Origin of the sequence: Longimicrobium sp. (assembly GCF_035474595.1) — a bacterium.
Lineage (GTDB): Bacteria > Gemmatimonadota > Gemmatimonadetes > Longimicrobiales > Longimicrobiaceae > Longimicrobium.
In genome coordinates, this window is the sequence record NZ_DATIND010000048.1 from 1 (window position 1) to 41396 (window position 41396).

A 41396-nucleotide genomic window follows, 5' to 3' on the forward strand; every position below is an offset into this window, starting at 1 on the left:
AAGTCGCAGCAACAACTACGGGAAGCCTCGCAAACTGCGCGAGGCTGATCCGCTCATTCTGTGGCATCAGCGCTCACGACCACTGTCCTTTCATCCTCCGTGGTCGCGCGCAGCGCGGTGTTCGACTCAGGATGACGTCTCTCTGCGGGAGTCCTCTTTCTCATCGCATCTGCATGAGCGGCCACGGCGGGACGGGCATCCACTGCCCGGACGTGCATGGAGAAATGGGGGATTCGAAGGCGATGAATCTTCATCTCTCCATCTAACCGAATCTCCCCAACTTCATCTCCCGAAACGAGTTCCTGCATCTCCGACCGCGATCCGCGGGGGCGGGGCGGGGGACGGTATGGCGCCTGCCTTTCCGGGGGGTGCCCGACGCTCTCCCCGGACCGCATCCCGTCCCCCGCCAGGTCGCTCCCATGGAAACGCAGATTGTGCCCTGCCGCGCCGAGATCTCGGACCGCTTTCCGGTGGCCTCGTTCGCCGTGAACGTGCCGCCGGCGCGCTGCTTCGAGGTGGCGTGCGCAACGGACCCGCGCCTCTTCCACACCGACTGGCAGCGCTACCGCTCGCCCCGGAACTTCTACTCCAGCCGCTCCGAGGGGCTCATGCGCGCGCCCGGCGGCCACACCGCCTGGTTCATCCCCCCCGAGCAGCTGCGCCGCTTCGCCGGGTCGCAGCGCATCTACTACGCGCTGGCCACCTACGAGACCGCGTATGGCGGCTCGCCCGAGTTCTCCATCTCGCCCGACGGGCTGGAGCGCATCCCCTTCATCGGCGTGGCGGGCGACTTCACCGGGCGCGGGCTGGACCGCTCGCGCCTGGGCATCCTCCCCCCGCCGCCCGACGCGTACGGCGCCGTGGACTCCGCCTCGCTCACCTGGGGCGGCGACGCGGCGCTGGCCGCCTACCGCGCCGCCGAGGCCGCGCCCCGCCAGGGCGAAGACTACGACGACGGCTATCCGAAGGACCTGTGGCAGGACGGCGCGCCCGCCGGCGAGGGCCACATGGCCAGCCAGGCAGGGGTGGGGGATGGGTCGCACGACGCGGGTGCCGGCTGCAACGACGCGTACGGCGACGACGAGCACGTGGCCGCCTCCGGCTCCGCGCTTGCCGCCTCCGGCTCCGCGCTGAGCGACGCCGGCCCCGCCGACTCGGGGACGTGGGAGGCGGATGGAGACGAATCGGCCTCTGCCTGTGCCTATCCCCACTCCGCCGAAGGCCCGGCCGACTCGGGGACGTACGAGCCGTACGAGGAGGAGCCGGCCACCGCCTATTCCTATCCCCAGTCCGCCGAAGGCCCCGCCGACTCGGGGACGTACACGTACGACGACCCGTCGAGCCACGACGCCGGCTACGCGCACGGCACCTCGTCCGGCAAGTACGGCGAGGACGAGCCGCCCGCGTCCGACGGCTACGGCGGCGTCCACGGCGACGCGGAGGAGGACGACGACGATGCCGCGTACGGCGGCTACCCCGACGCGGCCGCGCTCTACGGCGCCGGCGCGGACGGGGACGAGGAGCTGGCCGGCGGCTACCAGGACGCCGCGGAGATCAACGCCTCCGGCGCCTCCGCCGGCGACGGATCGGGAGATGGCGACGAGGAGCCGCCGTACGAGGACGGCGGCGGCTACGGCGGCGCGTACGGTCCCCCGTCGTTCGAGCCCGCGTACGGCTCCGTCTACGGCGGCGGCTACGATCCGTCGGCGGAGGATTCCGAGGGCGGCGTCGCGGTCGCGGAGCCGGAGGTGGGCGCGGAGGCGCAGGGCACCGCGCAGCCCGCTTCGACGGGGCGCGACCCTGGCTACAGCGAGGAGGAGCCGGAAGACTCGCCGCTTCCCGTGGGCCACGCGGTGCAGGCGCTCGCGGTGGTTCCCCTCGACATCGCCGAGAAGGTGCGGATCCTCCGCGTGGTGGCGAAGGCCGAGAGCGGGGCGGACGGATACGCCGCCATCAACCCCGACAACGAGTACAACGATCCCCACCACCCGGCCTATCACCGCACCCACATCGGCCTGAGCTGGGGGTTCATCCAGTTCACCCAGCGCAGCGGCTCGCTGGGGCGCGTGCTGCAGGCCGTGAAGCGCCGCGAGGACGCGCTGGGCGCCGCGCTCCCTGCCGAGCACCGCTTCGCCGCGCTGTTCGGACCCGCCTGGCAGGCGCTGCTCGACGTCACCTGCGCGCACGACGCCGAGGCCCGCGTGGCCGAGGTGGGCGGCAAGCCGCTGTGGCACCCGGAGTGGACGGCGCGCTTCCGCGCGGCGGGGCGGGTGCCGCACGTGACCTACGCGCAGAACGAGATCGCCATCACCGACTACGTGGACCCGAGCCTCCGCGTGGCCCGCTGGCTGGGCTTCGACAACGCGCGCGCGCTGGCCATGCTGTGGGACCGCTGCATCCACATGGGCATCGGCGGCGGCACCGCGTGGATCCTGCGCCACTGCGGCCCCGTGCGCACCGACGAGGAGCGCCGCGCCGCCCTGGCCGCGCTGGGGCACGCGGACCTCCGCGCCTTCCAGCAGAGCCAGGCGCCGGACCTGGGCGCCGACGGCCGCTGGGGCCCGCGCACGCACGCCGCGATGGTGGCCGCGCTGCGGGGCATCGGCGCGCGCTCGCCGGTCACGATCCCCACCCGCGACGCCCTGCTGCAGCGGATGGTGGACGCCTCGGCGGGGACCGGCTTCCAACGCCGGCTGTCGGCGCTCCACGCGAACCGCGCGGACTTCGACGACGCCACGACCTACACGCTGGTCTGACGCGATGAGCACACAGGCCGCGGCGGCCCTGGCAGCCACCCGCAGCATCCGCCAGTCCTCCGGCTACGCCGCGCTCGCGCACGGCGAGCGGCAGGCGCTGGAAGCCGACCTCCGCCGCATCGAATCGGCGCTGGCCCCCGCCGCGCTCGCGGCCGCGGCGGCGTACGATCCCTACGCCATGCCGCTGGAGACGCCGGCCGACCTGCAGCGCATGCAGCAGGGCGGCCTGGCCCCCGGCCAGCCGCAGCCGCAGCCGTCGCCAGCTCCCGCCGCGCCGCCGGCGCGCGCGGGGACGGAGACCATCGGCGAGCGGGCGCGGGCGGCGCTGGAGGCGGTGGACTTCCCGTCGTTCGTGGCCGAGCTGATCCACGGGACCTTCCAGGCCATCGTGGACGCCACCGCGCAGCAGATCCGCGAGTACGCCAAGCTGGTCTCGTCGCTCGCGCAGACGACCGAGCAGTTCGGGCGCGAGAACGTGAGCCCCAACCAGGTGCGCTTCGGGCTGGCCGAGCGCCACCCCGCGGACCTGGTGGTGGTCGTCCCCAGGGCGGGGGAGCGGGGAAGCCCCGCGCTGAAGCCGCGGAAGAAGGACGACGCCGGCTCTCCCGCCTGGCTCGCGGAATACGGGCTGGCCGGGCAGGAGCTGACCGCGGAATTGGCGGAAGGGGCGCTGCTGGAGGCCGGGCAGCGCAACATCGCCGAGGAGCGGATGCAGAACCTGGCGACCATGGTGCTGCTGGGGATCAACCGCATCGTCATCCAGGACGGCCAGATCAAGGCGCGGCTGCAGTTCCACGCCAGCGCGCGCGAGAGCGTGAAGGCCGACGTGGCGGACGTCGGCGCCGCCATCCAGGGCGGGATCGCCGGGCGCGACGCCGGGTCGCAGGGCGCGGTGATGACCAAGGTCTCCACCGTATCGGTGAACGCGCAGGCCGACGTGGCCATCAAGGCCAACCTCGTCGGGGAAGTCGCCATCCGCTTCCGCAGCGAGACCTTCAACCTGGAGCGCTTCGCCGATTCGCAGGCCATCGAGCTGATCAACCGCCACAGCCGCCTGCAGCGCCCGGGCGAGGCCGCCCCGGCCGCGCCGCGCCCCGCCGCCGCTCCGGCCGGGGGTGCGCCGTGACCCGCGTGGAAGAGCTCATCACGCATCTGGCCGGCGCCTTCGCCGGCGAGCACCCCGAGGTTCCCGGGCTGGGGATCGAGGTCACCGAGGTGCGCATGGACCTGCCCATCGAGGCCCGCATCGTCCGCGGCGGCGAGGTGGAGATGTCGCTCCCGCGCGGGATGCTGCGCACCGGCTTCGGCGGGCTTCCGCTGGGGCGGCTCCGCCTCCTGCTGGTGAGCGGGGAACCGTGAACGGCCAGGCGCCGCGCGGCGGACGCGCGTTCCCGGTCGAGGAGTTCGTGCAGGCGCTCTCGGCGCAGCTGGACCGCGCGCAGGACGGGCTGGCGCTGAAGGCCCGCACCGGGCGGCCGCTGACCTTCGCCATCAAGGACCTGAGCATCGACCTGCGGGTGTTCTGGGAATCGGACGCCGCGGGGCGCGTGCTGGTCCGCCACGCCGGGCCCAACGAGGAAGGCGCCAGCACCGTGCACCTGAACTTCACCACGATCACCAAGGAGATGGTGGAAGAGAACACCTTCTCCCTGGGGATGGACGAGGACCCGCGCGGGCTGCAGGACCTCCCCGGCGAGCAGGGCTTCAGCGAGCAGGACCGGCGCCGGCTGGAGATGATCGGCGTGCGTACGGTGGGCCAGCTGCGGCGCCTCTCGTCCGAGACCGACAGCAAGACGGTGGAGACCTTCGCGGGAGTGCCCATGATGCGCCTGCAGGCGGCGCTGCTGCAGGCCGCCCGCCCCTCCGTGACCGGCGTGGAGCCGGTGCGCCGCAACGGCAAGCAGCTGCTGCGCGTGCGCGGCGCCAACCTCGACAGCGACGAGGCGCTCGAGGTCCGCCTCTCCGGCGAGGCGGTGGAGGTGCTCGAATCGACCCCCACCTCGCTCCTGGTGCGCCCGATGTCGCACCACCGCGAGGGGCGCGTGGAGGTGAGCGTGGGCGGGGCGATGGCGACGGGGTTCTACGACCTGCCGGCGGACTTCCGCGCCCCCGCGGAGCTGCGCGACCCGGGCGCCGCGATCCGGCACGCGGGCGAGACCTTGGCGGTGCCGCTGATGGCGGTGCCCGCCGGAAACGGAGCGGAGCATGATTGACCAGGCACCGGACCGCCCCTGGGCTCCCGAGCGGAGCCGGCAGGCGCTGCGCGGCCGAGTCCTGGTCCGCGTGGCCCCGGGCGAGGCCCCCGAGCGCGTCCCCCACCGCGCCGACGTGGCCGCGGGGCTCGCGGTCGCCCCGCTCTCGTTCGACGGCGGGCACCTGGACCGCGCGGTGAAGCGCTTCTCCCCCGCGCTCCGCGTGGTCCGCGCCTTCGCGCCGGCCGCGCGCATCGGCAACCCCGGCGCGCGCGAGCACCGCTGGAGCGACCTGGAGCACGAGACCGGCCTCGCGCGGATGTTCCGCATCGACGTCGATCCCGAGGCGGACCTGGTCGCGCTGATCGACCACGTGGGGGGCCTGAGCGTGATCGAGTCCGTCAGCCCCGTCTACCTCGCCGTCACCCCGTTCCGCATTTCGGTGGAGCGATACGGCGCCCCGCGGCCGGTGCCCAAGGATCCGTGGTACGCGCACCGGATGATCCACGCCGCCGAGGCGCTGGCGATGGAGCCGGGCGACAGCGCGCTCATCCTGGCCGTCGTGGACAGCGGGATCGATCTCCATCACCCCGAGCTGGAAGGCGCGCTGCGGCCGGGGTTCGACACCGTGGATCTCCCCGACGACCAGGTGCCGCGGACGATGCGGCTGGTGGGCGACTTCTCGCGCCCCGACAAGTCGCCCCAGGACGAGGTGGGGCACGGCACCGCCTGCGCCGGGATCATCGCCGCGAAGGGCGAGCGGCTGCCGAAGGGGATCGGCGGGGCGGTGCGGGTGATGCCCGCGCGCGCGCTGGCCGGGGCGCAGATGGTGGGGCGGGAGACGAAGACGGCGATGGGAAGCCTGATGGACATCGACCTGGCCGTGAAGATGGCGGTCGATCTGGGCGCCCGCGTGCTGAACCTCTCCTTCGGCACCCCCGAGAGCTCGCTGCGCGAGCGCGACCCCCGTCCCCACAAGGAGATCGTCGATTATGCCAGACGGCGGGGATGCATCCTGGTCGCCGCCTCGGGCAACAGCGGGAGCACCGCGCGCTACTACCCGGCGTGCCTGGACGGCGTCATCGCCGTGGGCGCGGTCGGCCCCGATCAGCATCCGACCGACTTCACCACCCGCGGCGACCACGTGGACCTGTGCGCCCCGGGGGAGAGCATCCCGTCGACGGCCGTCGGCGGATACCAGCTGAACACCGGGACGTCGTTCGCCTCGCCGCTGGTGGCGGGGGTGGCGGCGCTGGTGGCCGCGCGGTCGGCGCGCTACAGCGAGCCGATCGGCGGCGAGGAAGTGCGCGAGCTGCTGAAGCGCACCGCCCGCCCCTTCCCCCGCGGCGCCGACGCCGCCGGGTGCGGGGCGGGGATCCTGGACGCCCGCGCGGCCGTGGAGGCGCTGGAGCGCGACCTGTCGGCCGGCGACGGCGAAGGGCACGCCGCCCGCCCCGCGCCGGTGCGCGAGCCCTCCCCGGCGGCGCGCTCGCCGTAGCGCGCCGCACCCCGAGCCGTCTCCCGCTGAACGTCACCCGACGACAACGACAACTTCCCGGACAGGAGGAACCCCTGCCATGGCCGCCGCGACCCCGACCCCCACGCAGTGCATCGAGCACTACCCGGACATCTTCACCCCCGTACCGGCCAGCGAAAAGCCGGGCCCGGGCGGCGTGAAGCCCACCGAGGCCGAGAACAGGCGCCACCAGGTCCTGTACTCCGCCGTCCTCTTCCTGCTGCGGAAGGACTTCTCGTTCGATTCCGACCGCAGCGCCACCGTTCGCGCCAGGGACTTCCCCAGCGGCTTCGGCAAGAAGGGGACGTCGCCGCACGCGCGGACCTACGACGACCTGCTGCTGGACGAGAAGGTGCTGTTCGCCTCGGTCTACGGCATCCTCCTCTCCCGCAACCTGGGCGACCCGTCGCTGGGGCGCGCGGCCACGGGAAGCCCGGGGCCCAACGACATCTTCGTTCCCCCCGCGGAATCGGACGGCGAGATCGTGCTGATCGTGGAGCGCTTCGTGGAGGCGGTGACCGACGCGGTGAAGCGCTTCAACTCCAATCGCGCGCTCTTCCGCGAGGTGTTCCGCGTGCTGCTGGAGGAGGGGAAGAAGACGGAGGACGCCGAGGAGACCACGCTGCAGACGCGGCTGCTGGCCGAGGTGGCCGGACGCCTGATCGAGGACCGCATCAGCGCCGACAACCCGCAGATCCGCCGCTTCGTGGTGACCGCGCTCACGCAGGCGCTCAGCAGCCGCGTGGACGGCAGTGCCAGCGACATCGACATCCGCGACATCGACCTGGAGGCGGGGACCGCGGTGGACATCGTGGCCGCCAACGTGATCGCCGTCGCCGGCCTCTACCGCGCGGCCATGCTGGAGGAGATGAAGCTGTTCGCGGTGGCCGACAAGGTGGCCGAGCACTTCACCATCGGCATGATCCCCATCTCGCGCGGGCCGGCGGGCGACCGGCTGTTCACCTGGATCCGCGGGGCGCCCGACCGCTTCACCGAGGTGGAGCGCCGGTCCATCTACGGCCGCGTGCTGGGGCTGGCGCAGGGGAACGCGCAGAACCTGCTGCCCAACCGCGAGTTCAGCGACCTGTGGATCCGCTTCCTCTCCATCGTGAGCGTGCTGAACCGCGAGGTGGTGACCACCATGCCCAAGTCGGCCACGGCCGAGCAGGCGCTGAAGTCGGCGCGCGACCTGGCGGTGAACCTGAGCCTGCACGGCTTCGGCGTGGCGCACTTCGCCGCGGTGGAGACGCAGCAGCTCCTGCAGCAGGTGCTGGACATGCTGCAGCAGGCCGAGATCCTCTCGGCTTACGGCACCAGCGACTACCTGCAGCTGGTGGACCGCCTGAGCGGGATGTACCTGGGCGGCAGCGTGAACACGGTGCGCTACCGCACCATGGCGCAGGCCGGCTTCAACATCATGCGCTTCCTGGCCGAGCACGCGCCGCAGCTGTCGTCGAGCAGCGCGGTGGCGAGCGCCGCGCTCTTCGCCGACCCGCTGCTGGTGGACAACGTGGAGCGCTGGCTGGCCGTCACCGGCACCCCCGACGCCAGCGTGCAGAAGTACACCGACCCGGTCGACCTGAAGTCGCAGCCCACCATTCCCGCCTTCGCGCCCATGTCGGGGCTGGGGATGAACGGCGGCGGCGACCGCGCGGCGGTGGTCAGGAACGCGCTGGAGCAGGTGGGTCTGGGCGGGGCGCTCCCCGCCGTCCCGCAGATCTGAGCCGGAGTGCCAAGTGCCAAGTGCCAAGTGCCAAGTACCAAGTACTCAGGACTTAGGGCTCACCACTACGCACCAGGCACTAGGCACTAGGACTAGGCACTAGGCACTAGGCACTAGGAACCCAGCACTCCCCAACCCACGGCCTTCGAGGACCAAGATGGCAACCATTCGCGCCGCGGAGGTGGCCCGGCGCCGCCTCCTCATCGCCTCGCGCCGGCTGGGAACGCCGGACCCGGGCGACATCATCGGCGGGCTCCTGGACCGCAGCCTGGACCTCCCGCTGGGAGACCCGCGCTACGGGCAGAACGAGCTGACGCCGGGATACACGCCGATCGAGCACTCCTTCAGCGAAACCGCCGCCGACGCGCTGCGGCTGGACCTGGAGCCCCTGGGCCCCGGCGCCAGCGCGCACGCCCGGCAGCAGGAAGCCGGGCGCGAGATGCGCCGCGTGGTGGCCGGCAACTTCGGCTCGGCCGCGCTGCGCTGGTTCGACCAGCGCAGCGAGCCCTTCCGCGGCTCCGGCCTGCACGGAAACGCGCGCTTCGGCGCCTGGTTCGGCCTGGGCGTGGACCCGTCGGGCGTGCAGGAATCCAAGGTCTACTACGAGCTGCGACCGGGCGAGGTGGACGGGCTTCCCGCCAACCTGCAGCACGTGGCGCGGGTGGCCATGGCCGCGCTTCCGGGGCTCATCCCCATCTTCACCTCCATCGCCTGCGGGCGGCAGCGGGGGGCGCAGCGGCTGTACTTCTTCCACCGCGGCGACCTGCGCCTGCTCGACCTGGAGCCGCTGATGCACCGCCTGGGCGTCGGAAGCCAGCTCCCCGCGCTCCTCGCCTCGGCCGGCGTGGTCCTCGGCGGGCGCTTCGTCCTCCCCGAGGGCTCCGTCATCCTCGGCCTCCGCGACACCGAGAAGGGGATCGAGATGAAGCTGGACGTGCTGGTGGGCGGGATGCCCGACCCGCCGCGGCAGATGTTCGACTTGCTGAAGATGGCGATGGGCGAGCGGCCGGACGTGCTCCGGAAGCTGAACCGCTGGACGCAGGCGCTGACCCCCGACGACGAGTGGGACCAGGGGCCCGGCTCCATCAGCGTGGTGAGCTTCCGCGCGGCGCCCAACGCGGGCGCCACCCGCTGCTCGCTGTACATCCGCCCCAACGGCTACACGCAGCAGGGCCGCCAGGCCACGAACCCGGGCATGCACCACGCCGCGGCGCCCGCCCACACCGACCCGTACCACGCCTGACGCCCCGAGCGGCGCCTGGAGGAGAGCGCGAGCCATGACCACCGCACCGAGCCGGTACGAGCACGAGCAGGAGGTGCAGCGCCAGGTGGGCGACATGCTGGCCAGGAGCACCGCCTTCCACTCCCTGCCCCCGGGCGAGAGGGAGACCATCCTGCGCAACACCGCGGCGATCGTGGGGACGCTGGCCGAGAACCGGCTGAGCCAGGCCGCCGCCGCGGGCGATCCCTTCGCCGTGCCCATGGGCCCGTCGGGAAGCCCGTTCCCCACGCCCGGCGGGGGGCAGCAGGGCGGGGTGACCACCACCGAGCGCGGCGCCTTCCTGAAGGGGAGCGGCGGCGCCACGCAGCGGCGCGACGACAACATCGGCCCCAAGTCGTCCAAGGACTTCGGGGCGGGGATCGCCATGGGGGTGCAGCAGACCGGCGAGCTGCTGCGCGAGGTGAACTTTCCCAACTTCGTGGCCGAGCTGATCCAGGGCGTCTTCCAGGCCGTGGTCGACGCGTCGATCCAGCAGATGAAGGCCTACGGCGAGCTCGTCCAGTCCGTGGCCATGTCGCTCTCCGACTTCCGCGACCAGAACGTGAGCGAGAACCAGGGGCGCGACCACCTGGTGGGGAAGTATCCCACCCTCATGCAGGTGAACATCGTGGACGGCCAGCCCAGGGTGGGTCCGCGGGCGAACGCGGGGTCGATGGACCTTCCCAACTTCAAGGACGAGCTGGGGCTGGACGAGGACGTGACCGAGCTGGACGAGGAGACCATCGAGGACAAGCTGGTGCCCGCCGCCCGCAACGACCTGGCGCGCAGCCGGCAGACGCTGCTGGCCACCATGCTGCTGATGGGGATCAACCGCATCGTGGTGACTGACGGGAAGATCAACGCCAAGCTGCGCTTCGACTTCCGCGCGCGCGACAGCCAGACGACCCACGCGCAGAACTTCGACTACAAGAACTACGGCCAGAGCACCGTGTCGCAGTCCGAGTACGAGAGCGGCTCGAAGACGGGGGAGAGCTACAAGTCGGGCTCCGGCGGCTACTACACGCAGGGATACGGCACCTACTCGTCCAACGCCTCGGGCGAGAGCGACCGGTGGAGCAAGGGAACGTACCAGACCGCCACCGCGCCCGTCATCTACCTGACCAAGCAGGAAGACTCGGTCACCAACGCCGAAGTCAGCGCCGAGGGGCAGCTGCGCGGCGAGGTCTCGCTGAACTTCAAGAGCGAGACGGTGGACCTGAACAAGCTGGCCAGCGAGGGCGACATCTTCAAGCTGGAACGGGTGCGGAGCGCGGGCCGCGGCGCCCCGGTGCCGGCGGGCGCGGGCGCGCCCGCCGGCGGAGGAGGAGCGGGCTCGACCCCACCCGCCGCCGGCGGATCCACCGCCCCGGCCCCGGCCCCCGCCGCCGCGCGCTGACGCCATGAACACCGCCCCCCCGGCGCCCCCGGCCGACGACCTTCCCCTGGTTCGCCAGGAGGTCGGCCACATCCTCTCGCAGTCCGCCGCCTGGCAGCAGCTGGACCCGGCGGAGCGGGTGAAGTTCGCCCGCAACATGGAGCGGGTGGCCAGCTACCTCTCGCGCGACCCCGGCTGGCTGGACGCCGCGGACCCGCCGGGGAGCACGGGGATGGCGGCCCCGGTGGACGACCTGAAGAAGCGCCTGGCCCAGGCCCCCGGCCAGGTGGGCAAGGACTTCGAGGCCGGGGCCATGAAGCAGGGGGTGCAGGAGTTCGGCAACCTGGTGCAGACGGTGGACTTCCCCGCCTTCGTGAGCGGGCTGATCCAGGGGGTGTTCCAGGCCATCGTCGACGCCAGCATCCAGCAGATGGAGGCGTTCGGCGAGCTGCTGGCGGCGACGGCGAAGAGCGTGGGCCAGTTCGCGGACGACCACATCGCCGACGACCAGGCGCGCGAGCAGGTGGCGCAGCGCTTTCCCAGCCTGGTGAAGGTGGACCGCGACGAGGACGGCACCCGACGCCTGGTTCCGGCGAGCGAGGACGGCGGCGACACCGCGGCGCTGCAGGAGTTCGCGCGCAGCAGCGAGCGCGTGGACCTCTCCAGCGCCGAGAGCGAGCGCAAGTTCATCACCGCGGCCAAGCTGGAGCTGGCGCGGCAGCGGCAGAAGATGATGGCGCTGATGGTGATGCTGGGGATCAACCGCATCGTGGTGACCAACGGCCGCATCAACGCCAAGGTCATCTTCGACATCAAGGCCAGCGACCAGGCGGCGCGGAAGGCCACGGCCGACATCGACGACCGGGACTCCAGCGAGGCGGCCGCCGCGGCCACGACGCACTTCGGCTGGGGCGCGGCGGCCGGCTACGCCAAGACCGCGCACACGACCACCGTGCGCAGCGCCATCGACGACACCAGCGAGAGCAAGGCGCAGATGAAGGCGCAGCTCACCGGCGAGGTGCGGGTGAACTTCAAGAGCGAGACGATTCCGCCCGAGCGCATGCTCGACAAGCTGCAGTTCGACCAGATGAACTACATGAGCGGCGCCGGCGGCGCCCCCGCGGCCGCCCCCGGCGCGCCCACCGCCCCGCGCGCCGCGGCTCCCGCGCCCGCCCCCGCCGCTCCGGCCCCGCAGAGGACCGCATGAAGCCCATCGAGAACCTGCGCCCCGAGCAGCAGGACGAGGTGCGCAGCCAGGTGCGCGCGCTGCTGGAGCGCACCGGCGCCTTCCGCGAGGTGCCGCCCGAGACGCGCAGGTCCATCGCCCAGGGGCTGGTGGACGTGGTGGCCTTCCTGGCCGACCCCACCGCCGGCCAGCCCGCGCTCGCCGGCGACGCATCTCCCCCCGCCGTGGCGGAAGACGGCGCCGCGCCGGTGACGGCGGAGGGCGCGGCGCTGGCCGAGCCGCTGGAGGAGAAGAAGGAGAAGACGGCCGCGCAGAAGACCGGCGACCGGCTGGCGGGAAAGCAGGACGTGGTCGGCAAGGACTTCAAGGCGGGGGGGATGGAGGCGGGGACGAAGGCCTTCAAGGAGCTGGTGGACTCGGTCGACTTCCCGAAGTTCGTCTCCGGGCTCATCGAGGGGGTGTTCACCTCCATCGTGGACTCGTCGATCCGGCAGATGCAGGCGTACGGGAAGCTGCTGGAGGGGGTGGTGAAGAGCGTGGAGCAGTTCGCCTCGGACCACATCTCCCAGAACCAGGCGCGCGACTACCTGGGCGACCGCTTTCCCGACACCTTCTCGGTCGACACCGGGGGCGGCAAGCCGCGGCTGCGGCTGCGCTCCGGGCTGGACGACGAGGAGAAGGCGCTGGAGAACGTGAAGACCACGCTGGGGCTGAAGGAGGCGTTCGACGTGGACGAGGAGGAGGGCGAGGCGCGCCTTCTCCGCCAGGCGCAGCTGGAGATGGCGAAGATGCGGCAGCAGCAGCTGGCGACCATGGTGCTGCTGGGGATCAACCGCATCGTGGTGACCGACGGCCTGATCAACGCCAAGGTGGTGTTCGACGTGAAGGCCAACGACAGCGCCAACCGCCGCGCCCGGGCCTCGCTGTACGACACGCAGCAGGACGCCAGCTCGTCCACCACCAGCGGCGGCGGCTGGTTCAGCGACGACCACACCAGCTCCGCGCTGAGCGACCACAAGACCGTGGTCTCCTCCAGCGTGGACGACACCAGCGAGAGCAAGGCGCAGCTGAAGGCCAACCTCACCGGCGAGGTGCGGGTGAACTTCAAGAGCGAGACCTTCCCGCTGGACAAGATGGCCAGCCAGGTGCAGATCGGCACGGTGAACGAGCGGGCCCAGCGATGAGCTCTCCCGCGCTCCTTTCGCCCGCGCAGCGCGCCGCCGCCGAGGCGGGGCTGGCCTACGCCGAGCAGGCGATGGCGCGCCACATGGAGGCGGTGGGCACGCGCTACGGCCCCGCCGCGCTGGGGGTGATCGACCTTCCGCCGCTCACCGGCGGGCGGCTGGTGGACGCGCAGATCCGCGTTTCCGGCGTCCTCTACTGGGCGGCGGAGCTGGAGGCGGCCGGGCTCCTCCCCTTCGTGGAGGCGCTGGCGGAGGGCGTGGCGACCGGGGCGGTGATGGAGCCGCTGGGCGCCGCCGTGCACGAGCTGATCCGGTTCTGGCGCTCGCGCGAGCACCGCTTCACCGGCGCCGAGCGGCTCGCGCTCTTCGGCCGCGTGCTGGGCGGCGCCGCCTCCACCGGGGAAGCCGTCGAGCCGCTCCTGGCCACGCTGGTGGAGACGCTGGTGGCGCTCGGCCGCTCGCGCGCGGACGTGGGGACGGGGGCGCTGGAGGCGCGCGCGGCGGTGCAGGCGCAGGCGCTGGGCTCCGTCCTTTCCTCGCGCGGCGTGGGGATCGCCGGGTTCGCGGCGCGCGACGTGGTGGGGCAGGTGCGCGCCGCGCTGGGCGTGCTGCGCAATGGCGACGTGGTGCGCGCGATGGGCGGCGGGAGCCCGTGGACGATCGTCACCCGCCACGCGCCGCGCTTCCTGCGGCGCATGGTGGACGCGCAGCCGCACCTGGAGCGCGCGCAGGCGGGGATGCGCATCGTGGGCTGGATCGCGGACGAAGCGCCGCGCCTGGACGCCGGCGCCGTGCGCATCGCGCGCGGCGCGCAGGTGGTCCACGACGCGGAAGCCTGGAGCGCCGCGGCCGGAGCCGCGTGATGCGCCCCGCGGGAACGCTCGAGACCGTGCGCCGCGCCGTCCGCCGCGTGGTGGAAGGCACGCCGGAGCTGCGGCGCGACGCCGCGCTGCGCCGCCGCATCGCCCAGGGCATGGTGCGCGTCTGCGCCGCCGCGGCGGAGCTGATGGAGGCGGAGGACCGGCTGACGGGGGAGATCTCGCGGCGGGGACGGCAGGGGACAGGGGAGAGGGGACGGGGGACAGAGGGCGGGGAGATGGAATCTCGTCCGTCCTCCGGATCTCCGTCGTCCGGATCTCCGTCGTCCGGATCTCCATCTTCCGAGTCTTCGGATTCTTCTCCCGCCCTGGCCGCGGGGATGGCCGTGTCTCCATCTCCATCCCCCCGATCGAAAACTCCGCGCGGGGCGATGGCGAGCGGGCAGGCGGCGGGGGACATCCATCGCCGCACGGCGGTGAATTCGGCGGCGGGCGTGCTGCGGGCCACGCGCGATGCCATCGACTTTCCCGGCTTCGTCAACTCGCTGATCACCGGCGTCTTCTCGGCGATGACCACCTCCACCATCCAGCAGCTGCAGGCGTATGCCGACCTGCTGGGCGCGGTGGGGATGAGCACCAGCCAGTTCGCCTCCAGCAGCATCACCGACGGGCGGGCCATGGACTGGGTGGCGCAGCGCTTCCCCGCGTTCCGCGTGGTGATCGCCGAGGGGCAGCCGCCGCGCCTGGCGCTGAACGACGGCGCCGACATGCCCGACGCCGACGAGCTGAAGAGCGCGCTGGACGCCAGCGACGACGAGGTGTCGACGGTGGACGACGACGAGCTGGGCGAAACGCTGGTGCCGCTGGTGAAGCGCAAGCTGGCCCGCGAGCGCCAGTCCATGCTCTCCACCATGCTGCTGATGGGGATGAACCGCATCGTGGTGGACGACGGGCGGATCCGCGCCTCGATGGAGCTGCAGGTGGATGCGCGCAGCACCGCCGAGCAGACCACCGCCGAGCGCGCCGACACGCGGGTGACCACCGGCGGCAGCGCCAGCTTCGGGATGGGGATGTGGGGCGCCAGCGCCAACATCCAGGCCACCGTGGGCTACGTGAAGAGCGACGAGCAGTTCAGCCGCGAGGACATCGCGCTGCGCGCCGGGCTGCGCTCCAGCGTGGACATCGGCTTCCACACCGAGCCCATCGCGCTGGACCGCATGGCCGGCGCGGGCGCGGTCCGCCACATCCGCGCGCAGTCGATGGTGCCCGAGACGGAGGCCCGGCTGGAGAACCTGCTGACCGCCGACGAGCGCCGCACCGCGCACCCCGCCTTCGAGGCGATCCCGCAGGCGCAGCCCGCGCCCGCCCCGAACTCCGACGAGGCCCGTGCCCTCCGCCAGCGCCAGAACAACACCGTGGGCGACGGCACCACCGCCTCGGGCGGAAGCGGCGCCTCGGGCGGAAGCGGCGCGACGACCGCGACGACTCCGGCGTCCACGACCACGACAGCGCCGGCGGAGGCCGCGCCGGCGACGGAAGCCGTCGCGGCCACGCCGCCCTGATGAACGCACGCAGCGGCGCGGAGAAGCGGTGATCGCGGTGAGCTCTCCCGCGTCTCCGCGTCTCCGCGTGAGATGACAAGGATCGTCCGAAGCACGCGCCGAACCGGCGGGAGAGCACCCTCATGGCCGACCCCGTAACCTCGAAAGCCGCGAAGACGCCGCCGCTGGTGGTGCTGAGCCCCACGCGCCACGCCGCGCTGGTGGCCGCGCTCGACGCGGCGGTGGCGGCCGACCCGGCGCTGGCCGGCGCGCGCTCGCTGCTGCTGACGCCGCTGACCATGCTCGAGGCGCTGGCCCGCGACGCCGTGGGCGCGCTGGGCGACGACGTGCTGGCCGCCGAGCGCCTGCGCCTCCTCCTTGCGCTCGCCGCCACGCAGATGCCGGCGCTCACCGCCTTCCGCGACGTGCTGGGCGACTCCACGCCGTCCAGCGGCATCTCCTCCAGCTTCCCCATCCCGGCCCTCGCGGCGGCCGCCATCCCCTGCGACGACGCGGTGGTGCACGCCGGCGCGCTGGTGATCGTGGCCCTGGCCGCCGGCAGGGTGGGGAAGAGCACCGGGCTGGCCGATCCGCTGCTGAACAACGTGCTGGCGACCGCCCTCGCCGCCGGCCCCGCCGAGGCTGTCTCGCGCGCCATCGCGTCGGGGATGGGCACGGACCAGGTCCGCGCGCTCCTGGCCGGGCTGGCCGCCGGCCACAACGGCGAGGACCGCCGCCTTTCCGCCGTCATCGCCACCTTCCTGGCCGACGCCTGCGAGCGCGCGCGCTGGGCGTGCCTGGAAACGCTCTTCACCCAGGTGCGCCGCGACGTGGCCGGCAGCACCTGGGACGCGGCGGGAACGGGGGGCATCGTGGAGGTCGATCCGCGCGCCGCCTGCCCCGGCCAGCCCGTGAGCATCCGCGTGGAGCCGGTGGACGACGGGCCCATCATCTTCCTGCGCACCAGCGCCACGCCCGAGACGCCGCTGGACGCCGCGCACTTCCTTCCCCTGCTCGAGGCGAAGGCCGCCTCGGTCGTCTTCGCCGCGCAGGGACGCCGCTCGGTCGCGCGTCTGGCCGACGCGGTCGACGCGCAGACGGGCGTCGTCACCGTCACCGTTCCCGCCGGGGCGCACGGGGGGTGGGTGGGCTTCGCCGATCCGGCGCTGCTGGCCGAGACCAACGACGACCGAAGCGCGCTCCGCGAGCAGTGGGACGAGCGCAACACCGGCGAGCCCGCGCTCCGCTGCGCGCCCGTCCCCATCGCCGCCATCCCGCTGCTGCGCAACCCGCCCACGCCGCCGCGCTCGCCGCAGGCGCGGTTCGACGGCGGCGCGCCGGTCATCCTCGCCGCTTCCATCTCTCCGCCCGTGGCCGACCCCGGCGGCGAGCTGCGGCTGAAGTGGCGGGTGCAGGGCGCCACCTCCGTCCACGTGGACCCCAGGCCGGGGGTGGTGGAGGCCGAGGGCGAGGCCACGGTGAAGGCGCCGGAAGACCGCGCGCACGCCGAGTTCGTGCTGGTCTGCGAGAGCGGGTGCGGCGATCCGCTGCGGCGCAGGCTGCGGGCGCGGGTCCGCGTGCGCATCCGCGCCATCGCCGCCGACCAGCCGGAGCGCACCGCGCTGGCGCTGAAGCTGGTCGGCACCCCCGGCAAGGCGAACGTGAACGTCCGCCTCTCCTCCTTCGCCGCCGCGCCGGCGCGCCCGCTGGTGGCCGGCGAGGCCTTCCAGCTCACCGCCACCCTCTCCGCCGCCGACGCGCGCGGCCGCGCCGAGCTGCGGATCGGCGACGAGGCGAAGGCGATGAAGCTGGAAGGGGGGAAGGCGACGATCACGCTCCCCGGCCGCTACGCGGTGGACGGGCTCGCCGGCACCGTCGTCTTCCGCGCGCCCGACGGCGAGATCGACGACCGGCGCGACTTCGGCCCCCTCGCCTTCGTCACCCTGCGCCAGCGGCGGCTGATGGTGATCCGCCCCGGCCTGGCCACCCGCGACCTGCACCGCGTCGCCGCCGGCGAGGTCGCCCGGGCGCTGGACGAGGCGCGGCGCACGCTGGCGATGGAGATCGACGCGGCCGAGCCGGTGTGGGCGGACGACGAGGAGCTTTCCCTCACCGAGCCCGCGGACGGGCCCGACGTCACCGCCACCGCCGACCTCCTCGAGCGGCTGCACGCCCTGGCCGCCCGCACCCCCGGGCGCGAGGACGCCCTCTGGGTCGCCGTCGTCCCCAAACCGCCGAAGAGCGAGTTCCTGCGCGTGGAGCCCGCCGAGGCCGCGCGCGCCGTGGCCGTCTGCACCCCCGGCGCGCTGGCCCGGCTGCTGGACGCCGAGCTTCCGGCCGCGGAGGCGCGCGTCACCCGGCTCAGGATCGCGGGAACGGTGGACGGCGCCAGCTCCATCCGCCTGCAGCCGCTGCGCGTGGAGGACCGCGCCGCCGGCCCCGGTGCCCGCGTGGAAAGCGGCCTCCGCGCCGTCGCGCTCGACGCGCAGGGGCGCGTCCGCGCCTCGCGCGCGGTGCGGCTGCTCACCGCCGACCGCCCGGCGCGCCTCTTCGTCCTCCTCCCCATCACCAGCGACGTCACCGACCTGGAGATCCGCATCGACGACGGCCAGCCGCCGCTCCCCGCGATGGACCCGTACGGCTTTGGCGCGCTCTGCGGCGACGGCTCGCGCGACAACCCGCTCGCCCTGCGCCGCATCCACCGCTCCGAGGGCCAGCCGGAGGTGAGCGGCGTGGAGACCCAGGGAGACGGGCTGGCCTTCGAGTACGGCCACACCCGCTCCGCCCGCTCGTCGATCGTGGTCGAGGCCGGCGGCGCGCGGGGATGGGGCACCGTCCTCCGCCTGCAGCCCTGCCAGGAGGCGGGAACGCTCCCCGTCGACCGCCTCCGCCTCCGCGACGACGACCGCATCCGCGTCGCGGCGACGGACGGGTGGAACACCGACTTCGCGCCCGACGTGGGGCTCCCCATCCCCCGCACGCCCCCCTTCTCCGTGGCCGCGCGCCACGCAGGCGGGCTCCGGTTCTGGGCGGACGTGGACGAGGGCGGCGAGCCGTCGATCGCCTGGACGCTGCGGGAGCTGGACGGCACGGGTGAGGTGGTCGGGGAGACGGCGTTCGAGGGGACGCTCGTCACCGTCCCCCGCGATTTCCCGGGCGGCGACCTGACGCTCACCGTGGTCCGCGGCGAGACCGCCGTCTCCGACACGCGCACCATCTCCCGCGATGGGCGGGTGGACTGCCGGCGCACCGAGCTGCCGGAGGACGCCCATGCCTGAGCCGCGCATGGAGATGGAGACGCGCGCGCGCCGCCGCTTCGACGTGTGGAACGAGGTGCCGCTCGTCCCCCAGCTCACCGGGATGAGCTGCTGGGCCGCCGCCGCGGCCATGATCATCGGCTGGCGCGACCGCATTCTGGTGGACCCGCCGCAGGTGGCGCGCGGAGCGGGGAGCTGGCAGTCGTACGCCGGCGGGCTGCGGCCGGGCGACGTGCAGTCGCTCGCCCGCGCCTGGGGGCTGGTGGAGGAGCACCGCGAGACGTGGACGCCCGAGGCGCTGCGGCGCGTCCTCCAGCGCCACGGCCCCGTCTGGCTGGGCGAGGCCAGTCCCGGTCTCCATTCCGTCGTCGTCGCCGGGATGCACGGCGACGGCACGGCCGACGGCACCTGGGTGCGCGTGAACGACCCGTGGCCCATCGGCCGCGGCGAGCGCTACACGCTGCCGTGGCGCACGCTGAGCGCCAACTACCGCGCCGCCAGCGACCTCATCGGCGTGCAGGCCCACGTCCTCCACGCGGGGGGACGCCGCGGCTCCGCCCGCTCGCGCGTGGCCGAGACCCGCGCCACCCGCTCCGGCATCACCCTTCCCCCCTTCCCAGCCCCCGAGGAACCCATGAACAGCAACGGGAACGGCAGGCGCCCGCACCCCGAGGAATACGCCTCGGCGTACGGAACGTCGTACGGGTCGCCGCTGGCGGTGGCGGCCGCGGCGGTCGCCGCCGGCGAGCGCTACGTGAGCACCGGCGCGGGGGGCGGCACCAACCCGCTGGCCAGCCACGGCGGCACGGGCGAGAACCTGTACCTGGCCTGGAACGCGATGTCGGGCGATGCCGCGCAGATCGACCTCGTCGTGCACCTGCACGGCTTCACCGGGAGGAACCCGGACGCGGCGTGCACCCGCTTCCTGGCGGGGCGCAGCGGGCTGCGCCTGGACGGGCGCGCGCGCCCGACGCTGGCCATCCTCCCGCGCGGCCGCAAGATCACCGCGGCCGAAGTCGAGGCGAAGCAGCCCGCGTACCAGCAGAAGCTCAGGGAGTATGAAGCCCTGCTCGCCGAGTACAACGCACACCCCGCGGGCCGGCGGCCGCCGCGCAGGCCCTCGCCGCCGCGCGACGACGTGTACACCTTTCCCGCGCTCGAGCACGGGAGCGGGGCGGGGCTGGAGGCGCTGGTGGCCTGGGCGGTGGCGTGGTTCGCCCGCGAGGTGCTGCAGCGCGGCGAGCGGCCGGGGATCGGCCGGTGCATCCTGGCCGGCCACTCGGGCGGAGGCGCGCCGGTGAACGCGCTCCTGCAGTGGAAGGACCAGCGCGCCATCTGCAACCCGCACGAGGTCCACCTGTTCGACGCGCTGTACGGCGGCACGGGGAACATCGTGGCGTGGGCGGGCGCCCGCGTGGCAGCCGACCGCCGCCTGGCCGCCGGCCTTTCCCCCGCCGACGCGCTCGCGCGGCTCCGGGCACAGGGCGGAGGGCTGCGGATCTTCTACCGCGGCGAAGGGACGATGCCGAACTCCCAGGCGGTCGGCGCCACCCTCCCCGCGGCGGGCGACCCGCTCCAGGGCGCCTACCGCGCCGAGCAGACGACGTTCCCGCACGAGGACGTCCCGCGCGCCTTCCAGCCCGCGCTGCTGGGCGACGTGCGCGCCACCCTGCCGCTGGACCCGGCCGCGCGCCCGCCCGCCAGCCGCGCCCACTCGGCGGACGGGTACGGCGAGTACTCGGCGGAGGAGGATACCGCGATGGAGCCGGCCTACGGCTACCCCGGCGCCGGTCCGTACTACGGCTACGTGGCCGCGCTGGCGGTGGACGACGACGTGCGCGCCTGGCTGGCCGCGCGCGCGCCCACCGACCGCGCGCCGCTGGCCGCCGGCGTGGCCGCCTGGATCACCGACACCGCGCGCTCGGGGATCGACCTGATCGGCGACGCCACGCGGCGGGCGCACTTCCTCACCGGGGTGGACTGGACGCGCGTGGACTTCCCCGGCAACGATGCCGACCGCTCGGCCGAGGCCACGGCGCTCTTCGCGGCCATCGCCGCCGCCGTCCCCGAGCGCCGGGTGACGGCGCTGCGCTACCACGACGTGGACGCGGTGGTCCAGCCCGTTCCCGGCGCGTCCGGGTTCCGCCTGCACCCCGAGGCGAAGGACGCCTTCGTGCGCATGCGCGACGCGGCCCGCACCGACGGGGTGGAGCTGCGCATCGGCTCGGCGTGGCGCTCGCTGCAGCACCAGGCCCGGCTCGCGGCGGGGAACCCCAACCCCAACGCGGTGGCGCAGCGCGTCTCCGCGCACTCGTACGGGCTGGCGGTGGACCTGCTGCTCTCCGCCGACGGGCTGCGCGTGAGCGAGATCACCACCCGCCCGTTCACCAACGTGGTGGCGATGTACCGCTCGCCCGTGTACAAGTGGATGGCGCTGCACGCCCGCGACCACGGCTTCTTCCCGTACCGGCGCGAGCCCTGGCACTGGGAGTACAACCCCGCGGGCTTCGGCGAGCGCTTCGAGCGCGAGGCGCCGGCCGCGGCGCACGGCCACGCGTACGGCGCGCCGTTCGGCCTGTTCGAGCGCTATCCCGGCGGCGCGCTGGACGCCGCGCCGGTGAACCGCATCGCCGTCCCCCGCATCGCGCGGCCGTCGCTGGGCGAGGGGATGCAGGCCCCGGCGCCGGTGGACTGGTGCGCCATGCGCACCACCATCGCCAACGTGGCACTGGCCGAGGAGCGGCGGTGGACGCGGCCGAACGGCACCAAGCTGGTGGAGAGCGACGCCAGCCAGCTCGCCATCCTGCAGCAGTACTGGCAGTCGGTGCCCGGCTTCGCGGCGCCCGCGGCGGCGCTGGCGGCGGCGCGGCGCTCGGCCAACAACGAGCGCTTCTGGGAGTGGAGCGCCGCCTTCATCTGCCACGTGATGCACACCGCGGGCGTGCAGCGGGCGCACGGCTTCGAGTTCGCGGGGCGGCACATGAACTACATCGTGGGCGCGCTGCGCAACCGCGAGCGCAGCGACACCACCCGGCCGTTCTGGCTGGTGGACCACCTGGAGCTGGCGCACGAGACCACCCTGGAGCCCGGCGACCTGCTGTGCCTGAACCGCCCGGTCGAGCACGTGTGGACGAACCACACCTACACCAGCCTGCGCCGCGCCTTCTGGGAGAACGGGCACCAGAACGCGGACGTCACCGGCTCGTCGCACGTCGCGCTGATCGTGCGCACCGGGCAGGACGCGCGCGGCAGGTTCGTGGAGACGATCGGGGGGAACGAGACGCAGTCGGTGCGGCTGCGCCGGGTGGACCTGGACGCGAACGGGGGCATCGCCAACGCACAGGCGCGGCACATCTTCGGGCTGATCAAGATGACCGGCTGCAACCGCTGACGATTTTCGAAGTTCACGCGGAGAAATGCGGAGGAGCAGGGGAGAGCGGTGCTTTTCCCCTGCTCCTTCCGCGTCTCTCCGGCATCGCAGGGTCTCGCGCGGAGACGCGGAGACGCGGAGACGCGGAGACGCGGGGAACTGACCGAGCGTCTCCGCGTCTCCGCGTGAGATTTCTTTCAGGATCGTGGGGATGGAGATGGAACGACGGAGGCGCGGGAGATGCTTTCTCGCTCAGAACCTGACCAGGCCGAACGCCAGGAGCAGCGCGACGATGCCGCCCAGCACCGCGCTCCACATCGCCCACAGCTTGTAGAAGGCGAGCTGCGGGTGCAGGCGCTTGTACAGCCACGCCAGCGCCGCCCCGCCGCCGAAGGTGCCGGCCAGCCAGCCGATGGCGATGGCCGACCACACCTCGAACCCGGTCGGGTGCAACGCTCAGCCTTCGCGGACCAGGTCGTAGCGCTCGATCTTCTTGTACAGGTTCGAGCGGGGCATGTCCAGCAGGCGCGCGGTCTCGCTCACGTTCCAGTCGTTCTCGCGCAGCTTCTGGATGATGAACGCGCGCTCGGCCGCCTCCTTGAACTCCGAGAAGGTGGTGCAGCCGAGCAGGTCGCTCGACAGCCCGCCGCCCTTCATGTGCCCGCCCACCAGCAGCTCCACGTCGTCGCCCGTCACCGCGCCGCCGCCGGAGAGGATGAGCAGACGCTCGATGGTGTTGCGCAGCTCGCGCACGTTGCCGGGCCAGTCCATCCGCTGCAGGCGGCCCACGGCGTCGTCGGTGAGCTGCCGCGGCTTCAGCGCGCTCTCCCTGGCGATCGTCTGCACGAAGTGCTGCACCAGCATGGGGATGTCCTCGCGGCGCTCGCGCAGCGGGGGCACGTGCAGGGGGATCACGTTCAGGCGGTAGAACAGGTCCTCGCGGAAGCGCCCGTTCTTGATCTCCTCCTCCAGGTCCTTGTTGGTGGCCGCCAGCACGCGCACGTCCACCTTGATGGGCTTGGCGCCGCCGACCCGGGTGATGATCCCCTCCTGCAGCGCGCGCAGCACCTTGGCCTGCGCGGCCAGCGACATGTCGCCGATCTCGTCCAGGAACAGCGTGCCGCCGTCGGCCAGCTCGAACTTGCCCGCGCGGTCCTCCACGGCGCCGGTGAACGAGCCCTTCATGTGCCCGAACAGCTCGCTCTCGATCAGTTCGCTGGGGATGGCGGCGCAGTTCACCTCGATGAACGGCCCGTCCGCCCGCGGGCTCAGGCGGTGCACGGCGCGGGCGATCAGCTCCTTCCCCGTCCCGTTCTCGCCGGTGACCAGGACGCGCGCGTCGGTGGGCGCCACCTTCTCCACCCGGTCCAGCACCTGGCGCAGCGCGAACGAGCGGCCCACGATCTGGTGGCGGCTCTCCACCTCGCCGCGGAGGCGGGCGTTCTCGGCCTGCAAGCCCTGCTGCGACAGCGCGTTGCGCAGCACGATCAGCAGGCGCTCGGTGTCGAGCGGCTTTTCCAGGAAGTCGAAGGCGCCGCGGCGGGTGGCCTCGACGGCGGTGTTGATGGTGCCGTGGCCGCTCATCATCACGACGACCGCGGCCGGGTCGCTTTCGCGGATCTTGCTGAGCGTCTCCAGCCCGTCCATCCGCGCCATCTTCACGTCCAGGAAGGTGACGTCGGGGCGGAAGTCGCAGTACAGCTCGATCGCCTCGGCGCCGCCGGACGCGGCGCGGACTTCGTGGTCTTCGTACTCGAAGAGCTGGGTCAGGACGTGCCGGATCCCCTGCTCGTCGTCCACTACCAGGATGCGGGCCATTTATCTAACTGAAGTGCGTGAGTGCGGAAGTGCGTGAACAGCAGTGCCAAGTGCCGAGTGCCTAGTCCTAAGTCCTAAGTCCTAAGTCCTGAGTGAAACCCACTTGGGACTTAGGACTTGGGACTTAGGACTTCTTTTCATCTCCCCGGCGCCAGCACCAGCTCGCCCGCCTCGACGCGGGCGGAGCCTACGCCGGGGGGGAGGCGGAACGGATATTCGTCGGCGGCCAGCCCCGGCTCGTTGCTGCGGCCCAGGCGGTTCAGCGCGTTGGTGAACACGTCGTGCGGCACCGGCACCTTCGCGAACGACACGCTGTGGATCTTCAGCGCGGCGCGGCCGGACCCCAGCGTGCGCAGCTGGCCGCGCAGCTTCACCTCGCTGGTGTCGGGAAGGAACTCGCGCGCCACCCGCACCTCGCGCACGTCGGGAAGGCGGTCGGTGGGCACGCGCCCGTTCAGCGTCAGCGTGTCGCCGGTGAACTGCACCGAGGGCGCGTCCAGCTCGTTCGCCAGCTGGTCGTGGAAGCGGTAGCGCAGGTAGCTGGTGAACTCCACCGCGCTCAGGTGGATGGTGTCGCCGCTCTGGCGCATCCGCTCCAGCTTCTTCTCCGCGTTTTCCGCGGCGGCCTGCGACACCTCGGCGGCCGCCGGGTCCGCGCTCTTCTGCCACGGGCCGGGGATGCGGTCGCGGTACTTGTAGCCGACGGCGAGAATGGCGATCAGGCCGACCAGCGCGAGCAGGTTGCGCATCGTTGCGTTCGTGTCTTCGTCGGGTGGCGATCGGGACCCGCGCCGCGCGTCTCCCTCCGCGGCGCTGCGGACAACTACCCCCGCGCGCCGGGGGAAGTTTCGCGAATGTCCTCTGCGATGGACGCCACGGCACCGGCGGCCGCGTCCACCTCGGCCTCGGTGGTCGCCCAGCCGACGGAGAAGCGCACCGCGCCCGTCTCCGCGCAGCCCAGCACCGCGTGCGCTTCCGGCGCGCAGTGGAGCCCGGCGCGGGTCATCACCCCGTGCTCGCGGTCCAGCCGGTGCGCCAGCCGGTTCGCGGGAATTCCGTCGACGGTAAGGGTGACGATGCCGACACCGTCCGGCGCCGCGGGGGAGAGGATGCGGACGCCTTCGATGGACGCCAGCCGCTCACGCAGCCGCGCCTTCAGCGCCGTCTCCCGTGCGTGCACGGCGGCGATGCCGCGCTCCGCCAGCCACTCCACCCCCGCCAGCAGCCCGGCGATCCCCGGCCCGTTCAGCGTTCCCGGCTCCAGCCGGTCGGGCATGGCGTCCGGCATCCCGGCCGGCATCGAGTCGCCGCCGGTGCCGCCGGCCCACACCGGATCGATCTCCATCCCCTCGCGCACCCACAGCCCGCCCGTTCCCTGCGGGCCCAGCAGCCCCTTGTGCCCGGTGAAGGCCAGCACGTCGATCCCCATCTCCATGACGTCGATGGGGACGTGCCCGGCGGACTGCGCGGCGTCGACCAGGACGATCGAGCCGTGGGCGTGCGCGCGCCGCGCCATCTCCGCCACCGGAAGGACGCTGCCGAGGACGTTGGAGGCGTGCGGGATCGCCAGCACCCGCGCCGGCCGCCCATCCCCCGCCAGCGCGTCGTCCAGCTCCGCGAAGTCCACCGATCCGTCCGCGCCGCCGCCGATCACCGTCTCCCCGATCCCCCGCGCCGCCAGCACGGCGACGGGGCGGCGGACGGCGTTGTGGTCGAACGCCGTGCGGACCACGCGGTCGCCGGGGCGGACGAGGCCGTGCAGCGCGGCGTTCAACGCGTAGGTGGCGTTGGGGAAGAAGGCGACGCGGCCGGGGTCGCCCTCGGCGCCGAATGTCCGCGCCAGCGCCGCCCGGCAGCGCAGCGCGATGCGCCCCGCCTCGAGCGCGAGGTGGTGCCCGGAGCGCCCCGGCGTCGCCCCCACCTCGCGCAGGTAGCGCACGACCGCCTCCGTCACCGCGTCGGGGCGCAGGGCGGAGGTCGCCGCGTAGTCGAGATAGATGCCGTCCATCGGCCGCGTCACGCCTCGCGCGCGGCACCCGCCCGCGATGCCGTCGCGCCGCCGGGCAGGCACCCGGCCAGCGGGGCGGGAATGGGGTAGCGCGGGCGGGGAGTCATGGGGATGGAGAACCGGGAGATGGGGTGATGCGGATCAGTTCGGCGCCGGCTCGTCCGCCTCAGCCAGGTCCAGCGCGACGTAGCGGAAGCCGGCGCGCTTCACCGCGTCGGCGATGGCGGCGCCGCCGGGCCCCATCATCCGCTCCCACGCATCCCCGTGGACGCGCACGGCGGCGATCTCGCGCTCGTGCCCCTCGACGTCCACGGACGCGCCATGCACGCCGGCGTCCGCCAGCGCGCGCTCGGCCGCGGCGATGCGGGCGTCCGCGCTCACGCCGCGCCCCCGAGCTGCACCAGCTGCGACGCGGCCAGGCCCTCGTTCAGGGCGCCGCGGCGGTAGCCGTGGAGATCGACCAGCACGCGCCCGAAACCGGCCTCGCGGACGGCAGCGTGGATCGCGGCGCGCAAACCGGCGACGCGGCCGATCTCGGCGGGGTGCACCTCCAGCCGGGCGACGGTGCCGTGGTGCCGCACGCGGAAATCGCGGAAGCTGAGCGCCCTCAGCGCCAGCTCCGCGCGCTCCACCTGCCGCAGCCGCTCCGGCGTCACCGCGATGCCGTACGGCAGCCGCGAGGCCAGGCACGGCGCCGCCGGCTGGTCCCACGTGGGCAGCCCCAGCTCGCGCGACCAGGCGCGGATCTCGGCCTTGGTCAGCCCCGCCTCGAGCAGCGGCGAGCGCACGGCGTTCTCCGCCGCGGCCACGGCGCCCGGGCGGTGGTCGCCCACGTCGTCGGCGTTGGAGCCGTCCAGCACCGTCCGCAGCCCGCGCTCATGGGCGACGGAGGCGAGGCGCGTCCACAGCTCGCTCTTGCAGAAGTAGCAGCGGTTGTTGGGGTTGGCGGCGTAGCGCGGGTCGTCCATCTCCCGCGTCTCCACCTCCAGCCAGGGGATGCCGAACCCGGCGGCCACCTCGCGCGCCGTGTCCTCCATCCAGCTGGCCACCGAGTCGCTCTTCCCGGTCACCGCCAGCACGTTCGCGGCGCCGAGCACGTCCACGGCCACCTTGGCCAGGAACACGGAATCGACGCCGCCGCTGTACCCCACCACCACCGAGCCGCACTCGCGCAGAATGCCGCGCAGCCGCTCGCGCTTGGCCTCAGGAACCATCTCACCCCTCGAAAACGGAAGACGGCCGACAAGATGCCGCTTGGCTGCATACACCGCCAGCGGTCTGGGGATCGGGACTGAACGCCGTGGAGCCTTCTCCGCGCCGCTCTCGGCCCCGCGGAGCCCTCCCCCCGCGGCTGGGGCCGCGTACCCCTCGCCCGGTACGGGCCCCGATAATGGGAGGGGGTAACTTCGAGCGTGGCGCGCAGAGGGTGGCGCACTCGTCGGACGCACGTGTGATGCGATGCCCGCAGGAAGCATCCCGGTGGCTCCGAAAGCTTTCCCGCGTTGAGTTCTCCCCCCCCGCGGAGCGGGCGGAGGGGCCGGGGGAGGGGGCTAGCCAGGCGGGCAAGATGCTGCGCCATCAGGCCGAAACTTCTCCTCTTGGTTAGTTCTCCCCCTCCCCCGGTCGGTTTCTGGGGGAGGGGGCCGGGGGGAGAGGGCCGCCGCGGTTGGGCGAGCACGGAGCTCGCTGGCGGACGACTTGCGTTCGTCGCCGCGTTCCGAAGTTCGGCTTCAGCGGCGGATCGCTCAGCCCCGCGGCTGCAGCGACGAACGCGTATCTCGACGGACGGTGTGGAGCGGCGGATGAGCAAACGGGGATGGGTGATCGCGGCGCTGGCCGTGCTGGCCGCGGCGGCCGGGTATGTGGCGCTGAAGCTGGGCCGCAGCACGGGCGAGGTCGCGGACCTGGTGGCCGAGGGCGCGGAGAAGGTGCTGCGCGAGCCCATGCGCCCGGCCCGCGGGAGCCCGCGCGTGCTGGTGTTCGCGCTCGACGGCGTGGGCGCGGACCAGCTGGAGGCCGTCATCCGCTCCGGCCGCGCGCGCAGCATCGCCCGGCTGGTGGGGCGCCCGCGCCGCGGCGAGCCGGGCGTGTACCAGCACGCGTACGCGGTGCCGGGCGTGCTCAGCATCCTCCCGTCCACCACCTACGCCGCGTGGACGTCGCTCTTCACGGGCCAGCCGGCGGGGCGCACCGGCGTTCCCGGCAACGAGTGGTTCGCGCGCGAGGAAGACCGCTTCTACGCCCCCGCGCCCGTTACCGTGAGCGAGAACACGCAGGCGCTGCAGGTCTACAGCGACCAGCTGATGGGCCGCGTGGCGCACGCCCCCACGCTGTACGAGCAGGCCGGGGTGCGCGCCTACGTCTCGCTCGCGGCGCTGCAGCGCGGCGCCGACCTGGTCACCGTCCCCGATCCCGTCGCGCTGGGGCCCATGGTGAGCGCCTTTGCCGAGGGCGCGCAGGAGGGCGAGGTGAAGCGCGAGGTGTACGCGCAGCTCGACGAGGGCGCGGCGGGGAGCCTGCTGTCGACCATCGAGAAGCGCGGGGTGGCCGACCTCCAGGTCGTCTACTTTCCCGGCGTGGACCTGTGGACGCACGTGGCGCCGGACCCGCTCCGGGCGCAGCAGGCGTACGTGGAGACGGTGGTGGACCGCGTGGTCGGCCGCGTGCTGGACGCCTACCGCCGCCGCCACGCGCTGCGCGACACCTGGGTCGTCTTCGTGGCCGACCACGGCCACACGCCGGTGCTGAACGACGACCTGCACTCTCTCGGCACCGCCGGCGACGACGAGCCGCCCGCGGTGCTGCACCAGGCCGGCTTCCGCGTGCGCCCCTTCCACCTGGACGTGAAGGACGACGAGCGCGTCTACCAGTCCGTCGTCGCCTACCAGGGGGCGATGGCGTACGTCTACCTGGCCGACCGCTCCGCCTGCCCCAACCCGGCCGACCGCTGCGACTGGCGGCGTCCGCCACGCTTCGAGCAGGACGTGCTCCCGGTGGTGCGCGCCTTCGACGCCGCCAACCGCACGGGCGCGGGGGTGCCGCAGCTGCGCGGCACGCTGGACCTGATCTTCGCGCGGCAGCCGCGGCCGTTCGGGCAGGACGCCGCGCCCTTCCAGGTGTGGGACGGGGAAAAGCTGGTGGCGATCGGCGAGTATCTGCGCGCGCATCCGCGCCCCGACCTGCTGGACCTGGAGCGGCGGATGGACGGGCTGGCCACGGGCCCGTACGGCAACCACGCGGGCGACGTCCTTCTCCTGGCGCGCACGGGGATGCAGCGCCCGATCGGCGAGCGCTTCTACTTCTCCGGCATCTACCACTCCTGGCACGGCAGCCCCACCGCCCAGGACAGCCGCATCCCCCTCGTCGTCGCCCTCCCCGGCGGCGACGGGCGCCAGCTCCGCGCCCGCGTCCGCGCCGCCGCGGGCGAGCACCCCACGCAGCTCGACGTCACCCGGCTCGTCCTTTCGCTCCTTGGCCGCGGGTAAGGGGACAGGGGACAGGGCCCGCCGGGGGACGCGTCACGTACAGCACGGCTGGCGCGTTTCTTCCACTCCGCGCGTCGCCGGCGAGGAGGTGGATGTGAGGGATGGGGAGGCGGACTGCTACCCGTCCGCGTTGCTGTTGGAGTGATGTAACTGCCGAATGGAACCATAGTTAGGCAGTGGTGTCGAAACGTCCGAGTTCGCGCCGCCGCGGCCGGGGAGTCCGGGTGCCGGTGGATGATTCGCCATTCTGGTGTGGAGTAGGAAACCGTGAAGAGCACCCGCATCGCCTTCCTGGCCGCCGCCGCGCTGGCCCTTCCCGCCGCCGTCGCGGCGCAGACCACGCCGGCGCCCGCGCAGCCGGCGGCTCCCGCGGCCGCTTCGGCCGACGAGGCGCAGCAGCTGCAGGCCAAGCTGGGCGCGCTGCAGCAGCAGGCGCTGAGCGACCCGTCGCTGAAGCCGGCGCAGGACAGCTTCACCGCGGTGGTGAACGCCGGAATGGCCAAGCTGGACCCCACCGCGCCCACCAAGCTGGCCCGCGCCACCGCGCTGCAGGCCGAGGTGGCCGCCGCGCGCACCGCCAACGACAACGCCAAGCTGAACGCGCTGGCCACCGAGGCGCAGCAGCTGCAGACGTACTTCGCCGGGATGCAGCCGCGCGTGGCGCAGCTCCCCGAGGTGCAGGCCGCGCGTCAGGTGTTCCTGGAGCGGGTGTTCGCCAGGATGAAGCAGCTGGACCCGAACGCGCAGCAGTACGTCGACCGCCTCACCGCGCTCCGCGGCGGCAGCGGCCGGTAACCGCAACAGCAGTACGGAAGTACGAGAGTACGGAAGCACGATAAAGAAGATGGTAGATAAAGGCGCGCCGCCGTGGATCACCCACGGCGGCGCGTTTTCGTTCTTATTCCTTGTGCGTCCTACCCCGGTTTCGTTACTCGACAGCGGACCGGGGATCGAAGAAGGATGTGAAGCCTCGCTGTTCCAGACCCCTGCGCAATGCCCGGTCGCCCGTCCACAGCCAGGCATCGAGCGTGAGCGCCAGCGCGACCACCGGTGCGTCGGCGAGATCGACGTCGCGGCAGAGCTCGCGGGCGGTCGCTACGTGGCGCGCGGGAAACGCATCTTCCCTGTAGATGTGGACACGCCGGAGAAGCTGATGGAGTACCACGAGGACTTCGTCTTCGCCCAGCCGCGAAAAGCGCTGGATCCGCTCCTTGTGGTGAAACAGCTCCACGAGAATGCTCTCGCACACGAAGAACGTGCGATCGGCGTTCCCGAGTATTCGAGCGAAGGGCGAGTCGGCGCGGAGGAGGGCGGAGAAGATGACGTTGGTGTCTACGACAACGGGCGACTCCGGGCCCGGCACGTCAGGGGCCCTCGAAGATGTGGCGCACGCGCTCCCAGGCGGCCTGCTTCACCTCGTTCGCGAGCATGGCGGCATGGTCTTCCGTCAACTGGCTGCGCTTGCGGATGGATTCCAGGACCAGGTAATCCAGGAGCCGGGTGAGCTCCGCCTCGTCCAGAACGTCGGAGCTCACCCGGATGACGTAGTCGCGGTCCTCGCGATCCAGGGTATAGGCTGGTGCGGTCGCCATTTTCGCCTTTCCGAGCAGGTGGCTGGAACATCCAAGGTAATCAACTTCGCGCGGAATTGAACCCGGACACCCTGTGCCTCCACCTCACACCGGGACCTCGTCCACGTAGCACCAGCTCCAGTCCTCGCCCGGCTCGGCGGACTGGATGATGGGGTGCTGCGTGGCGTGGAAGTGCTTGGTGGCGTGCTTGTTGGGCGACGAGTCGCAGCAGCCCACATGGCCGCAGGTGCGGCACATCCGCAGGTGCACCCACCAGCTGCCGGTCTTCAGGCACTCCTCGCATCCCTGCGTGTTGGGGTGCACGTCGTGGATCTGGTCGGTGTGGGTGCAGTTCGTCGCCATCGTCCTCTCCGTCGTGGATCGTGTCGCAGACCTCGCATCGTCCGAGTCTGCCACGGCGCCGCCCGTTCCGCAACGCCGCCACAGCATGATCACACGGAGGAAACGGAGGGAACGGAGAACTGCACCCGTCCTCCGTTTCCTCCGGTCCCTCCGTGTGAGACCTTTCTTCTTTCCCTCAAACCGCGGCTGCGGTCATCATCTCCGCGGCCTCGGAGGCGGGGCAGGGGGCCAGGGCGTAGCGCGGGAGCTTCATCACCAGCGTCTGCAACCCTTCGGCGAACGTGGGGTGGATGAACTCCGTGTCGACCACCGTGCGTGCGGTCGCGCCGGCCTGCATCAGCACGGAGAATACGTGCACCAGCTCCCCCGCCTGCGCGCCCACGATCGACGCGCCGACGAAGCGCTCCGTCTTCCGGTCGACGAGGATGCGCATCACCCCGGCGGGGACGTCGGCCTCCACCGCGCGCGCCACCCCCGCGAACGGCATCTCCGCCACCTCCACGTCGAGTTCCTGCTCGCGCGCCTCGCGCTCCGTCATCCCCACGCGGCCGACCTGTGGATCGGTGAACATGGCGTAGGGGACCAGCCGCCCGTCGCGCCCGCCGCTCCGCTGGCCGGTGAGGATGTCGAAGAGGATCCGCCCGTCGTCCCACGCGCGGTGGGTGAACTGCGGGCCGCCGGTGCAGTCGCCGATGGCGAACACGCCCTCCGCGGAGGTGCGGAAGCCGTCGTCCACCGCCACGAAGCCGCGCTCGTCCAGCCGCACGCCGGCCGCGTCGCATCCCAGGTCGCCGGTGTTCGGCGTCCGCCCCGTCGCCACCAGCAGGTGCGATCCGGCCGCCTCGCTCCCGTCCTCCATCGTCACCACGACGTCATCCTCCCGCCGCTCCACGCGCGCCGGACGGCTTCCCTTGCGCACGCCGATCCCCTCGGCGGCGAACTGCTTCTCGATCTCCGCCGACACCTGCGGGTCCTCGCGCGCCAGCAGCCGGTCGCCGGGGTCGATGATCGTCACCTCCGCGCCCAGCCGCCGGAACGCCTGCCCCAGCTCGCACCCGATGTAGCCGCCGCCGACGCACACCAGCCGCTCCGGCAGCTCGCGCAGCGCGAAGATGGAGCCGTTGGTGAGGAAGGGCACCGCGTCCAGCCCCGGGATCCTGGGCACCGCGTGGCGCGTTCCGACGTTCAGGACGATGGTCTCCGCCTCGTGCGTCTCGCCCTCGATCTCCACCTTCCGTGGTCCGGCGAGGCGCGCGTGGGCTTGGACGACGGTGAGCCGCTCGCCCGCGCGCTCCAGGCGCTGCCGCACCCCCTCGCGCCACTGGTGGACGATGCCGTCCACGCGCTCCATCACCGCGCGGAAGTCCACCTCCACGGCGGTGTTCACGCCAAGACGACGGGCGCGCCGCGCGTCGTGCGCCGCCTGCGCGCTGGCGATCAGGCTCTTGCTGGGCGTGCAGCCGCGGTTCACGCAGGTGCCGCCCACCTCGCTGCGCTCCGCCAGCAGCACCGTGCGCCCGCTCTCCGCCAGCAGCGCGGCCAGCGGCACGCCGCCCTGCCCGGCGCCGATCACGATCACGTCGTATCTCATGGGGATTTCCGTTCCGCGGGGGGCGAGCTGTATCAGCGGCGAATCCGGCGTGCCGGTAGTGAGATGGTGACGGGTTACGCTCGGCGCGGCAAGCCCCTCGTCACCGCCCGCGGGTGATCTCCCACCCGCGTCCCTCCGCGCCCGGACTGCGGAAAGTGTGGCGTGGATGCAACGCACGCGTGGGAGGCGGATCGTGCCGGATCGCAACCTCCGTTGGCTCAATCGGAGTGGAAGAGGGACAGGTGGTCTCCCCATCTGATACGGAATGCTGTAACAGAATCCTTGCGCCGGGTTGGAAGGGGGATTAGGTTACCGCCCGTTGACGATCCGCGAGCAGGATCCGCGGCCGTCGAACACTCCCCATCGCAACCCGACAAAGGCACCCCGGTCGCGAGGCCGGTCCGCAAAGCCCAGGGGTCTCTCCGAGACAGCCCGGCCGCCGAAGGAAGCAGTCCCGACAAAGGCACCCCGGCCGCGAGGCCGGTCCGCAAAGCCAGGGGTCTCTCCGAGACAGCCCAGCCGCCGAAGGATCGCATCGCGCGATCGTTTCCCCTTCGCACGCGGCTGGCCATCATGCTCCGGAAGGCACAGCGTCATCTCTTCGCGCATTCCCACGCGGCGGTCCTCCTCGCCGCCGCGCTCCTGGCATCCACCGCGGCCTGCTCCGACACCGGCACCGCGCCGGCCCGGCGCGCGCCCGCGGCCTCCGCACCGAGCCTGGTCTCCGCTCCCGCCGCCCGTCTCGTCTCCAATGCCGTGAAGTACCACGACGGCAGCGCCCCGCACGCCACCGGCCGCTCCGGCACCGCGCGGCTCGAGGCGCTGGCCGTCACCGGCGGCAACGGGGTGACCACGCTGACCATCACCACGGGAAGCCTGGACGACCCGGACCACGCGCCCGGGCAGATCGTGAAGGCGCAGCTGAAGGTGTTCGGCAGCGACGGCACCGCGCTCTTCACCGAGAACCACAACGGGCTGAACGGCGGCGGCACGCAGACCTTCATGCTCGCCGGGCTGGCGCCGGGCGCGCGCATCCAGGTGCAGGCCAACGTCCGCGGCATCGACGGGCGCCGCACCGACGTGGTGACGGTCACCGAGACGGTGAAGCAGGCCGCCGCGCTGCACGTGGACGTGAGCATGCCGGGGCAGACGCTGGTGGGCGCGCCGGTGGTGATCACCGCCACCGTGAGCGAGACCGGCGGCGACGTGGGGACCCGCGCCGACTGCGTGCTGTACGTGGACGGCCAGGCCGTGGACCGCGCCGAGGACATCTGGGTGGACGCGGGCGACGCGGTGACCTGCGCCTTCCGCTACACCTTCACCTCGCTGGGCAGCCACACCGTGGAGGTGCGCGCCAACGGCACCGGCGGCAGCGCCACGCTGCAGGCCAACGCCGGCGACCAGGCCACGGTCGACGTGGTGGGCGCCGCCCACACCGCCTGGACGGCCGAGGCCGAGGACCGCTCCTCCGCCAGCACCAGCGTGCTCGACTACACCTGGAGCAAGCCCGACGGGAGCCACAAGGAGTACTCGAACACCGAGACCACCACCACGCGCACGCAGGCGGTGAGCGTGCAGGGAACGCTCGACCGCGCCGTCCAGTTCCCGCTGACCGCGCTGGACGTGACGGTGGCGTCGAGCGGGGTGGAGTGGCAGGTGGAGCACTGGAACGACGTGGCCTCGGCACTGGACGCGAACGGCCAGGCGTGCGCCAGCCGGCAGATGCCGGAGCAGGGGGCCGTGCTCTTCGTCTGCAACGCCGCGCAGGGCGGCGCCACCTTCGGCTACACGCGCTTCGCCGGGACGGTCACCTACCACAGCCAGGGCTTCTCCAACACCTTCGACGGGCTGACGGGCACGCCGAACGTCTACGCGTGGAACGACGGCTACACGCTCTCGTCCAGCGGCGGCCAGATGCGTCCCTTCGGCGGCGAGGTGAAGCTGACGCTGAACGTGCACGACGACGCGGGCGGTTGGGAGCTGACCCCCACGGTGGCGCTCTCGCCCTTCAGCGACGCGGCGGTCGTGGTCCAGCCGCGCACCTGCACGCTGAGCAGCCCCTACTGGCTGGACGGCGGCACGCTGAACTCCTGCAACACCGTCACCACCCAGGACACCGGCACCCGCGGCACCGCCGCCGGCTGACCCGATCCGGTTTCCGCGACAACGACGCAGGGCGAGACGAATCCCGTCTCGCCCTGCTTCCGTTTGTGTCGAGATCCCGCGCTGCCACAAGAAACATCCACCGAGGTGACCCTTTCCCGACAGCGTCATCCCCAACGCACGCCCCGCCCGACGTCATCCTGAGGCCGGCCACAACGCTACCTGTCCTCACTCAAGACATTGCAGGCCGAAGGGATCTATAGCGTGATCCACACGTCAGCAATCGCAGCGCTCCGACTGCATCTCCGCACATCGCGGACAACCATCTGCCCGCTTCCGAAGCCGACGTGCTTTCACATTATAGATCCTTCGGCCTGCAACCGCTGGCGCATGCTGCGGCTACGGCGCGGGCGGCCTCAGGATGACGTCATCTCCGTGCAGAAATTGCGTTGCGAACCACTCACCCCAGCGCCTCGCACCACGCGAGCACGTCGGCGAAGCGGTGGTCCTCGAGGGCGCCGAAGAGCGGGTGGCGGCCCATGCGCGCGCGGCTCACGGCGGGGCTGGTGAGGCCGCAGAGGAAGCGCGCGAGCTGCCGCGGCGCCCCCAGCGCGTCCGGCTGCCCGTCGCGGACGGCGCGCACCTCGCCGGCGTTCACGCGCCGCTCGATGGGCGCGGCCGGCGGCGGGGCGGGGAAGACGGTGGCGCGGCCGGTCTCGCACCAGGTGCAGTGCCCGCACGGCTCCGCCCGCTCCTCGCCGAAGTGCGCCAGCAGCCCGGTGGTGATGCACCCGTCGCGCGACGCGAGCGCCACCACGTCGCGCACCCGCTCCACCTCCTGCGCCTCGCGCCGCGCGAACCGCTCCAGCAGCTCGTCCGCCAAGGCCGCGGCGTCGGCGTGCGTGGCGGTGCGGGTGAAGCGCAGGCGCGCGTCGCTGGCCTGCACCTCGGCCAGCTCCTGCTCGCCCAGGTACTCGATCGCGCGGCAGACGCGGCCCCGGTCCGAGCCGAGCTTCGCGGCGACGTCCTCCGGGTTCAGCGTGTACCACGTGCGCCCGAAGCTGGCCGCGCGGAAGATCCCCTCCACGAACGCCTTCCGCTCGCCGTTGAAGCGTCCCGTCACCTCCTTTAATTCCTCCTTCAGGCGGATGCGGTAGCCGGCGTAGAACGGCGTTCCCTGGTGGATTACCCCGAGCAGCTCCAGGTAGGTGAGCGCCGTCTTCACCACCAGCTGGCGGATGTCGTGGCGGCTGGAGAGGTCGAAGACGGAGACGTCGAACGAGGCGCCGGCGCCCAGCAGCTCGTCCACCAGCGCGCGGACGGAGGCCGCGGTGGGCGTGTCGCCGTACGCGAAGTTCTCCAGCGTGGCCACGTCGTCCATCCCCCCCAGCATCTCCACCACCGACGGCTGTCCGTCGCGCCCGGCGCGGCCGATCTCCTGGCTGTAGCTCTCCAGTCCCTTGGGAAGGTTGTAGTGGTAGACGTAGCGCACGTCCGACTTGTCGATCCCCATCCCGAAGGCGATGGTAGCGACCACCGTGGCGTGGTCCGACGCCTTCCACCATTCCTGCACCTGCGCGCGCACGTCGTCGTTCATCCCGGCGTGGTAGGCGCGCGCGGGGATCCCCGCCTCGTCCAGCAGCTTCGCCACGCGCTCGGCGGTGCGCTGCAGGGTGACGTACACGATCCCCGGCCCGGGCGGGCGCGAGCGCACTCGCCGCACCAGCTCGGCGTCGCGCTCGCCGGGGCGGGTGGGGTGGACGGAGAGGAAGAGGTTGGGGCGATGGAACCCCGTGACCACCGCGCCGTCGCGGGGGATGCGGAAGCTGGCGCAGACGTCGTCCACCACCTGCGGCGTGGCCGTGGCGGTGAGGGCCAGGACGCGCTCGGCGCCCAGCGTGCGCGCGATGTCGGCCAGCTTCAGGTAGTCGGGGCGGAAGTTGTGCCCCCACTCGGAGATGCAGTGCGCCTCGTCCACCGCGAAGAGGGCGACGTGGACGCGGCCGAGGAGTTCGAGGAAACGCTCGTTGTTGAAGCGCTCGGGCGAGACGTAGAGCAGGCGCAGCTCGCCGGAGAGGAGGCGCTTCTCCACCGCCTTGGCCTCGTCGAAGCTGAGCGAGCTGTCCAGCCGCGCGGCGTCGATCCCCAGCGCCCGCAGCGCGTCGATCTGGTCCTTCATCAGCGCGATCAGCGGGCTTACGACGAGCGTCACGCCGTCCAGCAGGAGCGCGGGAAGCTGGTAGCACAGGCTCTTGCCGCCGCCGGTGGGGAACACCGCCAGCGCCGCCCCGCGCTCCAGGATCGCGCGGATCACCCGCTCCTGCCCCGGCCGGAAGCCGGGGAGCCCGAACCGCTCGCGCAGCAACGCCCCGATGTCGGCCCCCGCCGCCGGAGACGCACCCGCTTCCGCGTCCGCCATGATGGTCATCAGACGCCCTCCCATTCGATGCCTCTGTCTATGTTTGCTCCCGAAGACTAAGCGAAGGGGCGGTGCGAAGCAACTGCCTCGCGCCGTCCCTTTTGTCCTGTGTGCGATGTGCGCCGCCGCTCGTACCGGAGTCCCCAACGTGGCCGGAAGAGGCCGCGGCGGGTCAGCGTCGAAGGACGGAGCCCGGGTTCGCGGGCGGCATCCGCACGGCCACGATCAATGAGACGATCCCGCAAGCGAGGGTGGCGAGCCCGATCGCGAGCCCGGCCGCCGGGGTGCCGCAGACTTCGCAGCCGTCCGGGCGCTGCGGCAGCGTCAGCCAGCCGCCGATCGCGATGAACCAGAGGGACGCGATGAGGATGAGGGTCCGGGCCATGAGAGCCTCGCGGGCATCGTGGGCGGTGCGATGGAGATGGGTCGGGAGCGATTGAAGGATCGCATGAAGTGCCGCCGCGGGGGGCGTGCGGCGAAGGACATTTTCGTGCAGATCGTGCGCCAGCTGTTTCGGCTGCGGCTATCCGCCGTAATGGCAGCGGGTTGGATGAGGAACAGCCGTAAGATTCTCGCCGCGAGCGTGTTGATCCACGCACACAGTTGCGGCGGCAATTCCGCAGAAATCCCACGCCCCGCGGTCATCTTCGCCGGCGGATCGCGGCGATGCCGTTAGTCGCCAGCCGGGTACTTCGCCGCGAGCTTCCGCACGGTGGTGACGTTGCGCATGGTGCCGGGGACGCGGACGGCGCGGTCCAGCTGCGCGCCGGTGATCGCCGAGTCGCTGAGCCTGCCGCGGCGCCACCAGTACAGCTCGCGCCCGCGCACGGCGAACCGGTCGTCGTCGCCACCCAGCGCGGCGAGCTTCTCCACGGCGGCGGCGTCCGGCGGCTCGCGGAGGAAGGAGACGTAGAGCGTATCGCCATCGACGCGCGGGAAGGGTTCGTGCTCCGCCGCCGCGGCCACCTCCGCGGGCGTGCGGATGAACGTCGCCGCCTCGTACCCGAGCGCGGACCTGAGATGCGCCTCGATCCGCGTCTCCAGCGCCGCCGTGTCCTTCTCCTTCGCGTCGAAGATCACGTTGCCGCTCGCGATGAAGGTCTCCACCCGCTCGAACCCGAGTTCCGCGAACAGCGCGCGCAGGCGGTCCATCTTCACCACGTGCCCGCCCACGTTGATGGCGCGGAGAAAGGCGATGTATCGGGGCATTCGAGGGTGCGTCTGCAGATGGAGGGGGGCGCGAGAGCGGCTACGGCAGGTTCTCGAGATCGGCCAGATCCTTGTTCCGGCCGCTGGCTTTCTTGTTCGTCTTCAGATCGCGAAGGCTGATGAGCGAGACCTTTACCCCATCGAGCTCGTCTTCCACCCGGCCAGCGTAGCATTCGTCGAATTCGACGCCCGAGATGACGGTCAGAACCTCGATCCGGAGCGGAACGTTGCCCATCCGGACCATCTTGCCGTCCTGGAGGAAGAGGGCGGGGGAGAGCTCAGGCGTGTCGAAGCCGAAGTCGCGCAGCGCATCGACGATCCGTTGCGCATTCTGCGGATCGATGGCGACCCACACGTCCAGATCACCCGTAGCGCGCGGGTAGCCGTGATACGTTACGGCGTATCCGCCGACCAGCAGGTACCTAACGCCATGCGAGCGGAGCAACCTCAAGAACTCTTTGAAGTCTTGCGGTAGCCTGATCTCCATAGTTGATGCGGCGCAGGGTCTCAAGGTGGCGGAGGCGTTCGGCGGGAGTGCGCGATCGCCAGTATCGTTGCTCGTCCAGTTCGTCGAACAGCGGCACGAGAGACAGGGCGGACCTGTCCACCCGCGGCGGATCTTCCGGGAAGTCGCTCATCTGGTCTCCCGTGAGAGTTCTTGCCGTCACCTCTCCTTAAATAACCACGGTGTCCAGCCCCGAACAATAGCCGTTGCTGCGCCCATGCATTCGTCCGGGCGGCTGAAGCCACGGCGCCGCGAATTCATTCGCCCGGCAGCACCGCAGCGCCCGTGGCCGCGCGCCGCAGCCGGTCGCGCACCCCCGCCCACTCCGGCGCGTCCGGCACCTGCTCGATCCAGATCACCTCGGCGCCGGCGGCGTCCATCGCGTGCAGGGCGGCGTAGAGGCGGGCGGCGTACCCGGGCACGTCCGCGGGCATCGCCACCACCTCCGCGCCCGATGCGGACACCGGCGCGAAGGCGATCACCCCCACGCGGCGCTCGTCCGTCGCCGCCCACACCGCCTTCGCGAACGTGGCCTCGCGCGCGGCGGGGGAGAAGAGGCGCACCTCGGCGGCGGGCGCGTAGTGCCGGTCCAGCATCCCAGGCGACGGGCGGGCGGCGCGGCCGGACGGCTCCGCCGACGCGGCGGCCACCTCGCCCAGCACCTCGCGCAGCTCGCCGATGGAGATGGAGCCGGGGCGCAGCACGGTCGGCACCTCGCCGGCCAGGCTCAGCACGGTGGACTCGATCCCCACCGGGCAGGGGCCGCCGTCCACGATCACGTCCACTCGCCCGCCCAGGCTGCGCCGCACGTGCTCGGCCGTGGTCGGCGACACCCCCATCGAGCGGTTGGCGCTCGGCGCGGCGAGCGGAACGCCCGCCGCCAGGAGCAGCGCGTGCGCCACGGGATGCGCGGGGATGCGCACGCCCACCGTGTCCAGCCCCGCGCTCACCGCGTCGGGGATCTCGGGAGATTTGGGGACGACCAGGGTGAGCGGCCCCGGCCAGAACCGCTCCGCCAGCCTGTCCGCCGCCTCTGGCCACGCGCTCGCCAGCCCCCGCGCCTCGCCGATGGACGCGACGTGGACGATCAGCGGGTTGTACGACGGGCGCCCCTTGGCCTCGTAGATTCGCGCCACGGCCGCCGGGTCGAGCGCGTGGGCGCCCAGCCCGTACACCGTCTCGGTGGGGAACGCCACCAGCCCGCCGCCGCGCAGAACGGCCGCGGCGTCGGCCAGCGCGGCCGGGTCGGGATGGGTGCTATCTACGCGTAAGATCCGCATTTGCAACGATATCTGGGCTCCGTGGCGTGCGGCGGCAACGGCACACGCTTTGCCTGACCCGAAAGACGAGCGCGGGGGACGCGCAGAGGGACCGGCGAACCAGGGAGGACGCGATGTTCTGGATGTTCATGACGGCGCTCTGGGTGGTGATGCTCCTGGCTCCGCTGGCCCTGCTGGTGGCGCTCCTCCCCGCCGGCCGCGACTGTCCGCGCTGCGGCAGCGAGAGCCTGCCGATCCGCTCCCAGCTGCTCCGCCCGGTGCGCCGCATGCTGAACCGCCGGTGGTGCACCTCCTGCGGCTGGGAGGGTGTGATGCGGGTTGTGCGCCACGTGCCGGTTCCCGCGCTGGAGGTGGTGCCGGACCACGACGAGTACGACGACGACGCCGTGTGGCGTGGCGAGCGGGACAGCGGCGGGCTGATGTAGGTCGAGACGGTTCGCCGGCAGGACAGCCCGCGGGGCCGCTGGTCGGTGCCGCTTGCCCGGCCCCTCTCCCGGAAGTCTCGGGAGAGGGGCCGCATCGTTTCGGGACGGCGGGGTTCGGGCGTGTTTGGCGCTCAGGTGCCAAACCGGGCTGCGCGCGCGGTAGGGCACGGTACGACTGTGCCCAACCGCGCCGGGCCCTCGCCGCGCCGGGCGTCCGGGCGAATCCTCTCCATCTTCGCGAGCGCGGCGGGTTCCCGGCCCTCCGGGCGCGCATCCCTCACGCAGGTGCGCGTCCGAGGCCTCGCGCCGCCCTCTGTCAACGCCGGGTGAAAGTCTGACACTTCTGGCGGCCGAAAATCTGACAGCCGGGAGTGGGTGACGAGCCCGAGTCGTCGCGTCGAAATCAGAGGGTGGAGGTGCTCGCGGTGGGAGTCGGGGCG

General features: G+C 72.5%; 33 protein-coding genes and 2 riboswitches. Of the genes, 18 read left to right on the forward strand and 15 right to left on the reverse strand.

Annotated features, from left to right (window positions below; genetic code table 11):
• The first annotated feature begins 419 nt into the window (after window positions 1–419).
• From VLK66_RS09370 to VLK66_RS09435, 14 genes are all read left to right on the forward strand, one after another.
• Window positions 420–2756: a hypothetical protein gene (locus VLK66_RS09370; RefSeq protein ID WP_325309136.1), complete on the forward strand. Its 2337-nt coding sequence runs from the start codon at window positions 420–422 to the stop codon at window positions 2754–2756.
• A 4-nt stretch (window positions 2757–2760) separates the two neighbouring features.
• Window positions 2761–3882: a hypothetical protein gene (locus VLK66_RS09375; RefSeq protein WP_325309137.1), complete on the forward strand. Its 1122-nt coding sequence runs from the start codon at window positions 2761–2763 to the stop codon at window positions 3880–3882.
• Between the two features lie 5 nt (window positions 3883–3887).
• The gene (locus tag VLK66_RS09380; RefSeq protein ID WP_325309138.1) at window positions 3888–4115 is read left to right on the forward strand and encodes a hypothetical protein; all 228 of its coding nucleotides are present in this window, start codon (window positions 3888–3890) and stop codon (window positions 4113–4115) included.
• A complete protein-coding gene (locus VLK66_RS09385) occupies window positions 4112–4969 on the forward strand; it encodes an IPT/TIG domain-containing protein (RefSeq protein ID WP_325309139.1) in 858 nt (285 codons plus the stop codon). Before VLK66_RS09380 ends, VLK66_RS09385 begins: the two co-directional genes overlap by 4 nt.
• Entirely contained in the window at window positions 4962–6446 is a 1485-nt protein-coding gene (locus VLK66_RS09390) for a S8 family peptidase (RefSeq protein WP_325309140.1), read from the forward strand. Before VLK66_RS09385 ends, VLK66_RS09390 begins: the two co-directional genes overlap by 8 nt.
• 79 nt (window positions 6447–6525) lie before the next feature.
• Window positions 6526–8187: a hypothetical protein gene (locus VLK66_RS09395; protein WP_325309141.1), complete on the forward strand. Its 1662-nt coding sequence runs from the start codon at window positions 6526–6528 to the stop codon at window positions 8185–8187.
• A 157-nt stretch (window positions 8188–8344) separates the two neighbouring features.
• The gene (locus VLK66_RS09400) at window positions 8345–9430 is read left to right on the forward strand and encodes a hypothetical protein (RefSeq protein WP_325309142.1); all 1086 of its coding nucleotides are present in this window, start codon (window positions 8345–8347) and stop codon (window positions 9428–9430) included.
• A 34-nt stretch (window positions 9431–9464) separates the two neighbouring features.
• On the forward strand, window positions 9465–10844 hold the full coding sequence (locus tag VLK66_RS09405) for a hypothetical protein (protein ID WP_325309143.1): 1380 nt from the start codon (window positions 9465–9467) through the stop codon (window positions 10842–10844).
• A 4-nt stretch (window positions 10845–10848) separates the two neighbouring features.
• On the forward strand, window positions 10849–12030 hold the full coding sequence (locus VLK66_RS09410) for a hypothetical protein (protein WP_325309144.1): 1182 nt from the start codon (window positions 10849–10851) through the stop codon (window positions 12028–12030).
• The gene (locus VLK66_RS09415; protein WP_325309145.1) at window positions 12027–13193 is read left to right on the forward strand and encodes a hypothetical protein; all 1167 of its coding nucleotides are present in this window, start codon (window positions 12027–12029) and stop codon (window positions 13191–13193) included. The genes VLK66_RS09410 and VLK66_RS09415 overlap by 4 nt, the downstream gene beginning before the upstream one ends.
• Complete coding sequence (locus VLK66_RS09420; protein WP_325309146.1) at window positions 13190–14056, forward strand: hypothetical protein; 867 nt, start codon at window positions 13190–13192, stop codon at window positions 14054–14056. Before VLK66_RS09415 ends, VLK66_RS09420 begins: the two co-directional genes overlap by 4 nt.
• Window positions 14056–15573, forward strand: a complete 1518-nt coding sequence (locus VLK66_RS09425) for a hypothetical protein (protein WP_325309147.1) — start codon at window positions 14056–14058, stop codon at window positions 15571–15573. The genes VLK66_RS09420 and VLK66_RS09425 overlap by 1 nt, the downstream gene beginning before the upstream one ends.
• Before the next feature lie 122 nt (window positions 15574–15695).
• Complete coding sequence (locus tag VLK66_RS09430; protein ID WP_325309148.1) at window positions 15696–18830, forward strand: hypothetical protein; 3135 nt, start codon at window positions 15696–15698, stop codon at window positions 18828–18830.
• Complete coding sequence (locus VLK66_RS09435; protein ID WP_325309149.1) at window positions 18823–22200, forward strand: DUF2272 domain-containing protein; 3378 nt, start codon at window positions 18823–18825, stop codon at window positions 22198–22200. The genes VLK66_RS09430 and VLK66_RS09435 overlap by 8 nt, the downstream gene beginning before the upstream one ends.
• 231 nt (window positions 22201–22431) lie before the next feature.
• On the opposite strand, the gene VLK66_RS09440 is transcribed toward VLK66_RS09435, so the two are convergent.
• From VLK66_RS09440 to larE, 6 genes are all read right to left on the reverse strand, one after another.
• On the reverse strand, window positions 22432–22632 hold the full coding sequence (locus tag VLK66_RS09440) for a hypothetical protein (RefSeq protein ID WP_325309150.1): 201 nt from the start codon (window positions 22630–22632) through the stop codon (window positions 22432–22434).
• A gap of 3 nt (window positions 22633–22635) precedes the next feature.
• Entirely contained in the window at window positions 22636–23997 is a 1362-nt protein-coding gene (locus VLK66_RS09445; protein WP_325309151.1) for a sigma-54 dependent transcriptional regulator, read from the reverse strand.
• A gap of 137 nt (window positions 23998–24134) precedes the next feature.
• Window positions 24135–24746 (reverse strand): hypothetical protein, encoded by a 612-nt coding sequence (locus VLK66_RS09450; protein ID WP_325309152.1) that lies wholly within the window; start codon window positions 24744–24746, stop codon window positions 24135–24137.
• Window positions 24747–24820: 74 nt separating this feature from the next.
• Window positions 24821–26005 carry an aminotransferase class V-fold PLP-dependent enzyme gene (locus tag VLK66_RS09455; protein ID WP_325309153.1) on the reverse strand — a complete coding sequence of 395 codons (1185 nt, stop codon included), beginning with the start codon at window positions 26003–26005 and terminating at the stop codon, window positions 24821–24823.
• Window positions 26006–26146: 141 nt separating this feature from the next.
• Complete coding sequence (locus VLK66_RS09460; protein ID WP_325309154.1) at window positions 26147–26386, reverse strand: hypothetical protein; 240 nt, start codon at window positions 26384–26386, stop codon at window positions 26147–26149.
• On the reverse strand, window positions 26383–27219 hold the full coding sequence (larE, locus tag VLK66_RS09465; protein ID WP_325309155.1) for an ATP-dependent sacrificial sulfur transferase LarE: 837 nt from the start codon (window positions 27217–27219) through the stop codon (window positions 26383–26385). Before larE ends, VLK66_RS09460 begins: the two co-directional genes overlap by 4 nt.
• Window positions 27220–27807: 588 nt before the next feature.
• Between larE and VLK66_RS09470 the strand changes: the two genes are divergently transcribed.
• Both VLK66_RS09470 and VLK66_RS09475 read left to right on the forward strand, forming a co-directional pair.
• Window positions 27808–29490 carry an alkaline phosphatase family protein gene (locus tag VLK66_RS09470; RefSeq protein WP_325309156.1) on the forward strand — a complete coding sequence of 561 codons (1683 nt, stop codon included), beginning with the start codon at window positions 27808–27810 and terminating at the stop codon, window positions 29488–29490.
• Window positions 29491–29757: 267 nt separating this feature from the next.
• Window positions 29758–30285 carry a hypothetical protein gene (locus tag VLK66_RS09475; RefSeq protein WP_325309157.1) on the forward strand — a complete coding sequence of 176 codons (528 nt, stop codon included), beginning with the start codon at window positions 29758–29760 and terminating at the stop codon, window positions 30283–30285.
• A gap of 133 nt (window positions 30286–30418) precedes the next feature.
• Here the strand turns inward: VLK66_RS09475 and VLK66_RS09480 are convergent, their stop codons facing one another.
• The 4 genes from VLK66_RS09480 to VLK66_RS09495 all read right to left on the reverse strand — a co-directional run bounded on the left by VLK66_RS09480 (window position 30419) and on the right by VLK66_RS09495 (window position 33015).
• Entirely contained in the window at window positions 30419–30853 is a 435-nt protein-coding gene (locus VLK66_RS09480) for a PIN domain-containing protein (protein WP_325309158.1), read from the reverse strand.
• A gap of 1 nt (window position 30854) precedes the next feature.
• Window positions 30855–31082, reverse strand: coding sequence for a hypothetical protein (locus tag VLK66_RS09485; RefSeq protein ID WP_325309159.1), 228 nt, complete (start codon window positions 31080–31082; stop codon window positions 30855–30857).
• 84 nt (window positions 31083–31166) lie between these two features.
• Entirely contained in the window at window positions 31167–31424 is a 258-nt protein-coding gene (locus VLK66_RS09490; protein WP_325309160.1) for a UBP-type zinc finger domain-containing protein, read from the reverse strand.
• Between the two features lie 175 nt (window positions 31425–31599).
• Complete coding sequence (locus VLK66_RS09495) at window positions 31600–33015, reverse strand: mercuric reductase (RefSeq protein ID WP_325309161.1); 1416 nt, start codon at window positions 33013–33015, stop codon at window positions 31600–31602.
• Between the two features lie 368 nt (window positions 33016–33383).
• Window positions 33384–33459: riboswitch (cyclic di-GMP riboswitch) on the forward strand.
• Between the two features lie 8 nt (window positions 33460–33467).
• Window positions 33468–33542: riboswitch (cyclic di-GMP riboswitch) on the forward strand.
• A 46-nt stretch (window positions 33543–33588) separates the two neighbouring features.
• Here VLK66_RS09495 and VLK66_RS09500 point away from each other — a divergent pair.
• Window positions 33589–35160, forward strand: coding sequence for a hypothetical protein (locus tag VLK66_RS09500; RefSeq protein ID WP_325309162.1), 1572 nt, complete (start codon window positions 33589–33591; stop codon window positions 35158–35160).
• A 418-nt stretch (window positions 35161–35578) separates the two neighbouring features.
• Here VLK66_RS09500 and VLK66_RS09505 read toward each other — a convergent pair whose 3' ends face one another.
• From VLK66_RS09505 to VLK66_RS09525, 5 genes are all read right to left on the reverse strand, one after another.
• Window positions 35579–37537 (reverse strand): RecQ family ATP-dependent DNA helicase, encoded by a 1959-nt coding sequence (locus VLK66_RS09505; protein WP_414676462.1) that lies wholly within the window; start codon window positions 37535–37537, stop codon window positions 35579–35581.
• Between the two features lie 172 nt (window positions 37538–37709).
• Complete coding sequence (locus VLK66_RS09510; RefSeq protein WP_325309164.1) at window positions 37710–37922, reverse strand: hypothetical protein; 213 nt, start codon at window positions 37920–37922, stop codon at window positions 37710–37712.
• A gap of 287 nt (window positions 37923–38209) precedes the next feature.
• Window positions 38210–38746 (reverse strand): DUF1697 domain-containing protein, encoded by a 537-nt coding sequence (locus VLK66_RS09515; RefSeq protein WP_325309165.1) that lies wholly within the window; start codon window positions 38744–38746, stop codon window positions 38210–38212.
• A 40-nt stretch (window positions 38747–38786) separates the two neighbouring features.
• A complete protein-coding gene (locus tag VLK66_RS09520) occupies window positions 38787–39233 on the reverse strand; it encodes a DUF6036 family nucleotidyltransferase (RefSeq protein ID WP_325309166.1) in 447 nt (148 codons plus the stop codon).
• A 275-nt stretch (window positions 39234–39508) separates the two neighbouring features.
• Window positions 39509–40531 (reverse strand): L-threonylcarbamoyladenylate synthase, encoded by a 1023-nt coding sequence (locus VLK66_RS09525; protein WP_325309167.1) that lies wholly within the window; start codon window positions 40529–40531, stop codon window positions 39509–39511.
• Between the two features lie 113 nt (window positions 40532–40644).
• Between VLK66_RS09525 and VLK66_RS09530 the strand changes: the two genes are divergently transcribed.
• Complete coding sequence (locus VLK66_RS09530; protein ID WP_325309168.1) at window positions 40645–40956, forward strand: hypothetical protein; 312 nt, start codon at window positions 40645–40647, stop codon at window positions 40954–40956.
• Window positions 40957–41396 lie beyond the last annotated feature (440 nt).

Excerpts from the sequence above, each read along its gene's own strand:
- VLK66_RS09370 (WP_325309136.1), top strand. The coding sequence starts at position 420 with ATGGAAACGCAGATTGTGCCCTGCCGCGCCGAGATCTCGGACCGCTTT.
- VLK66_RS09375 (WP_325309137.1), top strand. The coding sequence starts at position 2,761 with ATGAGCACACAGGCCGCGGCGGCCCTGGCAGCCACCCGCAGCATCCGC.
- VLK66_RS09390 (WP_325309140.1), top strand. The coding sequence starts at position 4,962 with ATGATTGACCAGGCACCGGACCGCCCCTGGGCTCCCGAGCGGAGCCGG.
- VLK66_RS09395 (WP_325309141.1), top strand. The coding sequence starts at position 6,526 with ATGGCCGCCGCGACCCCGACCCCCACGCAGTGCATCGAGCACTACCCG.
- VLK66_RS09400 (WP_325309142.1), top strand. The coding sequence starts at position 8,345 with ATGGCAACCATTCGCGCCGCGGAGGTGGCCCGGCGCCGCCTCCTCATC.
- VLK66_RS09405 (WP_325309143.1), top strand. The coding sequence starts at position 9,465 with ATGACCACCGCACCGAGCCGGTACGAGCACGAGCAGGAGGTGCAGCGC.
- VLK66_RS09410 (WP_325309144.1), top strand. The coding sequence starts at position 10,849 with ATGAACACCGCCCCCCCGGCGCCCCCGGCCGACGACCTTCCCCTGGTT.
- VLK66_RS09415 (WP_325309145.1), top strand. The coding sequence starts at position 12,027 with ATGAAGCCCATCGAGAACCTGCGCCCCGAGCAGCAGGACGAGGTGCGC.
- VLK66_RS09420 (WP_325309146.1), top strand. The coding sequence starts at position 13,190 with ATGAGCTCTCCCGCGCTCCTTTCGCCCGCGCAGCGCGCCGCCGCCGAG.
- VLK66_RS09425 (WP_325309147.1), top strand. The coding sequence starts at position 14,056 with ATGCGCCCCGCGGGAACGCTCGAGACCGTGCGCCGCGCCGTCCGCCGC.
- VLK66_RS09430 (WP_325309148.1), top strand. The coding sequence starts at position 15,696 with ATGGCCGACCCCGTAACCTCGAAAGCCGCGAAGACGCCGCCGCTGGTG.
- VLK66_RS09435 (WP_325309149.1), top strand. The coding sequence starts at position 18,823 with ATGCCTGAGCCGCGCATGGAGATGGAGACGCGCGCGCGCCGCCGCTTC.
- VLK66_RS09445 (WP_325309151.1), bottom strand. The coding sequence starts at position 23,997 with ATGGCCCGCATCCTGGTAGTGGACGACGAGCAGGGGATCCGGCACGTC.
- VLK66_RS09450 (WP_325309152.1), bottom strand. The coding sequence starts at position 24,746 with ATGCGCAACCTGCTCGCGCTGGTCGGCCTGATCGCCATTCTCGCCGTC.
- VLK66_RS09455 (WP_325309153.1), bottom strand. The coding sequence starts at position 26,005 with ATGGACGGCATCTATCTCGACTACGCGGCGACCTCCGCCCTGCGCCCC.
- larE (WP_325309155.1), bottom strand. The coding sequence starts at position 27,219 with ATGGTTCCTGAGGCCAAGCGCGAGCGGCTGCGCGGCATTCTGCGCGAG.
- VLK66_RS09470 (WP_325309156.1), top strand. The coding sequence starts at position 27,808 with ATGAGCAAACGGGGATGGGTGATCGCGGCGCTGGCCGTGCTGGCCGCG.
- VLK66_RS09485 (WP_325309159.1), bottom strand. The coding sequence starts at position 31,082 with ATGGCGACCGCACCAGCCTATACCCTGGATCGCGAGGACCGCGACTAC.
- VLK66_RS09490 (WP_325309160.1), bottom strand. The coding sequence starts at position 31,424 with ATGGCGACGAACTGCACCCACACCGACCAGATCCACGACGTGCACCCC.
- VLK66_RS09495 (WP_325309161.1), bottom strand. The coding sequence starts at position 33,015 with ATGAGATACGACGTGATCGTGATCGGCGCCGGGCAGGGCGGCGTGCCG.
- VLK66_RS09500 (WP_325309162.1), top strand. The coding sequence starts at position 33,589 with ATGCTCCGGAAGGCACAGCGTCATCTCTTCGCGCATTCCCACGCGGCG.
- VLK66_RS09505 (WP_414676462.1), bottom strand. The coding sequence starts at position 37,537 with ATGGCGGACGCGGAAGCGGGTGCGTCTCCGGCGGCGGGGGCCGACATC.
- VLK66_RS09510 (WP_325309164.1), bottom strand. The coding sequence starts at position 37,922 with ATGGCCCGGACCCTCATCCTCATCGCGTCCCTCTGGTTCATCGCGATC.
- VLK66_RS09515 (WP_325309165.1), bottom strand. The coding sequence starts at position 38,746 with ATGCCCCGATACATCGCCTTTCTCCGCGCCATCAACGTGGGCGGGCAC.
- VLK66_RS09520 (WP_325309166.1), bottom strand. The coding sequence starts at position 39,233 with ATGGAGATCAGGCTACCGCAAGACTTCAAAGAGTTCTTGAGGTTGCTC.
- VLK66_RS09525 (WP_325309167.1), bottom strand. The coding sequence starts at position 40,531 with ATGCGGATCTTACGCGTAGATAGCACCCATCCCGACCCGGCCGCGCTG.
- VLK66_RS09530 (WP_325309168.1), top strand. The coding sequence starts at position 40,645 with ATGTTCTGGATGTTCATGACGGCGCTCTGGGTGGTGATGCTCCTGGCT.